Source organism: Thermopirellula anaerolimosa, assembly GCF_054657335.1.
The window spans coordinates 519,045-576,715 of the sequence record NZ_BAAHYX010000006.1; the positions used below are offsets into that span (position 1 = coordinate 519,045).

Consider the following 57,671-nt stretch of genomic DNA (forward strand, 5'->3'; position numbering starts at 1 on the left):
TCCGTCGGAGATGGGCATTGATGCTGCCAGGGGAGATTTCCCGTCCCCTCGATGGGCGATTTCCGGGACTTGAAACAACTCGTTGCATTCGCGGCAGCGGGCCCAACCGGTCGAAAGGTCTACATCTTCGACGGGCACTTCCGTCTCACAATTGGGGCACGTGATTTTCATGACTGTTTCTCTGTCGGTAAGAAGACGCCGCCCACACTTGGAGCATTATCGCCTGGCGCTGGGAAAACGTCAAAATCCGCCGAGGCCAAATGCGTTTTTTCGCGAGACGGAGGAAGAATTGAATGTTGGCAGGTGAGCGTGACACCCCGTCATGGCGGCGCAACGGTAAACGAAGATGACTCACCCCACGTATTCTTCGAAAGAAAGAACGGATGCTTGCCCCCTCCAATGGAGGTACATTCCGGTCTTTGCCGGAATCGTAGGTTCTGCTATCATGCCGGTCGGTAGGCTGCGGTCCGATAGCGATGCGCCCATTTAGCGCCGACTCTTTGTCATTTCGTCAAGGAGGACGAACATGGAGACGGTCAAAACCATAGCCGTTCTCGCCGTCCTGCTCGTGGTGGGCTATCTCGGTTATCAGGCGGTGACTAAGCCGCCCAAGGCCCCGGAACCCGCGGAAGAGTCCTCGGATTGGTCGAAGGGCGGTAATTTGGATATCGCCGTTCCTCAGGTGCCGATGGAGCTTGCGGGCCAAGGTTATCGGAATATGGGCGACTCGTCGGCATCCGAGCCGGCGGTTCCTCCCGCCGCCATAGCCGGGTCCCCGGGGATGTCCGGGCGAGCGGAAAGCGCGGGAAGTGGCTCCGATTTTGTCGCCGCTCAACCCCGGGATCAAGTGGGACGTTTCGCGCCCATGGATTCGGCATCCGTCGCGGCTCAAGGGCTATCGCAGGGTAATGCGTCGGGCGAACCGATGCCGCAGCAAGCGGGCACTTTACCTTTCCGCTCATCGAACTCTTCCGCTTTCCCGGAACCCACCGCGGGACCGCAAAATGCCCAAGCGCCGACTTCCGACGGCGAAGTGAGAAAAGAGTTCGCGGAATTCTTGGAAACGGCACGGCAAAAGCTCGACCAGGGGGAATTTGCCACGGTGCATGAGGTGCTTTCGGTTTGGTTTGCGGACGGGCGGCTCACGCGCGAGGAAGACGCACAATTGACGGACCTGCTGGACCAGGTGGCCGGCACCGTCGTGTATTCCCCGCAATCCATCTTGGATCCGCCGCATATCGTTGCGTCGGGTGAAACTTTGGGACAAATCGCGGAGCGGTACGCGGTACCGTGGCGGCTTTTGGCGAAAATCAACGGTATTTCGCAACCGGAGCAGCTTGTTCCCGGGCAATCGCTGAAGGTGATTCGCGGTCCTTTCCAGGCGAGGCTCTATCTATCTCGCGGCGAACTGGTGCTTTTTGTGCAAAACCGCTACGCCGGTCGGTTTCCCGTGACCTTGGGCGCGGACGCTACGGCGACCCCCGGCGTCTACCGCGTCTGCGAAAAGATCGAGGATCCTAGCTACTACACGCCCACCGGGGTTGCGTCGCCCGGTTATGCCGCCAATCCGCTGGGCCACTTGTGGATTGGATTGGGGGGGCGTCTCGGCATCCACGGTCCCGGTCGCGCCGACCTGTCGCAACAATCGAAACCGCCGGGGGCCTTTATCCTCTCCGAAAAGGACATCCGGGACGTTTACGATATTCTCTCGATCGGCTCCGAGGTCGCGATTATTCCATAACTCCCCGACCGCCGAACCAAACGACTTGTTGCGCGGCAGAGTGATGTTGGGCTCCCGGTGGGATCGCTTTTGCTTTGGGGCCGTTTGCGACACAATGAATCTTTTACCGCCGGCGCTTTGCCGGTCATCCCCGTGTTCTTGGCCTCTTGGTGATTTCTTTGTTGGATCGTTTTCAAAGGTGCGTGCCTGTGTACGACCGCGACGCCTTGAGACAGTTGATTCTTCAGCGTGCATTGCGTTTCGGCCAATTCACCTTGGCATCGGGCAAAATCTCCACGTACTATCTCGACGGCAAACAGGTCACCTTGGACGCCGAAGGCGCGCGTCTGATCGGCGAGGGATTGCTAGACCTCTTCGGCGAAACCGAGATGCCGGACGCCGTGGGAGGGATGTCCGTCGGCGCAGACCCCATTACCTCCGCGGTCATTACGATGTCCGCCGTCCGTGGAACGCCGATTCGGGGTTTCTTGGTTCGTAAGCAACCGAAGGGACACGGTACCAATAAGTACATCGAAGGCCCGGTTCAGCCGGGCGAAAAAGTCGTCATCGTCGAGGACGTAGTGACCACCGGCGGTTCTTCGCTGGAAGCCATCAGCCGGGTGGAAGCATTTGGGTTGAAAGTCATCCGCGTGGCCGCCGTCGTCGATCGAATGGAGGGGGGCGCCGAGGCATTCGCGAAGCTTGGAATTCCCTTTTCCAGTCTCTTTTCGATTCGCGATTTCGGAATCGATCCTCCCAAATGAGTATTCGCGGCGGGGGGGCTTGAGCGTGGCGGTATCGTGATCGCCGTTGGATCGGTTTCCCGGGCCTCGATCCCATCACGAAAAGCGATGAGGCGGGCGAGCGAATTCGAGATTAGAACATCTGAGGCGGTAGAGGCGGCATCAAAGTAACACGGGAATCATGGAATTTTCCCTCCATCGCCAGTTGAAGGAACTCTACGCCGGGCCAAAAGCTCGCTTCGAAGATCGCGTCGAGCACTATCGCATCGACGTCGTTTTGCCCAACCGGTTGGTGGAGATTCAACTCGGCCCGTTGGCGCTGTTACGGCCGAAAGTCTCGCACCTGTTGCAGGCTCACGACGTTCTCATCGTGAAGCCCATCGTCGTCGCGAAACAAATCGTCCGTCTTCGGAAGCCCTCGGGCGCCGTCTTGTCGCGACGGCGCAGTCCCAAACGCGGTCAAGGATGGGAGTTCTTTCAAGACCTTATTCACTTTTGTCGTGTGTTTCCTCATCCCCGTTTGCGGATTCACGTCGCCTTGGTCGAAATCGAAGAGATGCGACATCCGGGCCCCCATCATCGCTGGGGACGACGCGGGTATCGCGTAACGGACCAGCGTCTTGTTGCCCTCCGCGAATGCATCGAGCTTCAACGAGGTCGCGATCTGCTGCGGTTGCTCCCCCACCGGCCGGAAGCCCCGTTCTTATCCCGCGACCTGGCAGATGTCTTGGGTGTCCCGCATTGGATCGCCCAGCGGATCGCGTACTGTCTGCATCAATGCGGAGTCGTTCGCCGGATGGGCAAGACGCGGGCCGGGTACGTATACGACTGGACCGACCATGACATCGCGAAACGGGCGGCTTGATTGGCGGCGTACCGGTCGCCATGATGCCCCACGTTACGGTTTCCGGAATTCGGAGCGATAGACGATTCCGCCTTGCAAACGGACGCGCCTTTCAAAGTGCGTGCGAAAGTCCATGTCGTTCTCCGCCGGTTTCTCCGGAACCGGCAGTGGGCCCTCCAAGCACACACAGTCCGCGATGATGGCAAGCGATTCGTAAAAATACTCCGCAACGTCCGTCCAAAAATGCAAACGACCGTCGCGAACGAGCACGCGAAAGATATCCCGGACCAGACTTTGCCGCATCACACGCCGCTTACGGTGTCGCTTCTTCCACCACGGGTCGGGAAAGTAGACGTGAACCGCATGCACGGATTGGTCGGGCAACCATTCCGCGAAGAACCTCAGGGCATCGCCGTGGATCACGGCGGCATTGGTCAGGCCCGCTTTGGCCAATCCGGCCGCAGCGTATTTCGCGTATTTTAGGGCGATTTCGGTGCCCAGGAAATCGACGTGGGGCGTCCCGGCGGCGGCCTTGCGTAGAAACATGCCTTTGCCGCTGCCCACCTCTACTTCGAGCGGGGCCGTTCGCCCGAAAAGCGTTTCGGGCTTCCACGGTCGCGGCAGGGAATCCAGTGCGTGGAAAGCGCGACTTAGATCCAGGGACGGATCGATTTTTCTCAAGATGGGACGACCCATGTCGTTTCCGCGACCTGGCTTGTGCTGAAAGCAGACGAGTCCGAATGTTGTTTGCGACCGACGGCACTCATCGAGGGGCAGCCGTGTTTTGTCCGGTCGGGCGTGATATGGCGATCGGCGAGGCGAATCAGAAATCGATTAGGCCGTTAAGAATTCGCGGCCTGACCCTCATCTCCAGCCAGGATTTTTTCCGGCGTCAAGGGAATGCCGAGCATGATGCCTTCGCACACCAGCGACTGCTTAACAAAACACTGGAATTCGCACGTCATCATGGTCGCCCGGGCCCGCAGCAATCGGACCACGATCACGAAACGATCGCCCGGTCGGACGATCCCGCGAAATCGGACGTCTTGAAACCCCCCGAACCCGACCATCGGCGCGTTCATCAAGCGGTGTTTCAGGGTGTAGTAGCTCGCCAATTGGGCGGCGGCCTCGCACATCAAGACCCCCGGCATCAAGGGCATTCCAGGGAAGTGACCGTTCACCCAAAACTCATCCTCGCGGAGGTCCTTAAAACCTACGCAGACCGCCTGCTCCGGGTCCTCGTAGCAGACGGCGGTAAGTTGCTCCATTTCGAACCGTTGCGGATTGTATTGGCGAATCTGGTCGATGTCCGCGACAATCGTTTCGGTGTCGATTCGAGCGGGGTCCAAAATGAACTGCTTCTTCGCCACGTCACAAGACTCCTTGCGAAAACGGATTGCGCATCCGTTCTTCACGTGGTGGGTTCCCTCCCGGTGCGACGATCTCGCCGCGATCGGACGGTGCAAGACCTCAAGGCCGAGTGCGCCGATGCCGCAAGCCCAAACTCAAATGAGGCTCAGGCTCAAGTCTTGACCACCCAACGCTTCTTTCGACGCGCCTTGGCGTTGGCCGGTCGCTTCCCATGATTCGCCTTCTTGATTTGTCGGTGCGGTTTTGTCATTGTCTCTCACCCGATCAGTTGCCCTATTGGTTACTCTAAACCCGAAACGCCACGCTGCACGCAGTGCCTTAAACGGTTTCCGATTGGAAACCTACAGTGTACCCCATCAGCAAAAAAATCGAAAGGCTTCCCGCGAAACGAACTTAGTCGGTCGCGGCAAAGCCTGGGGCGTTGCCGCGTGATGCCCCCCTCAGGCGACGGCCTATTTGCCCGGCATCGCAGGAATAATTCGGACAAAGGGCGCCTATCGCTGTTTCTTGGCTCACCAAATGTTGCCGGGCTTCAATAGGCTTCACGAGACGGTCATATGTGTACACCAGAATACTAGCCTATCGGCGGGGGTGTCCAGCGAATCCGATGAAAAGTTGCGTCGCCGTGACGGTTGAGGCATAACATATGATTAATTCGAATTTTATGACGAAACGCACCCAGAGTTCGTCGATCGAATGAGGGATTTACAGCTACACTAAATGACTCTTTAGAGGTATATGATACACCCCATAAATGGCTTTTTCTTTAACGGAACTTTAACAATTCTTTAACGAAATCCTAACAAACGTCTCCTAAAATAGGCGGTAGTTTAGGGGGGCTCGGACAGGTCGCCCAGGCTCGCGGTTTTAGGCCGCGTGTCGAGTTGCCGGTGGTTCTTTCAGAGGAGACGTCGAGAGATGAGCAGTCGATGTGGTGGAATCTTGAGGCCGATTTTGGCGTCGCTGATGCTGACGTTCGTCTCGGCCGGGTTGGGCTTGGGCCAGGTCTCGGTCGATCCCGCGCTTCCTGATTACAAGCCGCGGCAGGGCGTGTCGGGCAACATCAAAAGCGTCGGTTCCGACACGATGAATAACCTGATGACGCTCTGGGCGGAGGGCTTCCGGAAATTCTATCCGAACGTCCAGATCGAGATCGAGGGCAAGGGCTCCTCGACCGCGCCGCCAGCCCTGATTGCCGGAACTTCCCAGTTTGGTCCGATGAGCCGGGCCATGAAGTCGGCCGAAATTGACCAATTTGAGGCGAAGTTCGGTTACAAACCCACGGCTTTGCCCACCTCTTTGGATATGCTGGCGGTCTATGTTCACAAAGATAACCCGATTCGAGGCCTGACCCTGCCTCAGGTGGACGCGATCTTCTCCAAGACTCGCAAAGGTGGTTTCCCCACGGACATTCGTACCTGGGGGCAGGTGGGGCTGACCGGCGTCTGGGCGTCGCGGCCGATAAGTCTCTACGGGCGTAATTCGGCCTCCGGCACTTACGGTTACTTCAAAGAACACGCCTTGTTTAACGGCGATTTCAAGGATGAGGTCAAGGAGCAACCGGGCAGTTCTTCGGTCGTACAGGGGGTAGCTAGCGACCGTTACGCCATCGGCTATAGCGGAATCGGCTACAAGACCGCCGACGTCCGGGCCATCGATTTGGCGTTGGACGCCAATTCTCCTATGGTGCCGGCGGACCCCTCGCATGCCTATACGGGCGACTACCCCTTGTCCAGGTTCCTGTACCTGTACGTCAACTACAAACCGGGGACGCAACTCGATCCCTTGCGTGCCGAATTCATCCGGTTCGTCTTCAGCAAGCAAGGACAAGCCGAGGTCGTGAAGGACGGCTATTTCCCGGTTACCGCAGCGATTGCGAAGAAGGCCCTGGAATCGGCGGGGCTTTCCGCGGAGTGACCGCAATGAATCGCTGAATCGTGTGCCGACGTATGGTTGGAAGGGAAAATAAGGACGGGCCGCTAGCTTCCCTTCTCAACGCAAATCGAAGCTCCCGATGCCCTGCCGCCTTCGAGGTCATGCCCGTCCTCTCGTTGGCGGCAGGTGCTTTGTTGAGAAACGATTCATGGGTTCCCAAGAGAACGAGGTCCCGCCCCCAACGCGAGACGGCGATGCGCTAGCCTCTGTTCCTGATTCGACGACCGGTCGCCGTAGGTCACGGCTTCGCGTATTTCGCAACCGTTTGTGGGTTCGCTTCGTCGACGGCGTTGCCCGGTCGTTGATTACTGTCGGGGGAATCGGCACGATTATCGCCGTGTCCGGGGTGTTCCTGTTTCTTCTGTGGACGGTGATACCGCTGTTTCGGCCCGGTCGTCTGGAGCCGGTGAGTGCGGCGTCCACGGCAGCGGACCCACAGAGCGCAATAGCCGAGGGAAGCGGAACGCATTCATCGCCCGGCGAAGTGGAGTTGCCTCTTGCCACCGCGCAAACGGCGGCTCCGTCAGGAGTGGGGCAAGATCGCTTGTTGTCGACCGGCGCGTCCGGTCGCCCGGGCGGTTCCGCCGAAGTGTTGTCACCCTCTTTGAACGGCATGCCGTGCCTTCTCATTGGGGCCAGTGAATATGGCACGTGCATTTGGGCGTTGGGCGAGGACGGCGTGGTTCGACTCTACGCCGCATCTAGCGGGGGCGATGCAATAGTCGTGCAGTCGATTCCACTGTGGGCTGAGGATCAGTCGCCGTGTTGGGCCTATGATCAAAGAGCGGGGCGCGGAATTCTCGGCGACCACGATGGAAGCGTGCGACTGTTCTCCTTGAGCGTGACGGCGTCCCTGATCGACCAGGCCGAGGTTCCCCAAGACTTGGTCACCGCCGCTCCCGGGACGGTAAAGCCGTTTCGGGAAGGGGTCATTCAAAAAATCGGAGAGGGCCAATTCCGGTGGGAACGTTTGACGTGTGAAGTCTCACCTCCCACCAAGGTGAGCGAGTCGCCGATCGTCGCAATCGACCTGACGCTTCGCGGCGATGACCCGACCTTTGCCGCCCTTGCCGCCGACGGGACGCTGTTCGTTGAGTCGGTCCGAAAACAACTCAACCTTCTGACGGGCGAGGAAAGCGTTCGATTGACCGGAGGTTCGATCGGCCTCGGCGAAGACGGTAAGGATATTGGCGTGAGCAAGCCCGGCGTCTTCCTGACCGGAGCCATGGACAATGTCCTGATCTTGTGGCGAGACGGACGCGTGTTGCGATTCGATGTCCGCGATTTGACCGCCCCGCGGCTCACGGAAAGAATCAACCTCTTCCCCGACGAACCTGCTACCGTCACGGTCGCTCGATTCCTGATCGGGAAGACCACGCTTCTGGTTGGCGATAGCCTCGGTCGTGTTCACGGTTGGTTTACGGTCAATCTTTCCGACGGCGAGCGGGAGGGAGAAAATAGCGAGGGCGGCGTGCGCCTTGTACGCGCTCACACATATCCCGTCGGACCGTCTCCCGTCGCGGACATCTCCGTATCGCAACGTTCCCGATTATTTGCAGTTTCATATGCCGATGGAACCGTTCAGCTCTTGCACGGCACGGCGGAACAGTTGGTTGCCACCGCGAAACTGCGCATGGAATCGCCTTCCATCATCCGCCTCACGCCCAAGGAGGACCTGCTGGTCGCCGTGCAAGCAGAGGCGGTCAGCCTTTGGAATGTCGATGCGCCTCACGCCGGGATCACGCTGCAAACCATCTTCGGTCGCGTTTGGTACGAAGGCATGCCTCGGCCCGAGTACATCTGGCAGTCCTCCAGCGGTACGGACGAGTTCGAACCCAAGTACAGCTTGATTCCGTTGATTTTCGGAACGTTGAAGGCGACGCTGTTCGCTATGTTGTTTGCCGTGCCCTTGGCCTTGCCGGCGGCGGTGTACTCCAGCGAATTCGTGCACCCCGTGTGGCGATCGCGAGTCAAGTCCACCATTGAATTGATGGCCGGTCTGCCCAGTGTTGTGCTCGGCTTTGTCGCCGCATTGGTTTTGGCGCCGTGGATCGAGACGCGATTGGGTTTTGTGCTGGCGACGCTCTTTTGCGTACCTTTTACGTTGCTTTTGGGGGGGCACGTTTGGCTCTTCCTGAGTCCGCGCTGGTCGACTCGGTTGGAGCGCTTTCGGGTTGGCTTCGCGGCCCTCTTCGCGGTGCTGGGCGTTGGGCTTGCCTATCGTGTCGGCCCCGCCGCCGAGACTCTGTTTTTCCAAGGCAATTTTCGGCATTGGCTGGACGGCGGATCCGGCAGCGGCGCCGCTGGTTGGATGATCATCCTGCTGCCGGCGGGAGCCTGCGTCGTCGCATGGCTGTTGTCGCGACATGTGCTGCCGCGACTCCGAACGACATGGAGTGAGCGCTCGGCGACGTTTTGGGCTGCCTCGCAACTCGTCTTTTTCCTCATCGGAAGCGTGGCGACGCTTGCCTTGGCTTGGGCGGCGGGTTGGCTGATCACCAATGTCCTGGGTTGGGACCCACGGGGATCCCTGATGGGCACCTACATTCAAAGGAACGCCTTTGTCGTGGGCCTGGTGATGGGCTTCGCCATTATTCCGATCATTTTCACCATTGCCGAGGATGCCCTTTCCGCCGTGCCGGGGCATTTGCGGGCCGCGTCGCTTGGCTGCGGAGCCACGCCTTGGCAAACCGCGATGCGAGTCGTGATACCGGCGGCCACCAGCGGCTTCTTTTCGGCGATCATGGTCGGACTCGGCCGCGCCGCAGGCGAAACCATGATCGTGTTGATGGCGGCGGGGAATACCCCCATCCTGGAATGGAACATCTTCAACGGCTTTCGCACTCTCTCGGCCAATATCGCCGTCGAATTGCCGGAGGCCGTGCAGAACAGCACCCACTACCGAATGCTGTTTTTGGCGGCGTTATGCCTCTTCGTGCTCACTTTCGTCGTGAATACCGCCGCGGAAACGGTTCGGCTGCGTTTCCGCAAACGCGCTTCCCAACTGTAACGAACAAACCGGACGGATTGTTTTGTCATGAGCATGGTTACCGTGGAGCGGGAATTGCCGGCGGTGCAAACGTCGCAAACGCGACGGCGCTCGTCTCGGCCCGCCAATTTGATTGCCGCCCGAGGCGAACCGCTGGTTTGGCTCAGCGGGGGAGGTCTGGTGGTATCCTTGGTTATGATCGGCGGTTTGCTGGTGCTGATCGCCTATCATGCCATCCTCACGTTTTGGCCGACCGCCGTGATCCGAGTGGAACTCCGCGACGGAAGCGTGGCCATGGGAGAGGTCACGCGGCGAGAGCGATTCAAGCCGGAGGAGACCACGCTGAACGACCTGCCCGAGGAAGTACGCGATGCGTACCGGGACGCCATGCGGTCGGGCGAGGGATGGGTCCCACGGCGCTTGGTGCGGACAGGAAACTTCGAGTTGACCAATGAGCATTTTCGCTGGGTCGCTTCTCCTGAGATCGTACCGGGTTCGGAAACACGCCCCGAGTGGGCCTTGGTTCTGGAGCGTCTCGCCTGGGGGCGATTCTACGGTTTTCCTGAGGCTCTGCTCATCGGCGACCAAACGGTTGCCGACACGCCCGAGGCGGTTTGGACGGAGTTCCAACACAATTTCCCGCAGGTCGTTCGGCAAAGGAATGAACTGAAACAACTGGAAAAGGGCAGGCTGGGCGATATCAATCACGATATCGAAGAGGCGCGCCTGGAACTTCGCGGCGTGGAATTGAAATTCGGCAAGAAATCCGCCCAATATCAAGAGGCGGAAAAGCGATTCCAGGAAACGGAGGCGCGATTGACGCAGGAATACGACGACGTGAGTCGGCGGATCGCGGAACTGCGGGACGACATGGCTCGCTATACGCTGAAAATGAAGACTGCCGACGGAACGGAGACGACGCTCGGTTTGGCGGATATCGTGCGAGCTTATCCGGCCAATAGGCTGACGCTGTCAGAAAAATTCCAGATATACTTTCAGCGCATTTGGGAATTCTTGAGCGATGAGCCGCGCGAGGCCAATAGTGAGGGAGGGGTGTTCCCCGCCATCTTTGGCACGGTGATGATGACCCTTTTGATGAGCTTGGCGGTGGTCCCGTTGGGAGTTCTGGCCGCTTTGTACCTCCGGGAATACGCAAAGAGCGGCGTCGTCGTCAGCGCCGTGCGGATTGCAATCAATAATTTGGCCGGCGTTCCCAGCATCGTCTTCGGCGTCTTCGGGTTGGGATTCTTCTGCTACATCGTGGGCGGCGGGATCGATCGTTGGTTCTTCGAGGCCAGGTTGCCGAACCCCACGTTTGGTACGGGAGGCATTCTTTGGGCATCCTTGACCTTGGCCTTATTGACGTTGCCTGTGGTGATCGTTGCCACGGAGGAAGCCTTGGCTTCCGTTCCCAATTCCATGCGCGAAGGCTCTTACGCGTGCGGCGCAGGCAAGTGGCAAACGCTGCGGCGGGTCGTACTGCCGCAGGCGATGCCGGGCATTTTGACCGGAACGATCTTGGCCATGGCGAGAGGCGCCGGGGAGGTGGCCCCGCTCATGTTGGTCGGGGCCGTCAAACTCGCACCCGAGTTGCCTTTCGATCATCGGTTCCCGTTCTTCCACTTGGAACGAAGCTTCATGCACCTGGGATTCCACATCTACGATTTGGGATTCCAGAGTCAAAACAGCGAGGCCGCCAAACCGATCGTCTATGCTACGACGTTGCTCCTGATCCTGGTGATCCTCACTTTGAATTTGAGCGCGGTCTACTTGCGGAATCGCTTACGAAAACGCTTTGTCGTGGGACACTTTTGATCGTTCGCCGACAATTTGGTGATTTGAATGAAACGATTGTCGCGTCCCTGCGAGTTATCTGGGCCGAGATGCGGAAGCGGCACGGCCTGTCCCGCGAGGGACGCGAGATTGCGGTAACGGGAGATCAATGATGCGAGACTCGGTATTGCCCGCGTCGAATCGAAACGCTTCGTCTCAGGTGGAAACCGGAACCCCCGATGACCGACCGGAGTCGTTCGCACGCCGCCCCGACGTTTTGAAAAACCTGGAAGTCGGCGCGTCGCGACTGGAAGCGGTGGCTCGGGGCGAGAGTATTCCGAGCGAAATCCACGAGGAGATGCTGCGACTCGATAGCATCATGCAGATCGACCGGTTCTCGTTTTGGTACGGGCGAAAGCAGGCCCTGTTCGATATCAGCATGGGCATTCCCCGCGGAAAAGTGACCGCTTTGATCGGCCCCAGCGGTTGCGGCAAGTCCACATTGTTGCGATGCATGAATCGCATGAACGACCTGATCGACGGCATTCACGTTTCCGGCGAGATCCGATTGAACGGAGAGTCGATCGTCGGACCGTCCGTGGACGTCATCGAATTACGCAAGCGGACGGGAATGGTCTTTCAAAAGCCGAACCCGTTCCCCATGAGTATCTTCGAAAATGTCGTCTATCCCCTGCGGATTGACGGCGTGTCGAACCGGGCCGTTTTGCAGGAGATATGCGAAAGAAGCCTACGGTCGGCGGCCTTGTGGGACGAGGTCAAAGACCGACTTCACGAAAATGCCTTGCGGCTATCCGGTGGGCAGCAGCAGCGCCTTTGCATCGCCCGAGCGGTCGCCGGATCTCCCGAGATATTGCTTCTCGACGAACCTTGCTCCGCCTTGGACCCCATTGCGACCAACAAGATCGAAGAATTGATTCACTCGCTGCGGGGCGAGTTTACCGTCGTCATCGTAACTCACAATATGCAACAGGCGGCGCGTGTCAGCGACTATACGGCCCTGTTCTATCTGGGGCGTCTGATCGAGTACGGTCCTACCACCGCGATCTTTAGCAATCCTCACCTGGCCGAGACCGAGTCGTACATTACGGGGCGTTTTGGATGACATCTCGGCTCACTTGCCGATACAAAAGCGAGAGAACACGCGGTCCAAGATATCCTCCGTATAGACCGCGCCGACGATTTCTCCCAGGGCGTCGAGCGCAGCGCGAATCGAAGCCGCAACATATTCGTCGGCCAACGAATCGCCGAGACGGTCTCTTGCTTCATCCAAGGCGGATATCGCCGCGAGCAAGCATCGCTGCGTGCTCGCTCCGATCGCCGCAAAATCGGTTCGGGAATTTCCGATTTCCGTCAATCGGGCTACGATCAATTCCCGCAATCGGCCGATGCCCTCGCCCGTGGAAGAGCTGGTTCTGATATCAGCCTGGAAAAGCTCGGGGGATTCTTCCTTGGCCGGGCTTAAATCGCATTTGGTTGCCGCTATAACACAGCGATCACGGACCGCGCTGAGAAAACGTTGTTCTAACTCCGTGATTTCCCATCGGCAATCCGCACAAAACACGATCAAGTCGGCGGCGCTGACGGATTCCCGCGCAGAATAAGCCGCCGCCGTACTCAAGGCATCGGCCTTGGGTTCCGTCGCGATGTCGGCGATTGAAGCGTGCTGCGGCAGAGTTCCCATCGCTGTAACGGAAGAAGCCGGAGTGATAAGATTTTCTTCGCCGGCAGTGTCGATCAGGGTGATCGGGATGTTTTCCAGTTCCGCTTCCACCGCCAAATAGTCGCGGGTCGTTCCCGGCAAATCCGACACGATGGCCCGTTCGCCCTCAAGGATTGCGTTGAAGAGGCTGCTTTTCCCCGCATTGGGACGACCGCACAAAACGACTCGATAGCTCTGCCGCGCGTCCTCCCGGGAACGCAGTCGGGCAAGAATACGGCGAAGTTCGTCGGCGGCCTGATCCAGTCGCCTTTCCGCTTCACCACGAGGCAGGAAAGAGATGTCCTCTTCCACGAAATCGAGACCGGCCTCCAGGTCCACCAGCAAGTCGAGCAAGTCCTCACGCACTTGTTGAAGCGGTCGGCGAATCCCGCCCGCCAACTGCTTCAAGGCCGCGAACAGTTCCTCGTCGCTGCTCGCGGAGATGACGGCGGCGACCGCCTCCGCCTGAACAAGGTCGATCCGCCCTGCCAGAAAGGCACGCAGCGTAAACTCGCCAGGCTTGGCAGGACGAACTTGCAAACCGGCAAGACACGCCTCCAGCAAAACCGCACCGCCCCAAGTATGAACTTCAACGGACATTTGCCCCGTGTAACTTCCGCCTTCGGGCCAAAAAAAGACCGTGGCCGGCCAATTGCGGCGGATGTGAGCAGCGCGAAGCAACACGGGGATGGCAACCGCCTCATCCGGCGGCGGTGTTCCCGCAAGGTCCGGGGAGGCCACGATTCGAACGGTCGCGGCCCAGGCATCCGGGCCGGATATCCGAATGATACCCCTGGCGGAGTACCCGAGTGGTGATGAGACGGCGGCTATCGTATCTTCCCAAGTCGCGCCCATGATCTTGCCGACGTGCCATCGATTAACCGCGGCGACGAGCTTTACCGACCTTGGGTTTTTGCTGCGGCTTTTTTTCTGTGGGTTTCGGGGGCTTGCGTCCGTCTACCGTCTGCCGCAGAGTGCGATCCCATTTTTCGGCCCATTCCTTGACGGCGGCTTTCCAACGCGGTTGGGAAGGCTTTTTTGCGGCGGGCTCGGCGCCGGCAGGTTTCATCTGCAAAAGAACCTGCCGCTCGCCCAATCCCCATAAACTCGAGATGATGAAGTACAAGCATAAACCGCTGGGCACCTTGTAGAATAGAACGCCCATGAAAATCATCATGAACGTCATGACCTTCTGTTGCATGGCCGCCGTCTCATCGGCGGGCGGCGGCATCATCATCTTTTGTTGCCAAAGGAAGAGAACGATCGTCAGGATGGGCAAGAGATTGAAATACGGTCCCAACGCGAACATGCCGTGTCCGCGGTTGAACCAATCGGGCCATAAAAAGCTCCAGTTGAACAGCATGTCGGGTGCGGCCAAGTTGGCGCACCAGCGGACGGCCTCCGAAATCAGAGGCGCCTGTCTCAGCTCGACGTCGATCGCCAATGCCTTGTACAGGCCGATAAAAATGGGCAATTGAATAAAGAGCACCAAGCAGCCTGAAAACGGGTTGTAATTGTGCCGCCGAAATAGCTCTTGAATGCGTTCGTTGCGTTCTTGCAGGTCTTTGTGCTGCTCTTGAATGCGTTTGATTTCCGGTTGTAGCTCTTGCATCTTCTGCGCATTTAAGGTCTGTTTGCGGCTGACCGGAAACATGCATAGTCGTACCATAGCCGTCAACATCAAAATGGCCAGGCCATAGTTGAAGACTACATAATCGTGGAAGAAGTGCAACAAACGAGTCATCGGTTCGGCCACGAACCAAAACCAACCGTATTGAATCAAGCCGCTCAGCCCGTACGCGCTCAGCAGGTCTTGACGCTTGGGGCCTAGAAAGATATTGTACGTGTGACTGAGAGATTCGCCCGGGCGCAACGACACCGGCAAACCTGTGAGTCGGCACGAAACGTTGGTCAAGAACTCGTAATCGCGTTCCGGAGTGCCGATTCGGTAAGGACGAACGTCCTCGAACCAGAGTGAATTGGCGGACTCCTTTTGCGGTATGAGAACGGCCGAGAAATACTGGGCGTCCACGCCTACCGCCGTGACGTTTTCCGATTCGTCTTTCCACGGCACCCCCGCTTTGTCGCGGGCGATGGAATAACACGAAACCAGGCGCAGGCCGCCGCTCCCCAATTTGACGGCAACGTCGCGCAGGCCGACCGCCGACCAACTGTTGCTCATTTTGCGGGCGTACCAGGAACCTTCGGTGGGCAGGCCGTTGGGGCCGTCCAGTTGATAAGCCACCGCGACCTCGCGGTCACCGACGTTGAAACATTCCAGAGTTAAGGTCAGGTGATAGTTGGTCTCGTCCAGGTTGCTCAGTTGTTGGGGGTTTCCCTTGGCGATTCGATAAGTCTTGGTGACAACGAGTTTCTTTTCCGGAAGCCAAACGGCGAAACGAATGGTCTCCCGTGTACCGTTTTCCAAATCGGCGGGAGAGGCTTGCGGCCAATCCTGCGGGCGTCGCGGGTCCGCGTCCTCCGGTAGGACACGCCAAGTACGTCCACGCAAAGAGACGCCGGGCAATTCCAAGTCCAACTCCCGTCGGATCAACTCCTCCCGTTCGATGGGGCTTTCGGTCTTTTGAACTTTCTCTTCAAAAGCAAGACGGCGGTCCAGCAGGCGATCCTTTTCGAATTGGGCCAGCGTCGTCAGAAAGGATGGGGGAGCCGAACCTTCCGGCCGGATAAGCTCCAGCGGTTTTCGGCGCAGTGTGGCGGTAAGCTGCAATTGCTCGTTGTTGCGCAAAACGCCCAGGGTGACTTTTTGTCCGGGGCGTGTGCGAGCGAGAATGGCTTCCAAGGTCCGAACGCCCAGCACTTTTTGACCATCGACGGATTGCAAAAGATCGCCTGGGCGCAGTCCGGCCTCGGCGGCAGGCGTACCGGGACCGACGACCTCCACCGGGCAACCGTCACCGATCAAGCCCGGATCCTCAAAAATGCGGCCCAAGTAGCCTCCCCAATCCTCGGTGTCGCAATATCGGGGATTGTTCAACTCGACGCGGACGACCGCCGCTCCCTGATTCGTCAGCGTCACCAGCATGCGGTAAGGCTGTTTGGAATCCAGGGTTCCCAAAGTGTAGTAGGCCGGAAGCGGATCGGATGGGGCCGCAACCGCGGCTTGTTCCTCCGCTGCTCCTTGGTTCGGAGCGGCGCCATTGGCGTCGGATTCGGCGCTCGCCGACTGATCCGTCGCAACGGGTTTGTCTCCGGATTCCGGAGAATCATCGGCTTCCGATACCGGTTTGGGGGATTGCGGGGCGTCGGGCGCGTCCTTCGCAGATTCGGCGGAGGCTTCTGCCGCATTGGGAGGTTTTTGGGCGAGGTCGCCGCCCTCTTTCTTGGAAAAGCGCGACATGAAATAGAAATTGGCAACGATGATCGCCATCGACAGGGCGAGGAAGAGAAAATACCGCCCAAGCTCCGGCCGGTTGCCTTCGTAAGGCTCTAACATCTACGAAAACTCCATCCGATGGGGGGTGAGCGTAGGCCGGGGCCTAACATTAGGTCTACGGCAAATCGTGACAGTCCGGCCACAGTCCGTTCAGGTTATCGTAAGTTCATGAATCTCTTATTGTCCGGGTAATCCGCCGTTAGTTCAAGCCGCAAAGCTACAAGCCGAGCCCTTTGCGTTGTTCCCATCTCGCGGCATGGATGGGACTTGCGAGGGGCCTGGAAAGGGCCTTCCCCGCAGGATGTGCGGAAAAGAGGCGGTTTTTCCCGCGTTGGAGCGATTTTTCACGATTTTTCGACCAAGCCTGCGAACAAGCGGGGATTTGGTGCGTAGTAAAGGTATGCGTTCACAAGGATCGGCTTGATCCAAAGCCCCTTGGGTGGTGCGGAACAAGAACTTTCCCTGCAAAGCACGCAAAGCGTTGGCTCAATCCCTTGTTCTCCGGCTCAGGAAGACCTCCATGCAAATCCCCAACCTCCGACCTCTCTTCGCCTGGGATACCCTGGAAGATAGTCCCACCATTCGCACCCTGCGGGAATTTCTAACGTCCATTCCCGACGAGGAGTTTCTCACATCTCTGGAGAGAGCCCGGGGCAAGGGGCGGAACGACTATCCGGTCCGTGTGCTCTGGGGGACGTGGCTTTTGACGATCGCCTTGCGGCATCCGACCGTGGAGTCGTGCCTGGCCGAACTGCGGCGGAACGCGGAGCTGCGGAAGCTGATTGGGATCGAATCGGAGGACCGGGTCCCCAACGCCTGGAACATGTCGCGGTTCATCGAGCTGCTGGGCCGGGAACCGTTTCGCAGCCTCCTGCAGGAGATGTTCAACACGATGGTGCGGCGATTAGGCGAGGTGGTGCCGGACTTGGGAGAGAACCTGGCCGGGGACGCCACGGGGCTGAAGGCGCGGCGGAAGGAGGGAGAGGCGGCGGAGGAGGAGAAGGCGGAAGGTCTTCCGCAACCCAAGGGCGGTCGCAAGGAGTACACGGACAAGGACGGGAACGTGACGCGGGTGGTGGAGTGGTTCGGGTTCAAGCTGCACCTGGCGGTGGATGTGAAGCACGAAGTGGTGTTGGGGTACAAGGTCACGGAGAGTACGGCCGGGGATACCGAGACGTTGCCGGCGGTTTTGGAGCAGGTGAAACGGAATCTGCCGCAAGGTCGGATCAAGAGTCTGGCCTATGACAAGGCGGCCGACACGAATCCGGTGCATGAGTTGTTGTCGCGGGAGGGGATCAAGGCGGTGATCGAGAATCGGAGTTTGTGGAAGGAGGAGACGGAGCGGATGTTGCCCGGCCACGATGGGACCTCGAACATCGTCTACGACGAGGCGGGGACGGTGTACTGTTACGATCGGGTGAGCCAACCGATGGTGCGGTATCGGATGGCCTACATCGGGTATGAGCCGTCGCGGGAGACGATCAAGTATCGGTGTCCGGCCAAGCACGAGGGGTGGGAGTGTCTGATGAGCAAGATTTGCAATGCGGGGAAGTCCTACGGGAAGACGGTGCGTGTGCCGCGGGAGATCGACTTGCGGCGGTTTCCGGCGATACCCCGGGCGACGCGGAAGTTTGAGCGGTTGTACCGCGGGCGGACGGCGGTGGAACGGGTGAATGCCCGGCTGAAGGTGTTTTGGGGGGTGGATGACGGGAACATTGTCGGGGCCCGGCGGTTTACGGCGGAGGTGGGGGCGGTGATGGTGGTGCACGCCGCGTTTGCGACGCTGTTGGCGATGGCCCCGCGTCGAGAGGGGACGTTGGGAAAGATGTGGCTCAGTCCGATTTCCAAGGCCTTGCGGGAAAGAGTCTACGGCAAGCCTGCCGCCCCGGGACATCCCGAGTCCGGCTCCGCCGCTGAGCAAGAGCCTTCAGGAAAACCCGCCGTAGCGGTCACCTAGGTTTTTTACCCCAGAGCGGCGGACGAATCGGGAATCTTGTCGGTGCTGAGCTCGTCTCGCAGGATGACGGTCTGCGCGGAGTGCGCGCGGAAGGCCGATCAAAGACCGCTTTGAGGCGTTTTCTTCCCTGGAACGCCGCCTTTTCTTCCTTCGAGTGCCGCCTTCCCGGCTCCAGAGTCCCCTCTTTTCAAGACTCCCCGCCCCACGTATTCACCTGATCCCTCTTCCGCGACTCTTCCCGACCTATCCAGTCTCGCGCTCTTAACTCACTCCCCCGCCAAAAAGTTTACAACGCAAACGGCTCGGTTTGTTCGATGGGTGGAAACCAAGAATGGGAGACGTTTAGCCATTGTCGTATGGAACGGCCCCCCAAAGTCGGTCCACGAATATTATCTTTACGCCCACGAGCTGGCGCACATCGTGGATCGAGACACGTCCGGCGACAGGATCAGCAAATCAGACGAATGGGAGGCGGCATGGGAATCGGAAAAGGAGGAAATCGTTCATTCCGTTTATCAGCCGGAACTGAAAGAGGCCATTCTAAGAAACCGTCAGGAGGCATTTGCCGCGTTGCTGGCCTTGTATTGGATCAGTCCTCGGATTTTTCGCACTCAAAGGCAAACCATACGTCGGTTCTTGGTGGAACGTCGTCTGGTTCATCGGGAGGGGGAGATGTTCCCAGCATAAGGGGAAAGTAGACAGAATCCGGGATTCGATCCTCAAACGGTACGTAGTCTGAATAGTCATGGCCCGGAACCGGAATACAGATTGACTCGATGTCTCCTGTGTCGGGGCAGCACCAGGTGATGACCTTCACCTTTTCCTTGTGCATGTCCCTATCTCGGACCACCACGTACCACCGGCCTTCATAAAACCGCCAGGGGCGGCGCCAGCGCCGCCAGCGATAGTGGGCATAGGCCAGGAAGACACGGTGCGCCAGCCGCTTGAGAGGGTTCAGAAGAGCCGAGAGTTTCACGGCGCCAACCTCCGGAACTTTTGGTGTGCCGGCTAAATCCCGTGGCGGCATTTTGGAAAACCCACCGCTTATATTATCGTCATGACGATCGCGGATGCAAAACCGGAAAACCGATCCACCGATGACCCGTTTCCCCGGGATAAGTTCGTCACCAAGCCGGGGGTGATCGTGTTCGCGGAACACAGCACACGCCTCCGCGACGGCACGCCCGTCACCTACGACCGGGACGCCTTGGAACGCATCGCCCGCAACTGCAATCGGCGCATCGAGGAGACCGGCAATTACGCGGCCGTGTGTATCGGCCACACGAACCACGTCGCCCCCTCCGCCCGGAATTTCCCGGGGGCTGTACCTATATCTGGGTGGATTCGCTGTTGGCGGAATCGTATCCCGGCCGGCCCCTTGGCTGGAATCTTCTCGATCCTCAATATCCTTGCGACTCCCCTAGGGGGTATTAGAATACGGTCGGGCGGTGTTTAACCGCTCGGCCGATTTTTTGGTTGTCACGTTTCTACTCTTGCAACTCATTGCTCCTTCGGGGTCGGGGCCGCGACGGTTGTGCCGCGACTTTGTCGCTCTTCACTTCGGCCCCAGGGCGATTTACAGGGCGCCGCGATTCTCGGGGTTCCGGCGACGTTGGGGGAATTCCTTTTGCCGGCATGCGCCGACTCCCCTGCCCTCTCTATCCGCCAGGCGACGCAAATCGGCGCCACACTCTTCCAAATTCGCACGAACCGTAGCGTGGCATAGGCGACCGCAGGCACGTATCATGGGGTCCGGCGGCGTCGTTCCCTTTGCGCTGGGCGTCCCGGCCTGAATGCTCCACATTGGGAACAAGATCGTACGCCAACGACTGAATCATGTAGTCCTGTCTCGTGACGTTTCGCGTTACCCAAGGTCGATTACAGGCAGTCTCAAAGAGTGCGACCGCGACGAAAGGATCTGCGAATGAGGATCAAACCGCATTTCATTACCGTAACGGCGGCCCTTTTGGGCGCGATCGTCGGAATGCTTGGATGCGTGGACGGGGCCACCAAGGTGCTCGCCGCATCGGAATCGCTCAAGTTGTGGTACGAGCGACCGGCCGACAAGTGGACTGAGGCGCTGCCGATCGGCAATGGCCGACTCGGCGCCATGGTCTTCGGCAACACCGCTCGCGAACGGATTCAGGTAAACGAAGACACGGTCTGGGTCGGCTCTCCGCACGACTACTCGCATCCCGGTGCCGTGAGATACCTCCCCGAGATTCGTCGCTTGCTGTTCGAGGGCAAGCAAGAGGAGGCCACCGCCTTGGCCGCCGAGCACTTCATGAGCATTCCCCTCCGCCAAATGGCCTATCAGCCATGTTGCGACCTTGAACTGGATTTTGGCGACGGCGGTCAAGTCGCCGCGTACCGCCGAGAGTTGGACCTCTCCGCCGCGCTGGCGGTGACCGCGTATCGAAAAGAGGACGTTTTCTTCACGCAGACCGTTTTTGCAAGCTACCCCGACCAAGTGATCGTTGTCCGCCTCACCGGCGACAAGCCCGGTTCGATCGCATTCACCGCTTCGTTGACAACGCCTCATCAAGAACACGAGGTTCAGGCGGCAAACGACCGGATCGTTTTGAGGGGTAAAGTGGCGGATTACTTCAACAAGGGCACGGACGAACGCCTCCCAAGCGCAATCCGGTTCGAGGTTCAGGCCGCAGTGTTGCCGGAAGGCGGCTCCGTCACCTCCGAAAATGGCATGGTCCGAGTGATCGGGGCCGACACGGTGACGATTCTATTGACGGCGGCGACCAACTACCTGGCCTTCGACGACGTGAGCGGCAACCCCGCGGAGCGTTGCCTAGAAATCGTGGAGAAGGCCGCCGCGCAGTCGTACGATCAACTCCTTGCCCGACACTTGGACGACTACCGCGGTCTGTTCGATCGCGTGCGATTCGAGTTGCCGCGAACCGATGCCGCCGAGCAGCCCACCGACCAACGCATCCGCGATTTCGGCAGACAAGACGATCCGCAATTGGCCGCTCTGTATTTTCAATTCGGACGATATCTTCTGATCTCGTCCAGTCGTCCGGGCAGTCAACCGGCGAATCTTCAAGGAATCTGGAACGAAAGCCTCAGGCCGCCCTGGGACTCGAAGTATACGACCAACATCAACGTGGAGATGAACTACTGGCCCGCCGAGGTTTGCAATCTGTCGGAGTGCGTCGAACCGCTCTTCGCCGCGCTCGAAGAATTGGCCGTGACCGGAGCTAAGACCGCCCAGGTCCACTACGGGGCTCCCGGTTGGGTTCTCCATCACAACTTCGATCTCTGGCGGGGGACCGCCCCCATCAACGCCGCGAATCACGGCATCTGGCCGACCGGCGGAGCGTGGTTGTGCCAGCACCTTTGGTGGCACTATGAGTTCACCCAAGATCGCGAGTTTCTGGCTCGACGCGCCTATCCCTTGATGAAGAAAGCCTGCGAGTTCTTTCTGCACTATTTGATCGAGGATCCCCGGTCGCCCGAGCATTGGCTGATCTCAGGACCATCCAATTCACCCGAGCAAGGCGGCCTGGTCATGGGACCGACCATGGACCACCAGATCCTTCGTTACTTATTCGCCTCCACCGCAAAGGCCGCCGAAATCCTCGACGTCGATCCCGAGTTCCGGCAACAGCTTTTGGAAACCCGTGCCCGCATCGCGCCGAATCGGATCGGCAAGCACGGGCAACTTCAAGAGTGGCTCGATGATAAGGACGACCCCAACAACAAACATCGGCACGTTTCTCACCTTTGGGGCGTTTTTCCGGGAGAGGAAATTACGCTGCGAGGCACCCCCGAGTTGTGTCGCGCGGCGCGTCAATCGCTCGAATTCCGCGGCGACGGCGGAACAGGTTGGAGCAAGGCCTGGAAGATCAGCTTGTGGGCACGATTGGCGGATGGAAACCGCGCTCATAGACTCTTCGCTGAGCTGATCACGCAAAGCACGCTGCCGAATATGTTCGACAGTTGCCCACCCTTTCAGATCGACGGAAATTTCGGCGGCACGATGGGCATCGTCCAAATGCTTCTGCAATCCCATAGCGGAGAAATCTCGCTCTTGCCCGCCTTGCCGGACGCTTGGCGATCGGGCAGCGTGGAGGGCCTGCGTGCACGCGGCAACGTACTCGTGTCGATCCGATGGGACGAAAGATCGATGGAGGCGAAGTTGATTCCCCAAACGACTCAACCCATTCGCCTGCGAATTCCCGAGAAGTTCTCCAAGCTGAAGATCGTCGATATCCAGGGTACTCCCGTCCCGACCACGCTTACCGAAGACGGTCTCCGGATATTCTCGGCTCAGCCCCAGGTTTACGTTGTTCGGGCCGCAGTGGACTAGCTTTTCTCGTCGTCCCTGTGAGGGGGACCGACTCGCGAAAATCCATTGACTGCCCCCGGGACTCCGGGAGACAATAATACATAGCAATAGGTGACGCTCGGTCGTCAGGCCTTTGCCCTTTTCCGGAACAGATGGGGGATGCCATGTCGCCCGCCGCCGAAAGTGTGGTCCGCAGGTTGGACTCCCTGCGACAACAGTGGTGGATTTTCACCCTCCTCAGCAGCCTGGCTACCGCGGCCTCGCTATCGCTGGGGCTATTCCTCGTATTCATGCTGGCGGATGCCGTCTTCCGCTTTCCTCAGTCGGTGTTGCTGGGGGCCTTTCTCTGTTGGGTCGCCGTGAGCCTCGGGGCGTTGGTGTGGGCGGTCCGGCGCGCCTCGCGAGGTCATCGCACCCTGGAGGCGACCGCCCGCCGGGTGGAACTGGAATTTCCGGAACTGGAAAGCAGTCTCATCAACATCCTGCAACTTGCGAGCGACACGCGGCAGGACAACCCGGCCTTTTGCCTGGCCGCAGTTCACCAAGCAGTTTCGCGGGCCAACAGCGTCCGGTTGGAAGAGACTCCCTTTCGCCGTACGCGGTGGGAACGTTTTCGCTACTGCATGCAAACCTCCCGCGACTTCTTGGAATGGAGCGGAGTCCTTGTCACGCTAATCTTGATCAGCATCGTCATGGGATTGCTCTTGCCGAACTGGAGTTCGGCCGCAAGCCGCTTGCTTCAGCCCTGGCAATTCGTGCCGTCGGTGGGACGCGTACGGATACTGTCGGTGGAACCCGGCAATTGCGAGGTCTTTGCCGGTTCGACCGTCAGAGTGGCGGCCAAAATTTCGATGCCCGGCCAAGGACCGTATCCGGGATTCCTCTTCGTAGCGCCGGAAGGAGAGCCCGAGCAAAAGATTCCCATGGCCGCCGAAAAGGAAGGCAACGCGTATGTTTGCACGATTCCCGCCGTGCTCAAACCGTTGCAATACCGCTTAGAAATCGGCGACACGCAATCTTCCGTGTACCGCGTCGGGATCACCGAGGTCCCCGCGCCGCAAGAGGTCGAGGTCACTTACAACTACCCGGCCTACATGGGACGCCCCTCCGACACGTATCGGCAGCGTACGCTCGACCTGCGGGCGCCGCAGTATAGCGAGGCCGTCTTGAGAGTGATGCCGAGCGCCGCGGTGTCCGGCGGGCGAGTGACGGTGGACGGTCAGGTCTTGGTGGGCAGCGTCGAGGACGGCGGGCGGGCGTTCGTCGTCAAAATTCCCATGCTCAAGGACGGCAACTTCACCGTGGCCTTGCAAAACGCCGCCGGGCTTACCGACCCCAATCCGCGGACCAACCGCGTCAGCGTGGTTCCCGATCGTCCTCCCGCCGTGGAGATCCTCAAACCGGTCCGGCAGACTTCGGCTTCGCCGGGTGAGACGATCGCCGTCAAGGTCCGCGCCGCGGACGACTACGCGGTCGGTGAGATTCGATTGGAAATGAAGGTCCAAGAGCAGTCCGGCGACGGGCCCTCTGCCACGGACGGCGGGGAGAATTCGACGGACGCTCAGGCATCCACGGACGACAAGGATGTGGTCCGCCTGCACTCATGGACGACGTTCGAGGGCACTACAACGGTCTTGATGGAGCATTCTTTCGCCTTGGAGCCTGAGAAGTTCCGCGCCGGGCAGACCGTGTTGATTCGCGCCGTGGCGGCGGACAAACGCAACTTGGCCAAGTGGGGATTGGACCTTCGCCCGCAAGTGACGGTCGGACCTTGGCACGCCGTGAAGATAGTCGCGGGCGAGGAAAAAACCGCCGCCGCACTGAAAGATCTGGAAAGCCTTCGTTCGGCCGTATTTCGCATTTTGGAGACGCAGATTCGCGCCCGGGCGACCATGGCGGCGCTGCAAGATGCCGCCGCACCGGACTTGCAAGCCGCACAGGCCGCCCTCAAGGATGTCCGCGCGAAACAGATCGCCGTCCAGTCGGGCACGCAGGAAATCGCCGCGACCATCAAGGACACCGACTCAGCCGAGCGACTCGCCTTCAAGCGTGTGCTCAACAACTTGGCCGTCAACGAAATGTTGGCGGCGGTCCAAACGAGCGACGCCTTGCTTCGGGCAACGTCCGCCGGGGAATCCAAGCCCTACGGAGAATTGACCTCGCTGCAAGATCGCATCATCGAGACGCTGCGAAAGTTGCTCGATCTGGCCCGACAGGCGCAAACAGAATTGCTGGCTGAAGCCCAGAAGCGTCCCGGCGGGGATCTTCCCAACGACGTACAGAAGAAACTCGAAGAGATCCAAAGCAAGCTACAAGAATTCCTGGAACAACAGAGGAAGGTGATCGAAGCCTCGGAGGAATTGGCGAAAAAGCCGGTCGAAGACTTTACGGAAGAGGACGAGCAAAAGCTCAAGGAATTGGCGGAGGTTCAGGACGACTGGTCTCGCTTCATGGCCGAGGCGCACAGCGATCTGAGCAAGTTGCCGGAACAGGATTTCTCTTCGGCCAGCATGTGCCAAGAGTTGGTGGAGATTCAAACCGAACTGAAAATGGCCGAGGACGCCCTGCTCAAAAAGTCCGCCGACATCGCCGTACCGCTCGAACAATTGGGCTACGAAATGGCGGAGGAGATCACGAGCAATTTGGAGAAATGGTTGCCCGACACCCCCGATCGCGAGCGGTGGAGTCAGGAAGAATCTCTCACCGACGCCGACAAGGAAGCCCCCATGGCCGAATTGCCGGGCCAATTGGAGGACCTTATCGGTGAACTCATGGAAGAAGAGGAAGACCTTTTCGATGAGATGGAGGACGTTTCCTCCAGCGCGGCCGACTCCCTGGATAAAGGAGCAGGTTGGGACGCGGCGGATGGTCCGATTTCGAACATGAGCGCGAAAGGCGTCACCGGGAATCGCCTCCCCAACACGAGCGAGATCGGAGGGCGTTCCGGAGAAGGACGTAGCGGCAAATCCAGCGGCGAATTCGTGAGTGATGAAGCGGTCGGTAAAGGCGGACGCAAGACGCCCAGTCGTCTCACCGCCGACCCGTACATGCAGGGGCAGATCAAGGATCACAGCAAGGACCCAACCGGCGGCGCCACCGGGGGAGGCAAGGAAAGCGGACAAGGCGGGCAAGGGTTGGAGGGTCCCACGCCTCCGGGCCACGGTCCCCGAGAATTGCAGCGTTTGGCTGGCAAACAGGCCGAGTTGCGTAACAAGGCCGAAGCGATCGATGCCCAAATGCAGGTGATGAACTATCACCGCACCGACATGCAGAGACTGATCGATCTGATGGCCGAGGTCGAGCGCGATCTCTTGGCCGGACGATACCAAAACGCATTGCGGAAACGCGAGGTTGTCCTGGAATCGCTTGCCTCGCAGAAGCAATATGTGGGCGGCGAATTCGAGGTAAGACAGGACGCCAGCGCCAACCTCCCCACCGATGTCCAAAAGGAAATCCTCGGTAGCGCCCAAGACCCAACTCCGCCGGGTTGGGAAGATTTGGTGCGAGGTTACTATCGCCGCCTGATGAACGGAGAAAGCGTCGCAGCGACTCCGGAATCCGCCGCTCCCTGATGGATCGACGCGGCGGTGATCCGCATTGCCGAGCGAGGCGAGGACGACGCTCGCGAAGTTTGCCCTTCGCCGGTCGCTCCGTCGCGTCCCATGATGCCCTTGACTCTCACTGCCAATGAGGATGCCATGTTCCGTAGCGCAACGCAGACGATCCTTTTCATGGGTATCGCGATCTGGGGCATGTCCTCCGTCGCTTCCGCCCAAAAAGTCGTGATTCCGTTCGACTTCGAATCTCAATTCGATCGCGGACGCTACGGCCAAATCGTGGGGGACATGCTGTGGCAGAAACTGAAGAAGGAAGGCGGGTTCATCATCCCCGGTGCCATGGCCGACGTGCGTGACTATTGCGAGATGAATGGGCTGCGGATTTCAGCAGATACCCCGTTGGAACGCATGGCAAAAATCGTCCGCGAGGACTTTCAAGCCGACATTGCCATTTGGGGTTCGGTGGAACGGGCTCCCGGCGCCTCCGGAGAAATCTACGATTTGGTCATCAAGTGCGTGGACTTTTCCGATGCCCAAAACCCCCGGGTCATCTACGAAAAGTCGGCCCGAACCAATTCCGTCTCGGAAATCCCCCATCTGTACGTCCAGGAGATGCTCAACGCCCTGTACGAGCGTCCCGCTTCAGGACCGCGACCGGCCGACCCCATCGCTGAGGAAAATTGGGAAAAAAATCCGAACCTGATTCTGGGCGGCGACTTTGAACGAGCGGTCCGCGGCGTCCCCGTCGGTTGGGAATCAACGGGCGGGCAAGACCGGCAGCCCTTGGGAAGACTGGTCGCCTGGGTGCCGGATTCGACCGACCCCAAGAACCATGTCATTCGATTTACCTTCGGCGCGGATGTGGGCGACACGACGGGGGTAATGTATTACAGCCTGCCGTTTCAGGTCCAAGAGGGGGCCACGTATCGCTTTCAATGTCGCTGGCGAACTACCGGTCCCAGCCCCAAAGTATTTATCAAGTGCTATGACGAGATGCCGAGCGAGTACGCCCGAGCGGGAGGGACACCTGCTTCGCCCGGCGAACGCCGCAACCCTGCTACGCCCCCAACCCGCGGCGCGCCCGCAAGAAATCCGTCGCAAGCGGCTACTCGGTCCGGTTCGGCCTCCGCGGTCAATTGGGATCAGATGCGTGAGTGCTACCGCAGCCAGCAGAATCTGAAAGGCCCAACAAATACATGGAACGTGCACACCGAGGATTTTACCCCGCGGCACACGCAATACACACCGCGATGGGGACGCGTGATGCTCTACGCCTACCTGGGTGCCGGAACCGTGGAATTCGACGACGTGATCATCAAGCAGATCATTCCACCCTCCCCGGGGGAAGGTAAAAAGGATCCGCGGCGATCCCTGGAAAGCAACGTCACGATTCGCGAAATGGAAGAGGCCGAACGCGGAAGCCGCGAGGACTCAAACGACTCTTCGCCGAAATGAAGCCGCAATCGGGGCCTGCGGACCCGCGTGGTTGATGAAACGTGATCTTCGGTCCGTCGAGCCTTTGACGAACATCCCGGGCGATTTGCAACGACCTCAATCGCGAATCGTCACCCCGAAACTGACGCCGGGCGGCGGCGGTCGGTGGTAGTGATATCGGCGATAGACGGGCGGTCCCCACCAATAGTCGTGGTATTCGTGGACGACGACCGGCGGAGCCGGTTCTCGTATTACCACGGTGGAGGGCGTTGAACTCGCGGGTCGCCGCGGAGGTTCCTGCATGGCCTTGATGACGGCCGTGCTGACGCCTTCCTGCTGCAATCGAATGATCTCATCGACCCCCGGCGGATAGACCATGCCGTTGTTGCGAATGTGGGTCAGGATCAGCTCCTCGGCGACCCCGGCCTTGGTCATCGCAATGACGTCGTCGTAGGTCACCCTGCCGGGCTGGAGTTCTCGCCCCAGTTGCTGGGCAATGGCCGCACGGTTTTGGGCCTCGATTTCGTCCAAGCTGTCGCCGATGGCGGCCCCGGCGATCGCCCCCACACCGGCCCCCAAGGCCGCGCCCGCCGCCGTGCTCCCGACGGCGTTGCCCACTACCGCGCCGGTTCCCGCTCCCAAAAGCCCCCCCAGCAGTGCTCCGCGGTCGGCGTGCGTGGACGTACACCCGGAAGTAAGAAGCAGACAGGTCAGCACCCACCAAGCGGTATGCCGCCCGGATTCGACCTTCTTCGTTGGCATGGCATTCCCTTACCCGTGGGAGTTGCTCGGTTCCATGAGCAAACGGCGATCTTTTGATGGAGAGAGCGCGGACGATCGCGCCTATTTCATGTATCGGCCAGGGCACCGAATAAGCTTATCGATCCGCGGACCTTACAAGCCCTTCGGAAAGCGGATATGGCTCAGGTCGCCCGATTCCGGATCCTACTGTGAACCGGTTGATCGTACGCATTTTGCCCGGCGACGTCAATGCGAATTTGGAGCATCTGCGAACCCTATGTAATTTGCGCCACACAGGACCCCAAGAATGCACACGCACGGCACGCAGCAGAAGTTGAGAATTAAGTGCGGCGGGTGTCGCGCATTACCGTGGATGAACATCCGATCATAAAACGTTATGATTTGGGCCTACGGACGCTCCGGCGACCCACGTGTCCTCGTCGCATTCCTTAACCGCAACCGTACTCTCGCCGCGAAGCGAAGCAGGGAGCGCCGGCCAACGGCGCCATTCCGTGCGGCCTTCCAAAAACATGACTTAACGCCCTTTCGACTCGACCGCAACGAGGCCGAACCGCCGGAGTGGGAAGTCGCCGCGTCCCCTTGGGGCACGGAGTCTTTTCGCCCGGCGAGGCAGAACATGGCGTCGAAGTCGTAGGTTAGGAAAAAGTTCGGAATCGTCGCAGTGAACTGTTGCGAGGGGAGGGCGCGCGTACCATAATGTATTTGGCTCCCAGGCCGCCCTGCCGGCGAATCGAACAACCCATGATACGATTGCCTTCCCCGTCACCTGCCTAACAACTTGGTCGTCGATCCCATGACGACAACCCGACATGTCCGTCCCTCGCACCGCCCCGCCAAAGCGGCACCGCTAGCCAAGCGGAGCGCCGAAGGCCTTTTTCATTCGTTCACGGAGCAACCGGTAATTGCGCCCGTCTTGAATTTCCTGATCGCAGCACCGCCGGCGGCAAACTCGTTTCGCAGCCCTGAGAGGTGATTCACGATGAACCGCAGAACCATCTTGTCCGTCGCGGCAATTTCGGCAATGACGTGCTTAATAGCAAGTTCATGTCTAATCGGCAGAACCGCGGCGGAGGAGGCCGCCGCGACTCCCGCAGATGAAGTCGCCCAGGCCAAGGCGGCTTACGAAGCGGCCGTACAAGCGGCGCGTGAAGCGGAGGCGGCTTTGGTACCCCTGCGCGAGGCGATGCAGAAGGCCGATGCCGCATTCGCTGCGGCAAGTCGGACCGCCAACGAGAAGCGACGAAGAGCCACGGAGGCCAAGGACCTGTCCGGTGAGCCGGGCGTGCAGGAACTAAAACGCGCGGAGGAGAATCTGGCTGCCGCCGAGAAGGAACTGGCCGAAGCCTCGGAGGCCAAACCGCCGCTGGACCAAGCCCTCGCCGAGGCACGAGCCGTCGCTCAGCCTTTGCAAGACGCTTACAATGCGGCGGAGAAAGCGGCCAAGGAGGCCGAGGCTGCGGCCAAGCAGGCTGCGGAAGCCGCCGACAAACATGAAATCGAGGCCAAAAAGGCTGCCGACCGTGCGAACGCTCTCCGCCGGGCGGCCGACTCGGCCAAGATGGCGCTGGCCCGCTTGCAACAGCTTCAACAGAGCTTCCAAAAGCAGTTGGACGCGGCAGCGGCCAAGATAGCCGAACTGGAGGCCGAGAAAAAGCCGCTGGAAGAAGCGTTGGCAGCCGCCACGAACCGTGTCGCCGCCGCCAAGGAGGCCGCGGCCCAGGCGGAGAAAGCGGCGCAGGAAGCCGAGCAAATCGCTAAGCAAGCGGTCGAGGACGCCGCGAAATCGGACGAGGAGAAAAAGAACGTCGCAGCCGAGGCCCAGGCCAAGCGCACGGCGGCCGAGCAAGCCAAATCTGCATTGAGCGAAGCGGAAGCGGCGCAGCGCGAGGCTCAACAGCGGGTGGAAGCCTTGACTCAAAAACTGGCCCGTCCCACCCAACAAAAGGCCATGGCCGAATCCACGTTGGCCAACCTGGCGAAACAACTGGAGGCCGCATCCGCGGCGGTTCAGACGGCCGAAGCCGCAGCGCAGGAAGCGGCAAAGACGGCGGAGGAGAAGAGGAAACTCGCGGACGCCATTCTTGCCGCCGCAAAGGCGGAACCGCCCGCCGATGCCAATGTGCCGCAGGAGATCCGTGACGCGGCCCAAGAATGGATCCGGCTACAGGCGGTCGCCAAGCAAACCGCGGAAGACGCCGCGGCGAAGCGCAAGGCCGCCAACGAGGCCAAGGCCGCGCTGGACCCGGCCGCCAAGAACCTTGCAGCCGCCGCTACGAAGGCTTCCGCCGCCGCTCAACGATTGTCGCAGGCCGAAACGCGAAAAAAGACCGCCGAAGATGAATTGGAAAACCTCAAAAAGCGCATCGCCGAGGCCAAGCAGACCTTCGAGGCGGATGAAAAGGCCGCCCAAGAGGCCGAGGCATTGGTTCCGCCCCTGAAAGAGGAGGCCGACAAGCGCCGCGCGGAATACGTTGCCGCGAAGCAAGCGTCCGATCAGAAGGCCGCCTTGGTCGATCAGGCCCGAATCCATCTGTATCGCCTGTCCGCGTCTCGGCGAATCGCGGCTTTGATGGAAAGCTCGGAACCGCCCACGCCGACCAACCGCATCGACGAAATCGTTTTCGCCAAACTCCAATCCCTGGGCATCCAACCGGTCTTGTGCTCCGACGCCGTCTTCGTACGTCGGGCCTACCTGGATATCATCGGCGAACTGCCCACGGCGGAGGAAGCCAAGGCCTTCATCGAAAGCACGGACAAGAACAAGCGTGCGGCCCTGGTCGAGCGATTGCTCGGCGACACGCGTCACGCCGATTACTGGGCCATGCGATGGAGCGACATCTTTCGAGTGAAGGCCGAGTTCCCCGTAAAACTTTGGCCCAACGCCGCGCAGGCCTATTACCGCTGGATCTGGGAGTCGTTGGCACAGAACAAGCCCTATGACCGCTTCGCGAGGGAACTGTTGACCTCGAGCGGAAGCAATTTTCGTGTCGGCCCCGTCAACTTCTATCGAGCCATTTCGGAGCGAACGCCGGAAGGTATCGCCTCCGCCGTAGCTTTGGCCTTCATGGGCACTCGCATCGACTTTTGGCCGGAGGAGCGCCGCGCCAATATGGCCGTGTTCTTTTCCCAGGTGGGATTCAAGCCGACCAGCGAATGGAAGGAAGAGATCGTCTTCTGGGATCCCCTGAAAACGACGGCGATTTCGGGCAGCACGGCGGCGGGTTTAGACTCGGTCGCCGCCGCGGTGACGGCCACCAACACCGTCCCGAAAGCCCTGCCGGAACCGCTCGCGGAAAACGGCCCGCAAGAGGCCGTCTTTCCCGACGGCACCAAGACCACGCTAGCGCCGGACCGCGACCCGCGCGAGGTGTTTGCCGATTGGCTCATTCGGCCGGAGAACCCGTGGTTCGCCAAGACGATTGCCAATCGCACCTGGGCTTGGGCCATGGGGCGGGGCATCATCCATGAACCGGACGACATCCGCGACGACAACCCGCCCGCCAATCCCGAACTCTTGGCCTATCTCGAACAGGAACTGACCTCCAGCGGCTTCGACCTGAAGCACCTCAAACGCCTCATCTTCTCCTCCACCACTTACCAACTCTCGCCGATCCCGCATTATCAGGGGACGGAAGGCATGGCAAATTTCGCATCGTACATCATGCGCCGCGTGGAAGCCGAGGTGCTGGCCGACACCTTGGACCAAATCACGGGCGGATCGGACCTTTACACGAGTGCCGTGCCGGAACCGTTCACTTACATTCCCAAAGATATGAGAGCGGTTACCATCGCCGACGGCAGCATCTCCAGTTCTTTCCTCACCTTGTTCGGTCGCTCGGCGCGCGCCACCGGCATGGAGAACGAGCGGGTCAACGAATTGGCGTCGCCGCAGTGGCTGTACATGCTCAATTCCGGCGCCATCCAGAACAAGCTCCAAAACGGCCCGAAATTGGCGGCATTGATCGCGGCGGGCGGCGGCACCAAGGAAATCACGGAGCGGCTTTACTTGACCATCCTCTCGCGGTTTCCGACCGACGATGAGGTTCAAGCCATGGATGAGTATATCAAGCTCGGGGTCGCCAAAGGCCGCGATGCTTGGATCGATTTGGCGTGGGCGCTGATCAACAGCCCCGAGTTCCTTTTGAAGCATTGAAGGATTCCACGTTCCGACTCGTTAACGGCACGGTGCCGTTTTTCCGTTCGCCAAGGCGTTTTGGGGAGGACCCAACTCATGGCTCAGCGTCACGAACCGAACAATCGCTCGCGGATTTCACGACGACGGGTGTTGCAGCGCGGTGCGTGGGGAGCGGCGGGGGTTTTCGCGGCGGCCCAATTCCGGGAGTTGAACCGCCTAGCGTTCGCCGTCGAGGCACAACCCAGTCCTGAGCAGAAAGCCGCCGATGAAAAGACGGCCCACGATAACGCAGCGAAGGAAAAGGCCAAGACCAAGAAGGGTATCAAGTCGGTTATCCAAATCTTTCTCTGGGGAGGAATGTCGCACAACGACACCTGGGACCCCAAACCCGGCACCGGTTACGACTATTTGGGCCAATTCGACAAGGTGATCCCCACGAATGTCGAGGGAATTCAACTCGGTTCCCTGTTTCCGTACCTCGCCAAGCAGGCCGACAAGTTCTCCCTGATCCGGAGCATGACCCACGGCAACAACGGACACGAGACGGCGGCCTATTTGATGCAAACCGGTCACAAGCCGGGCGATCGTTTGGCCTATCCGAGCGTGGGCGCGGTATTCGCCTACTTCAAACGCGAGGAATACAAGGGGCTTCTTCCGCCGTATATCGTCATGCTGCAAGCGGCGGGCAGGTTTTCCGAAGAGGGCTTTCTCGGCCCGGCGTACAAGCCTTTCGCCACGGGCGGCGACCCCAACGCCGATCGTTTTGAAGTCCAGGGTATCGTCAATCGAGGCGTCACCGATCAGCGGCAAAAGGCACGTCGAGAACTCCTGGATAAAGTCAATTTGCTGGGACATGGTCTAGCCGACGCCGCCGACATCGCCGAGGCCGAGGCCGCGAGGGAAAAGGCCTACGGTTTGATTCTGGGGTCCGGCCGAGATGTTTTCGACCTGAGCAACGAACCGGCCGAGTTGAGGGACCGTTACGGACGGAACACATTCGGGCAGGAATGCTTGGCCGCGCGGCGGATGGTCCAAGCTGGGGTACCCTACGTGACCATCAGCTTTCCCGGCGGATGGGACACGCACTCCAATCACTTTACCACCATGCGGCGCCAATGCCCGCAACTCGACCAAGGCTTGGCGACCCTTCTCCAAGACCTTCACGACCGCGGTCTGCTGGAAACCACGCTCGTATGGTGCACGGGGGAATTCGGACGCACGCCGAAGGTATCTTGGGAACCGCCGTGGAACGGAGGCCGACATCATTTCGGAAACGTCTTCACCGTCCTTGTGGCGGGAGGCGGTTTCGCGGGCGGTCGAGTCCTTGGCAAATCGGACGAGAAAGGCGAGAACGTCGCTGAGCGGCCCGTCTATCCGGCGGACCTACTGGGTACTTTCTACCTCCTGGCCGGCATCGATGCCGGAGCGATCCTTCCTCACCCGATGGGTTTCGAAGCCCGCGTTTTGGATGCCGAAAAGGAGGGGATGAAATCGGCCGGTCTGCTGGATGAATTGCTGTGACGGAGGATTGATCCCTTCCTGCAATTGCGGCTTTAGCCGAGCCTTTTGCGATCGATCCGGCGGATGGCAACCGCCGGACGATCGCTCGTATCGATGATTCGCCATGGGGAGAGATTCCATGAAGGCTTTCCACCGATTTGCGGCGGGATTGCTCGCGCTGCTCGCGTCGTTCGTGTCTTTCGCTTCTTCGACCCTCGCGCAGAATCAATACATCGGTTATGTCTATCCCGCCGGGGGACAGCAAGGAACGACTTTTTCCGTGAGGTTGGGAGGCCAAGCCCTGCTCTATCCGACCGGCGTCGTGATTAGCGGCGAGGGCATTTCCGCCCGATTGGTGGACTACTATCCCGTCTACGACAATCAGGAGATGGCCTTGCTCCGTCAGCAGTTGGCGGAACTGAAAAAGAAGGAAACCACGGTCGACGACGGCATGGTCGCCAAAATGACCTGGTACGAATTCCCGGCCCCCATCGGCCCGACGACCCTGCCGCAATTGGTGAACGCCGGCGCGAACGGCGGCGAAACACTCTCCGAAAAAGAGGCGGCAAAGCAGAAGTTGATCGAGAGAATCGAGAGGATTTTCGCGGAAGACGAGCGATTCCCCGCCGTGCAGGCCCACACGGAACTGGTATTTGTCGAGGTCACGATCGATCCCGACGCTAAGCCGGGTCGCCGCGAAATCCGAGTCGTGACCAAACGCGGCGTTTCCAACCCCCTTCCGTTCTTCGTGGATCAGGTCCCTGAAGTCGCCCGCAAGCCCATGAAGACGTCCCAAAAGCAGGTGCTTGGCAAGGAATGGCAGGCTCAGCGGAAGCGCCCGCCCGAGGAGGAGGAATTGCAAATCACGTTGCCTTGCACGATGAACGGCCAGGTCGCCGCCGGCGAAGTCAACCGCTACCGCTTCCTGGCTGCTAAAGGCCAGCGATTGGTGATCTCCGTGAAGGCGAGGGACCTGATTCCGTACGTGGCCGACGCCGTGCCCGGTTGGTTTCAGCCGATCCTTCGGTTGTGCGATGCCAACGGTCGAGAGATGGCCTTCGCCGACGATTTCCGCTTTCATCCCGACCCGGTGATCTACTTCGAGGTGCCCGAGGACGGCGAATACGTCTTGAGCATCACCGATGCCCTTTTCCGCGGGCGAGAGAGCTTCGTTTACCGCGTCACCATCGGTGAACTGCCGTACCTCACCGACGTTTTTCCGCTGGGAGGTCGGCTGGGCGAGCCCGTCCAACTCGAAATGAGCGGTTGGAATCTGGAGGACGCCGCGATCTCTCCGCCGCCCCAGGATGCCGCTCCCGGAATTCATTTCCTCACGGCGACTAAAGGGACCTATGTCTCGAATCCCGTGCCTTTCGCTCTGGATACCTTGCCGGAATGCCTCGATCAAGAAGGCAACGACGGCGTGGCCGACGCTCAAAAAGTGACGCTGCCGATCATCGTCAACGGACGCATGGACAAACCCGGCGACTGGGACGTGTTCGAGGTGGAAGGCCGTGCCGGTGAAACCGTCGTCGCGGAGGTGTTAGCGCGACGCCTGGGGTCTCCGCTGGACTCCTTCCTCAAGGTTACCACCGCCGACGGCAAGGTGTTGGGCGTCAATGACGATCACTTCGATGCGGCGTCCGGCCTGAAAACCGACCACGCCGACTCGTACCTCATGGTGCAACTCCCCGCCGACGGCAAATACTACGTTCACTTGGGCGATACCCGGCGTCAATCCGGCAAGGAGTTCGCCTATCGACTGCGAATCAGCCCGCCGCGTCCCGATTTCGAACTTCGAGTCGTCCCGTCGCGTGTCATCCTCCGCAGCAAAGCGTCCGTTGCCGCGACGGTCTACGCCCTGCGCAAAGACGGGTTCGACGGCCCGATCGCCCTAAGCTTCAAGGATATTCCCCCAGGTCTGGAATCTCCCGGCGCGACCATACCCGCCGGGAAAGAGGTCGTTTCCTTAGGCATAAAGACTTCGCTCGATGAAATGGAAGCGCCGGTGAACGTCACGGTCGTCGGCAAAGCGAAAGTGGGCGAGCAGGAAATCAGCCGCGAGGCGGTTCCCTGCGAGGACCGGATGCAGGCCTTCCTGTGGCGTCACCTCTTACCCGCCGACACGCTTCCGCTGCTGGTTTACAATCCCAACTATCAACCGCCCGCCGAACGCATTCGTCCTCCTATTCCCGACGAGATGCGTCCCAAGGACGTGAAGCCGACCTTGCAGAAGTCGCAGGTCGATACCTACCTGCGGCAGATCGAGCGATTGTACCAAGAGTGGTTTCTCACCGACGAGTTCGCCAATCGCGAAATCGCCAAGGTCGAGGCGCAATTGATCCAGTGACCGCGGCCTGACGGCAAACGGAGGTGCCGTCGCGCACCGGACCGCGCCGCTTTGCCGCTATCTATCGGGTAATCTCGTCGGCGACATCTCGTTGAGGGAATGATGGCTCGGTCCCGGTGAGGCCGCGGCCTGCGTGGAAGGAACGGATTTTCGCCCGGCCGGCGTCTAGAACGATCGTCACCGCCCCATCCCGCCGCGTTTCGTAAATTACGGAGCCTGCCGCGCGATAGCTTGCCGCCACGGTACGCGCCGGCGGTCGGGCGTTGCTCATCACCACGACTCGCGGGCGCAAGCGCTCCGCCAACGCCGGCGGGTTCCCATGACTGCTGCCGTGATGCGGCGCAACCAGCACCGAGCAAACCGCCTCGGAATGTTCAAGAATGCGATCGACCCCTCGACCGTCCAGATCGCCGGTCAGTAGCAGAACTTCGCCACCGCATTGCAATCGCAAAACCAAACTGCGCGCATTGTCCTCCCTTTCAGGCCAACCCTCGGGCGGATGCAGCACTGAGATACGGACGCCCTCCGTAGATCGAGCCTGCCACCCCTCCGCCAATGTTTTCAGCGGAATGCCTTTGCGACGGACCGCTGCGATCAATTCTCGCACGTACGGTTCCCTCGATTCGGTCATGTGGGGTTCAACATAGACGGTTCCGATCGAGAAGTACTCCATCAGCTTGGGTACGGCGTTGTAATGGTCCAGATCGGCGTGCGAAAGGACGACGGCGTCGATGTGGGTGACTCGTCGGTACCACAAGTAATTCGCGACGGTCTTCGCCGCCGCTCGATCTCCCAATAGTCTCCCAGCGTCGTACAGCAGCGTCCTGCCGTCTGGCAGATGAATCGGGATCGCCGCCCCATGCCCCACCGATAACACCGTGCATTCCAACACTCCGCGAGATTTCCGCAAGACGGCGAATTCGTAGGAGAAGAGCAGCAACGTCCACGAAACCAGAACTGCTGAGAGAACTCCCTTGCCGAAGCGCGGGTGCATCACGAACAATCCCGCGCCGCAAACGGCATACAAACCGATCAGCCACCAATCGGGAGGTCCGGGAAGCCACAGCGATCCGTACGGAACCGCATCACCGAACCCAACCACCAGGCGAATTGCGTCCAGCATCGCGTTGCACGCCGCCCCGAAAATCCACCCCAACGGTTGGCACCACGGACCGAGCAGCATCAACAGAAATCCGGCGACCAGGGTGACCGAAAGGGGCGGCAGCACCAGCGGCGTGAGAATCATCCCCATCGGCGCAACGATGTGAAAGCGCGCCATGACCAGCGGGGCGGTCACCGTACACAAGACGGCGCTGATGACGAAGGATTGCCCCGCAACTCTCCCAAGTCCCAACAAGAAACGCTGCCATCGCGGACGGGACTCGAAGATCAGCCTTTCCAGCGGATCCGCGGATTCGCTGACAATGATTCTCGGTCCCAAAGCAATCAGCACCGCCGCGCTGAGAAAAGACAATTGCGGGCCGATTCGAAAAAGGTCGGCGGGATTGCAGGCCAACACCACGATCCCGGCGAAGGCCAGAGAATTCCACCCGGAAGACCGCCGCAAAATCGCTTTGCCGAAAAAATAGGTGGCCAAGATGACCGCTGCCCTGACGGTGGGAGGGCGTCCGCCGCTCACGGCAAGGTAGGCCGCCACGGCGGCTATTGCGGCCAGGTATCGCGCACGCGGCCGAACTTGCAACCGGCGAAGCGCGAAGACCACCACACCGGCGAAAATGCCCACATGCAACCCCGAAATGGCGAGCAAATGGAGCGTCCCCGTCCTCAGCAATTGTTCCCGGAACTCATCATCTACCTCCCGACTCATTCCGAGTAACAAAGCCTTGGCCAATGCCGCATTCCGCGGCGAGACGTGCCGATCAATAGCATCGGCGGCGGCGACGCGAACGACCGCCAAGCACCGTCGCGGATCCCAGAGGGTTCCTCGCCGAACCGTATGGACGCCCTCCGCGAAAGTGCCATATACCTCCGCGAGGACTCGATCCGCTCGGCGATGGCTTCGCAGATCGAATTCCCCCGGATTGGCCGACTCTTTGGGTTGCACGATTCGCCCTGTAAGACGAACTCGATCTCCCGGCAAGAGCCTCGGCGTCACTCCCGTGACATAAATGTAACTTTTGCCGGATGCCGACCGCCAAATCGTACCGTCCCGTACGGCGGACACGTTGCATCGCAAAATCGTCGTCGGGTATTCCTCCCATCGAATCGGGAAAGGATATCCGCTTGGCTGGACGGGGGAAATGACTTCCGGAATCGCCGTAAGCACCGCCTCCATGCAAGTCGCGGCAGCGACGGGGTCTTCGATTCGGTCTGCCTCATACCCGGAAGAAACGTCGGCTAATCCCGCTTCCATGTCCGCCCCCGACTTGGTTTCGGGAAGGGCATACCGGCCGATCTCATCCGGAAGGAAAACGTTAGCGTAAAGATCATAGAGGGCGGCCCCCAAGAGAACCATCGAGAGCCAAAGCGAAAAACCGGCCGTGGCAAGCCGTTGTGCCCGCAGGAAAACACCCCACAATAGAAGAAGCAGACACCCCAACAATGTGTATACAGCAAGCCACTGCCCCGCTTGGTATACCGGCAAACGGAACGGGATGCGGCGAACGACTGCCGCGTCGAGGATAATACCCAGTACCAACGCGGAAAAGACGGGAACCAGCGGCTTATTCCACGGCGACTGCGGAATGGGCGGCGATTCCGGTCGTCCTGAAGGCCTTCGGCCGACGACCGTTTCATTCTTTCCCGACGGATTGCCCTGGGTTGCCCGAACGCTCACGCCTCGCCCCGCCCCACTTGTGTCGTAGGGCATTGTTCTCTAAATTGGTATTTTCGAATCAAATCCGGGAAGGTACGCCTTCAACCGGAGTGGGTGGAAATTGCGTTTGTGTGAATCACAAGTTTACCGTTTTCCCCCTCCTTGGCAATCCGTTTGCCCGAGTGTCGAGCTATTACAATGAAAAAGAAACCGGCCCTCATCAAGACCTACTTGGCCAAGCCGGCCACCGTGCGGCCGAAATGGTTCGTGGTTGACGCCGAGGGAAAAGTGGTCGGACGCTTGGCTTCCGATATTGCCATGATCCTAATGGGCAAGCATCGGCCGACCTATACCCCCCATGTGGACACCGGCGATTTCGTCGTCGTCACCAACGTGGAAAAGGTCGTTTTCACGGGCAAGAAGTGGCAGCAGAAACGGTATACATGGTACACGGGCTACCCGGGTTTGCGTTCCGAAACCGCGGAAGAGCGACTTGAGAAGAACCCGGCGGCGATCCTGACGGAAGCCGTTCGGCGTATGCTGCCGAAGAATCGGCTTGCCCGCAAGATGCTCAATAAGCTCAAGGTGTACGTCGGTCCGGAGCACCCGCATCAGGCGCAGCAGCCTGAGCCTTTGGAATTGGGCCGCAAAGGTACCGGCGGATCGGGTCGTCCGCTGATTGGGCGAAACTCCTAGAAATCGTGAAGTAACCGCTGAAGCGTGGTGTCGCCTCTACGTGCAGGACATGACAACGGTCGCTTATTCCGGCGAGATCGGCAAGACTGAGGTTGCGACGATTCAAGGTTTGCGAAGTTTTTAGACCGCGGCAAGGCTTTTTGGGGATAACCGGCGGACTATGGCATCGAAATTGATTCCAGGCAGTGGCGCAAACGACTTCGTGGGAACCGGTCGCCGCAAGGCCACCGCGGTGGCGAGAGTTCGCATCCGCCCGGGCGAGGGCCGGATCGTGGTCAACGATCGCCCCTTCGAAGAATACTTCCCCGTGGAATTGTGTCAACGGGCGGTCATTCGCCCCCTGGATGTTGTGGGACGACGCGAACAATACGATGTCATCATTCGCGTTCGCGGCGGTGGAGTTTCCGGTCAAGCAGACGCCGCCGGGTTGGGAATCGCTCGCGCACTGGCCAAACTGGATCCCGAAGTGGTAAAACCGCTTCGGGACGCCGGGCTTCTGACCTTTGACGCGCGAAAGAAGGAACGCAAGAAATACGGCCTGCGCGGAGCGCGGCGTGGCACGCAGTTCTCCAAGCGTTGAAGATTTTCTGCGAACGCCGGACCGGCAAACCGGAATTCCGTCGGCGGCGAATCGCCGGAACGAACTTTCAAGCTCCCACCTCCTTCACGAAACGGTCGCGAGTCCCCGTTGGACTTGCGGCCGTCTCGTTTTTCTGACGACCATCTTCTGCGGATTCTCCGGAAAAACTTTGGCACCGCCGCGAGTCCACATGCGTGCGGCCCAACCGAGTCCCCTCTATCGCTTCGACAGGAACCGCGTCGGCTTGACCGGCAATTGCGACGCTCATTGGTGCCGGATCCGCAATTCGGCCTCGGGCATCCCGGTCGGCATTTGCCGAAAGCACGGATCACAGCAGTCCTCGAAGGATTTTCGGCGGTTCCCATTGTGACAACGCGCGACGGAATCTTCGCCTCCGCAGGCTCCCCGGTCGAAGAATAGATGAAGAGGCACCGTGTGCCTCTCCCACCACGAAAGGAATCTCTTATCCTCCGCTCACGGTCGTGGAGGAGCATGGATGCCGCAAGGATTGCACCCGTTGGCGTATCGTTAGTCGGCGGCATCAGGCTCGGTTGACACGTGAATGGCGACGCACCCGCGCCGGCAATCCAACGGTTTCCGTCAACCCTCGGCAGCCGTGACTGTCGCCCGGCGGCGATTTTTCTCGGATCAAGCCTTACGTCGCATTCGTCAGCGATACCGGCGTCACACCGGGACCGGCAAGGCGGTCCCGAGTCCGACAGCATCGTTTCGAAAGCATTTCGACGCAGCATGATCGGGATGTCCACCCTGTGCGTCTTCGGCAGCGCGGAACACGACTGATCCCAAGGGTAATGGCGCCCCTGGCGTGGACGGCGAGTCTATTCGGCATCGCCGCCGCTTGGCCTTGGAGTGTCTCCGCGCCCCCCGAACCGCCTCATCCCGCGGTCGCCCGAATCATCGCCCTCGATCTGAAAGGTGCCTCATTAGGGACTGGTACGTTGGTCGCGGTGAGCGACGCGCACGGGCTGGTTGTGACGAATTGGCATGTGGTGCGAGACGCCCGGGGCGGTTCCATCCTGGTCTTATTCCCCGACGGCTTCGCGTCGCCCGCCACCGTACTGAAAACGGACCGCGATTGGGACCTGGCGGCGCTGGCCATTTGGCGACCGCGTGCCACGCCCGTAGCCATCGCCCGCGAAGCTCCCCGGCCCGGTGAGTGGTTGGCCATCGCTGGATACGGACAAGGGGCATACCGAACCGTCAAAGGGATCTGTACACAGTACCTGTCTCCCACGCTCAACCTTCCCAAAGAGCTCGTGGAATTGCGTGCGAGCGCCCGGCAAGGAGATTCGGGCGGCCCCATCTTCAATTCTCGCGGCGAGTTGGCGGGCGTACTTTTCGGGTCGGGAGGATCCGAGACTATGGGGGCCTATTGCGGCAGGGTCCGCGAGTTTCTTGCTCCCTTGAAGGAGACATTCTACCAGTTACCGATCCCGCAAGGCGTGTCCCCGCAACTGCTCGCCGCCGGACCGCCGACGCTGAATCCGGGCGAAACATCCGCTCTAACCACTGCTGCACCGAATTCCCCGATCGGCGGGACTCCACCGCTCGAAAACATTAGCGTGAACTCCGGACGAGCCAAAGGTGCGGCAACTTCCCCCGTTTCCGAATCGATTCCGCTGACTGCGGTTGCCGCATCCACCCTGCCGGGCGGTACGACAGGCTCGAGCTACGGGACGTACGGTTCCTACGGGATCGCCGGCCAATCGGCAGCTAACGGTGCCACCTCCTCGACGTATGCGGGCACTTTAGGGGCATCAGGCTCGAACGGCGCCGGAGCTTGGGGGAATAACCCCGCGAAAACAGGCTCGGGAAGCACTTCCGCCGCAACCTCCCTTGCCCAGTCTTCCGCCGGAAAGGGCGATATCCAGTGGCGACCGGGTTCAGCCGGAGGCTATTCCGGCACCAACGCCAATGCCAATGGAAATACCAATGGAAACGGTATCGCCGGCTACGGGTACGGGACATCCACGGCGTCGACGATTCCCGGCACGAAGACCTATCAAGCAAACGAAGGCTTGGCCGGCAATTCGAGCGGTCCTACCTCATACACTCCCTCGCAATCATCCGGTAGCAGCTATTCCTATCTCGATGGCACCGACTACAGGGGCAAGACGGCTTACGGCGACTCGTCGAGAGGCAACGACAGATCTACCGGCAACCTCGCATCTTCCGGGGGGGCGCCCTACGGGGCCGGCAATGTCTCCGGTTCGTCTAGTCCCGGCGACACCCAACGAGACTCGTCCTCGTCGCGGTACGGTTACCAGAGCTATGCACCGGGAGGAGCGTCCGGTTCTTCTCAATACGGCAGGAGTTCCTCGGAAGGCGATATCGCTCAGAGCGGTTCGCAAGCGGATCGTTACCTTCCCACCAACGAATCCCGTGAACCACCATATTCTCGGGGATACCAAGACCAACGCGACTTCACCGACCATCGCTCCGGCGGCGGCTTAGCAAGCGGTAGCGCCAATGGAAGTAACGGTGATTCCGGACGGTACTCGACTCCGTACGGTTCCTCCTCTTATGCCGATTCCGGTGGAAGATATGCGGAACGAAGCTCAACCGCGGAAAGCCGAGCAGGCGGGAAACCTTATACTAGTGATCTCGCGGATCGTACTTGGGATTATGACAGGGAAAGCAGTTCGGAATCTCAACGCAACCCTTCTTCCAGCGGAATAACGGCCAGCATCGGCGGAAGCGGATCGCGCAGCGGGTCTACGGAGCGTACGTCGGAGAGCTTTTCGACGCGCATTCCCGATTCCGGATCCCGAGGCACTTCCGACGCTCGCCCCATTCCCAGCGAAGACACAAACCGCTATTCCGGCGGATCGTCCGTCACACCAAACAGCCGCTCTGGTTACGATTCCTCGGATTACCGAGATTCGAAGTACGGCTATGGCGGCGACGCCGAAGATTATGACGACGGCACCGAGTACGATTACGGCAACGCCTCCGGCTACGCTTCGCAAACCGCCCGCTCTGCTTCCGACGGCTCTAGCAACTCGCAAGGCCCGCAGTCCTCCCAGGAGCGACACGGAATGAGGGGGTACGGATATGACGACACCAGAGATAAGTCTTCAGGCACGGCGTACACCTCGGGCGGTAGGAGCGACGAGTCAAGTTCCTACGGCTACTCCAACGAAAGAAGTTCCTACACAGGGCGGGCCGAATCTGAGCGAACCAGCACCGACTACGGCGGCATGAAGAACGGCGACGGCGCTCGTGCTTACGGCTATGGCACGACTGGCGAATCTTACGAAGGACGCGAGGGCGAGCGGACAAAGCCGGCCTACGGCACACCGTCCTCCGCATACGATCTCGACTCCGGCGCCACGCGCGAACGCGATAAGCGGGGCGATCGCAATTCAACAACGAGTAGCGCCGCTTCGCGAGACTCGAACTCGGGCTACGCATCGCCGCGTCCGTCAACCGACGACTACTCGTCGTCCACTTCAGGAGGCAAGGCGAGTTCCGGAGCGACAAGTTCAGCTCGATACGGCGGGCAAGATGATCGTTCCGACTACACCGGTTACACCTCGCGGCAAGAGAATGCTCCGGTAACGTCCGAATCCAGGACCGCGGCCATTCCGACGACAGTCACTTCGGAGTCCGACACCCCGTCTCAGACGTCGCACCCAAGCGGTGCCGCGACCGGGAACTCATCATCCGGCACAAACCCCACCGCCTCCTCTTCGCCGCCCGGCGATTCATCGGGCATCGGCATAGAAACCCTCTTGGGGTTGGTTGGATTGCTCATCCTCTTCGTGCAAAGCATGAGGTGGTTGAGCGGATTCTACGATCGGGCCTATCGACGCCGCCGTAGTTGGCGGACCAGCCGCCGGCGTCCTTACTATGAACGAGACGTCCGCCCAGTCTATCGCTCTTACTGGTAGGCGCACGCTACTTCGCCCACAGACCTAAAGACCGCGGCGGTTCGCGAGCCTGAAATCCCGCCCCGGCGTGCGGTGTCGCCCTACTCGTCCTCCTCGAAGAAAAGAAGTCGGCCGCAGGAACGACACCAGACCTGCTCCCCCAATTTCAACTGACTTCGCATATTGAGCGGCACGTGCTGATTGCAGCCCCCGCAAAACTCGCCCCGAACGGGGGCCAGGGCACTACTGCCTTTTGTGCGGACGGCCCGTTGGTACATTTCGCGAATGTCGCCGGAAAGCTGAGATTCCACATGTCGCAACTCCGCCTCGACCCGCTCGATTTCGGCACGAATCGTCGGCTCCTGTCGCGCGAATTCCTCGGTCCACTGGTCGGCCTGCCGCTTGGCCGCGGCCACCTTCTCTTCGCATTCGGCCACGTTTCGAGCAGCGGCCTCGGCCCGGTCCATGAGTTCCAGGACCTCGTCGGCCAACACGGACGAGGCCATTTCGTCCGCCGCAATCTGATCCTTGAGGACTTGGTATTCGCGGTTATCCTTCGCCTGCAACAATTGCGACTTCCTCCGCTGAATGTCGGCCAACTTCTGATCGTAATCCATTTGCTTACGATGGCCCGCCATCTTGAGGTCCTGATGCACCTTGCGAGCGTCTTCGAGGGCCTGCGCGGCCTCCTGCACTTGCCGAGCATAGGCCTGCGCCAAGCGCGGTCCCTTCATCATCCTTCCGCGCAGTTCCTCCAAAAGCTGATGCAACCCATGCAGTCGTCGAAACGTATCCGGATGCTTTTCGGTTTGGGAAGACATGATCGTGACAACCTCCTCGACCTGTTCAAGAATAAAAAAGGGCCGCCTCATGAGGCAGCCCGGGTCTCGGCCGCGTATCATTCGCCGCCGGAGAGGGATTAACCGGCGGCACCGTCGACGAAGGCGGACAGGTGTCGCGTCCGCACCGGATGCTGCAACTTCTGCATCGCCTTGGCTTCGATTTGGCGGACGCGTTCGCGCGTAACCTTGAAGATTCGGCCCACCTCCTCGAGGGTGTAGCTGTAACCGTCCCCCAAGCCGTAGCGGAGACGGATAATCTCACGCTCACGGTAGGTGAGCGTCTTGAGCAAAGTTTCGATGCGTTGACGCAACAATTCACGATGTGCCGCATGCTCCGGCTTGTCGGGATTGCGATCGGCAACCAAGTCGCAGAGCGTGCCGTCTTCGTCCTCGCCGATGGGACGATCCAGGCTGCTGGGCTGCCGAACTAACTCCAGGATACGCTCCGTCTCCTCGGGCGGCAACTGGACCGCCCCGGCCAACTCCTCGACGGTCGGATCACGCCCCAGTTCGTAGGCCATGCGCCGCGAGACGTTCTTCAGCGTGCCGATCAAGTCGAGGATGTGCGTGGGGATGCGAATGGTCCGAGCCTGGTCGGCGATCGCCCGCGTAATGGCCTGGCGAATCCACCAGGTGGCATAGGTCGAGAATTTAAAGCCCCGTCGGTACTCGAACTTGTCCACCGCACGCATCAATCCGGTGTTGCCCTCTTGAATGAGGTCGAGGAAGCTCAAACCGCGGTTGCGATACTTCTTGGCCACGGAAACCACCAAGCGGAGATTCCCCGCCGCCAATTCGCGTTTAGCCTCTTCGTAGTCTCGAAATTGAGTCTCCATTTTGCGGCAACGCATTCCCAGGCTGCGCGGACTTTCCTGCGTGCTCACCATCAAATCGCGAAGTTCCCGCCGCAATCGTTCCCGTTCGCCCACGCCGCCGGGAACGGTCTTCAATTCGTGGAGCCTGGCGCGAATCTCTTGCATACGGTTATGGATGTCCCGCATCTGCTTCATCATCGACCGGACGCGTTTGGTGCGGAGGCCCAACTCTTCCACGAGCACCAACATCTTGGCGCGGCGAGCCAGAAAACGCTTGCGGATGCGAGCCTTCAGCGAAATCGGAGTGCGTCGATTGATGAGGCGGTTGAAGTCGCGCTCATTCGCCGCCATCAACGCCCGCAAGGTGGGAAGATTGTGCGGCATCCGTGCAAGGATTTGCTCCTTGGTGAGTTGATCGGTCAACGAGACCTTCAGCGTGCGGTCGAAGGAGAGATGCCCCTGTTGCACCTGCTCCAAGATCTGCACGGCGTTTTTCATCACCAAATAGCAACCGATGACGGAGCGTCGGAATCTCTTCCTTGCCACCTCGATCCGTTTCGCCAAGGCCACTTCCTCGTCGCGGGTGAGCAAGGGCACCTGGGACATCTGGCTCAGGTACAGACGGATCGGGTCACTGCTCCAGCGCGACTTTTCGCCGGGCAGCAAATCTCGCAGCATGGGATCCTTGAGCAGGGCATCCTCGGGCCCCGCATCGGACCGGGCCGAAGCCGAGGCATTCGAGACGGGCGGCCTTCCGCGCACCAACTCGATGCCGGCCTCTTCCAAAGCGGTGACCAGGCGATCCAACCGATCGGCGTTGTTTTCCTGGTCCGGGAGATAAGCGATGACTTGATCGTAGGTGAGGTAACCTTGAGCCCTTCCTTGGGCAATCAGAGCGCACAATTCCTTGTCGCCGTGCTTCACGGGTCGTCTCCTTTCGCGCATCCTGCGCGTCGAGAGCCAAACGAATCGGGAATCGAGGGAAAGTTGCGGGAAAACTAAGCTGCGGGAACCCTCTTTCCCGACGCCAAAATCCTCACCCTTCCGTGGGCTCGGTAAACTTTTGGCGATTTCGTTCTTGTTCCACTATCCGCATCAGCAATTCGAGTTCTTTGTCGGGCTGCAAACCTCCTTGGCGTAGAACGCCCTGCAAATCTCCGCGGCGGCGAAAGGCCTCCCGTTCGTGAAACGATTTCAACAGATCGCGAATCAGGTCTTCGACGTTTTGCCCGGCGATCAGCTTTCGCCTGGCCCCCTCATCCAACTCGATAATAAGATTTTTGCGCTCTGGGTCGTCGATTGCCAAGAGCAATTTATCCCAGGAAGGCGGAATTCCGGAAAATTGCATCTCTCGGGCGGTCTCGAATACCGACCGTGCCGCCTCGGAACGAAAATCCGATGCCGTGAACGTCTCAAATACTCGTTGCGCTGCTTGCGGTGATGATACCATCACCTCCAAGCAGGTCCGCTCCCAAGCGTCGAGTGTGCCCTCCTTTTCCGCCGCCACGGCGGTGGGACTGCGTGCCGCTCGGCGATCCTTGGCCGTGCGCATTTCCTCCAACCGCCGTCGCAGCAGGTCTTCATGGATTCGCGTCATGGCGGCCAACCGCGCGACGATTTTCCATTCCCGGGCTTGTTGTTGCGCATTGGTCTCTCCGGCCAGCAGCGGCGCCTTGGCGATGACCGCCAACACGTTTTCCGCCGCCCGCGTCGCCCCGGCGACGTCACGTTCCAAGTCCACGCCTCGGGTCGCTTCGGCCACGGCGTGCTCCAACGCGTCCGTCGCCCGATGTTCCAATGCATGGGCAAAGGCATCAGGCCCTCGCTCGTGGAGAAAATCGCACGGATCCAGGTTGTCCGGCAGGGTCAACACGCGCATGTCGATTTGCCGGGCGACAAAAAGCTCGAGCACTTGCGCGGCACGCCGTCGTCCCGCCGCGTCGCCGTCCAGAACGAGCACGACGCGATCCGCGTATCGCTGCAACAACCGCAAATGCGAATCCCCCAAGGCCGTGCCCAGTACGGCCACCGCGTTGGCGAAGCCGAACTGGTGCGCCGCGATCACGTCGGTGTAGCCCTCCATGATCAGCACGGTACCGGTTTTGCGAATCGCTTCGCGAGCCAAATCCAAGCCGTACAGGAGTCGGCTCTTGTTGAACAGCGGCGTATCCGGCGAGTTGATGTATTTTGCCGGCGAGGTCGTCGCCCCGTCGGGCAAGACTCTTCCGCCCAGACCGACGCTCCGCCCCTGCGGGTCGTGTATGGCGAACAACACCCGACCCCGGAATCGGTCGAACCACTCCCGACCGGTGCTTTGCAGCAAGATGCCGACCTTCGCCAAAACGGACGGGTCGATCCCATCGCGACGTGCGAGGCGGAGAAGCCAATCCGGGCGCGGCGGCGAATAACCGAGCCGAAATCGCAGGACGCTGTCGCGAGATATCCGCCTTTCCTGGAAGTACTTGCGTGCAGTTTCGGCCTCGGGCGCGTCGAGCAAGCAGCGATGATACTGTTCCTCGGCCCAAGCCATTACGCGAAACAAATCCGTTTTCTGCTCGCCCGACGAACCTTGCGCATCGCGATCCGCCCGCGGCAAGGAGATGCCGGCCATTTCCGCCAGCATCTCGAGCGCTTCCGGAAACTCCACGCCCTCCATCTTCATGACGAAACTGAAAACGTCGCCGCCGATATTGCACACGAAACAGCGGAAAACCTGCCGTTCCGGGTTGACTTGAAGACTGGGGCGATGATCGTCGTGCCACGGGCAGAGGGCCGCGAATCCCCGGCCTTGCCGTCGCAACGGAAGATAACGTTCCACCAAGTCGACGATATCGACGGCTTGGCGGACACGCTCCTTGATCTCCGCGGAGTACATCCCAGGCATGGCTACGGTCGGCAAGAGAGACGGACACGACCTCGAGATTCCAATCAGTATACCGTCTCAGTATAGCGACTCACCCTCTGAAGCCATGCCCTCCTTCCGACTCGCCCCGGCAAAACCGGAATCCGCCCCGATCGCGTCAACGTTCGACAGTACTCCGTGACGACTCTGCCCTTCAAAGCACCTCACCCCACGCACACACCCTGTTCATCCCACACTACGCACAACACCCAAATTGCTAACTCTGCGGTGCAGGGTTGCCCGAAATGACGTGGGCAGTGCGTCCCAAAAACGCATGAGGGCGGCTCACGGAATCGCGATCCACCACAACAGGGCGTTCGATTACCCCAAGATTGGCAGCGGCTCGAACGATGTCCCTAGCACATCCTGCGAGGGGATGCCGAGTTTCCGCTCCAGAATGGTGGCGTACACCTGCCGGAAATCGACGGAATGCTTAACGCCGCCGTTTTCCATCTCTGCGAGATCGGGCTGCTCCCCCAGTACGGTTTGCCGCAGTCCTCCGCCGACCAGGAACATGGGGGCCGCTGCGCCATGGTCGGTGCCGCGTCGCCCGTTTTCACGGATCGTTCGGCCGAATTCGGAGTAGGTATAGATGATTACTCGATCGAGGAGGCGATCGCGGGCCAAATCTTCGACGAAGGTCGCAAGGCCTGCCGAAAGTTCACCCAGCAGTTCGCTGTGATTATTGGCCTGAAGAGAGTGCGTGTCGAAACTGCCCGGGCCGCTTCCGCCCATTTCCGTACAAAAGATGCGAGTACCCAGGTCGGCCCGAATGAGCCGGGCTATGAAATCGAGTCGTCGCGCGAATAACGTATCGGGATACGACGTGTTTCCCGACCTTGCCTCGCGCAAAGCGTCGGCAATGCGTTCGGCCGCTCGATAGGACGCGGCAATCCCCGCGTTGACGACGGAATCCGGCGTCTCCGGGGCCTTTCCTTGCGAGTGCTCGTCCGCCGCCGGTGAGCCGAATGTCGAGTCGAGCGTCAGGCTTGTCGGGTCGGCGGCCTTCACGCAGACGGAGGCCCGCCCAATCACCGTCAACGGCGTCGCGATTTCGCTAATGAAGACGCTTGGAGCGGTCGCTGGAATGGGAGACGTACCGGATACCTGCGATTGCACAAGATGATCCGCGGCACGCCCCAACCATCCCGTCTCGGGATCCGGGTTGTCCGGATCGGCGGTTTGCCAAATCTCCATGGCCCGATTGTGGTCGCCGTTGGGATGCGGATAGCCCACGGCGTGAATCACGGCCAATTTACCTTGTTCCATCAACTGGAAGACACCCTTCATATGGGCGTTGATACCGATCCCGTCTTGAAAGGGAATCACATCCTTTTTCTTCAAAGACAGGGTGGGACGATTCCGCAGGTAGATGTCATTCTCGTAAGGGACAATCGTGTTCAACCCGTCGTTTCCCCCGGCCAACTGCACGGCCACGACGAGGGTATCGTCGCTGGAAGGCGACAGCCTCTCTTGGGCAATGGCCCGCCGGAGAAAACCAGGCATGTCGCCGCCGAGCACCACGGCGCTGGCCAGTCCGCTTTGCAGAAGAGTTCGACGCGACAATGAAGCCATCTTGCACTCCTTCCACGGTCGCCGCGCGGCGTCGCCGACGGATCGACACGCGTTGTTCAAGCCGTTTGAAACGCCGGAGAGACGGCCAACAGATAGATCATGGATGCGGCGATGCGCTCTCGCTCGCCGGAAGATGCAGCGTAGCGCCTACGCAGATCATCCCATCGGGGACCGATTTCCGCGGGCACTTCCCCATCAGCCATCAGGTCCGTCACGATGCTCGGCAATTCGCCGCTCCAAGCCTCGATCACGTTTTGCGCCAATCCCCCGCCGAAGTTCTCGTCCGCCTTCAGCAACTTAGCGGCCAGGTTCATTCTTTGAATCAAGGCAAGCGGGGAGAAATAGTTGCCTGCCTCGGGCCAACCGTCCAGCGTCGTGGGTTGAAGGATGTCCTGCCCCATCGTCGTCAACTCGGTCACCACGCGAAGCGTGCCCGTACCCTGAAAGGCCCGCAATAACCCCGCCGCAAAATCCAAGGGGCGTCTTATTTTTTTGCGGCGAATATCGGCGGAGAAGAACCACTGCGAGGTCAGGATCAATCGCACCGTTTCGCCGACGGAACCGGTCCGCCGCAGGTGCTCGGCCACCGGCACCAGGAACTCATCGCTGGAAATTGGCAATTCGCAACAGAACCAGCGGTATAGCCGTCGCGCCGTCCAAGTCGCTGATCGAGCATCTTCGCCGATCAGTGAAGGGATCTCTTCGGCATCATACGCCTTCCTCTGCCCGAGTATCGTCTTCTCCCCTTTGTCGCGCTCATATTCGGAGATTCGCAGGCGTCCACGATTGATGAATCGACCGGAAAAGGCCCTTGCCAATTCCCCGGCCTGCGCCGAAAAATCTGTCTCGCGATACCCCAGACATGTCCGCAGGATCGCTGCGCCCACCCGATCGTTTGGAGCCGAACGATAATTGGCGGGCGCCCGGACATTCAACAAAAACGCCGGGTGAAGCAAGACCGCGGCGAGTAATTCGTGATAATCCTTCAGCGCCAAGCGCCGAATGGATCGCACGACATCGTCGAATAGGGCAAGCTCGCCGACCCTTCCAATGCCGAGGCCGAAGTGCTCCAACCAGAAAACGGTCATCCACTCCCCCAACGGAAAGGGCGAACGGACCAGCCGCCGAAGAAACCAAGTGCGATAGGCGTCGGCCGCGTTGGACCGTACCGCAGCATCTTCCAATGGGCGCATTTCCGCTTCAAACTCGTCGTACCGCGGAGGCACCGCCGCCAGTTCGCGAAACGCATCATCCGGCGTCCGACCGGCCATCGAGCCGAGTTCTTCCCAGGTGGCATTCGCGGCGACGCGACGAAGGAGGTGCGCGACATCGGCCCGGGTCATCGGGCCCGCACATGTGTGCCAAGCGTCCCGCGACGGAACGGCGTCCTCGGCAGAAGTTTCCGGGGCGGTCATTTCCCAAAGACGCGAGGTCATGGTGCAACCTCCGCAACTGCGTTCCGCTGAAAAGGGTTGATTCGCGCGGTTCACCGTTCCCGGGCTACTTAATCGGCAAGAACCGTTCCAGCGTCGACAGTCGGACGCCCACCTCGGCGTCAACCGCAGGCCGACCGTCTTCGACGGTTACCTTTAAGACCGACTTGCCGAAAAGCTCGAGCGCTCGTTTCAAGCTCTCCCATTCCTTTACCGCTTCGTTCCGTTCCCGACCCTTTTCGATCATGTTCTGCCGGATGATCGCCTCGCGATTGGCGTCGATCACTTGGGAAACGGCTTCCAAGTCGGCCTCGACCAAAGCACTCACTCCCGGCATCGCCCGATCCGAATCCGCGGAGGCTCGCAATGCGTCGATGATCGATTTCCCTAGGTCTTCGGCCGACGCCAGAATCAAGTTCTCGCCCTGCGTGATGATCACGGGCCGAAAGTTGAATCGCATCGGCAGAGGCTGCGAAAGATCTTCGTCCACCTTGGCGAAATAGGAGACCGTATACTTGACGCCCTGGTATTCCACCCGATCGAGAATCAGCCCCGGTTGCGCGTCCTGACCGCGAACGAAATTGATCAGCCCCAAGGCCTTCTGCCATCCTTCCTCGACGATCGGTCCGAATCGCTCGGGGTTTTTCATCCGAAAGACGACCGCAAAGGCCGGGATCTGGACCTCCGGCACGCCGGTTTCCGGCGTAAATTGTTGGTGAGCAACGACGACGCGCACCTGCGGTCCCAGTTCGGTCAAGACTTCATCCGTGAAGTTACGCCCCGTGAAGAAAATGCCCATCATGTTTTCGAAGAAGATCAAACCCGAGGTTCTCTCGGGGAATAGCTCGTTCTTTCGTGCATAGAATTCGTGCAGATCGCGATACATGGTCACCGCCATGATTCGACCGGGAACGTCAATGTTCGGCAAAACGCCTTCGCCCGCCGCGCTCGGCATAGCGAAAGCGAAGTCGCCCGACATCGCCGTGTCACCTCCGGAACGAAGAGCGAACTTCAAGCTTTCGCCCTCGTAGTCCAAACCCAAGGCCAGCCAATCGGCGCCGCTGAGCGTTTCCGTCAACCCGGCAAGCAGCAGCACGGGCAGCGGCGATCGCGCTTGCCGCAAACCCTCCTGCACCTGCGGCAATCCGCGAAAGACCTCAAAATCGACAAACAAGCCGACGTCAACTGCGGGCAAGGATGCAGCCGCCGCCTTGAATCGAGGACGATCCGCAAGACTTTCGCCGCCGTCTTTCGCTTGATCGATGATTCGCCGCAGCAGGTCGGCGCTGCTGCAAATCACCAATCGACCGTCGATGAGGGCGTGCGATTCCTGCGGTGAAAGGGCCCACGCTCGGACGCCGCGATACTCCGCCTCGCGAATGACATCTTGCTTGCCGCCGTTGCGAGGATCCAATCGCGCCAGATTCAATACGAAATCATTGACCTTGCTCAGGACTTGGGCGTCCCGCGATTCGAGAATGACGATGACTCGATTGTCGGGCAGCACGGCCAGCACGGCGCCGCCGCCTGCAACATCCTGAAGGATCGTCTTCCAATCGGATTGGAGTTGGCCCTCCAGCAGGGAAACTACCGCCCGCGATTGCCGCAACTGCTGATTCCGATCCAGGAGTTCCGCGAGACGCGTGCTACGCTGGAGCTCTTGAATCGCGGGCGTTTCATCCAGCTTTTTCAACAGATCGGCAGGGCGATGAACCATGACCGCCGCTACCGCCTCCGACGGTATCCATTTGCAAAGTTCGGCAGCCGATTCCGCCGCCGATAACCGTCCATTCGCGGCGACCATACCGCCGACAGCGACCGCAGTGACGCAGATCAGGACTCGACACAGACTCTTAACCGCGGGCTGAACCAACATCTTTAGTCTCCCAACACGGGCCTGGAAGAGTTCGGCAAATCGGCGGAACGGGGGGAGAACCCAATCACTGCAAGTCCCTCTCTCGCCGATGCGCTTTCGATGGTAATTACACCCGAGCGTACCGTCGGGTTTCAGGCAAAACGCCGTCCGCTCGAACTTTTTGCGATCACAAGTCTCGGAAATAGAAGATGAGCATTGTTAGACCCCACAGCAGGATTGTGAATCCGCCGTAGCTGAGGATCACTTTGGCCAAGGAAAGATCCTCGTACTTGTGAGCGTCACGGTAGAACCCAGGCTCCCGGTTCCGCGGTTCCGGACGGGCAGTGCCGGTCAGGCTGCGAATGAACTCCTCGGCTTGGCGTTGCATCTCCGCCTGAAGCGGGCCGGTCGCTTGGACTTCGGAATCTTCGGGTGGGGACCAATCCTTTCGCAAAATGCTCGGCATGGCCTGGTCGAGGCTAATCGGCGAGAACTCGGCCAGGCGAAACGTCATGAGAATCGCGTTGATCGGGTACCACACGAACAGGAGCACGACCATCGCCAACCAAGCATTCTTGAACAGCGTCCCCAGCAGAACGCCCACGGTGACAAGGAACGCCAGCACGACGAGAACAACGGCGAGCGCCGCCGCGAGACCGAACGCAGTGATCGGCTGCGTTTCCACGACCTGCGGTCGATCTCCCGCCACCACCGCGATGACCGCCGGCACAAGGACGGCAAGAGAAACCGCCCAAACCATCAACAATCGGGCGGCCCAGATTCCCGTCAGAAATTCCCAACGCTTGATTGGACGACTGAGAATCCCGTCCGCCGCCGCGTCCAATCGCCCCGCGGTTGAGGCATTCACTCCCAGTACGATGATGACCAGAAACCAGGGGAAGACCAGGAATGCCGCCAGCAAAACCGAAATTAGGATGGCGTCCGGGAGGACGGCCCACCCAACCATGACGGTCAGCAAGGCCAACAGAGCCGCGGCGACGAGCCAAAGCCGGACCAGCCAACTCTTCAGCAACGTTTGCAATTCAAACTGGAGCACCGCTCCGATCGGCATGAGTCGGGCGGGGAGAATCTTGAAATCGGGCAAAGCCATGCGACAAATCCTCTTGCAGTAGGTCCAGGTAGGCACTCTCGGTGTCGCCGTGACCCGATTGGATCGATTGCAAATCGACTCCGACTTCATTCAGCATGTGTAAGACCTCGGCCAAAACGGCCGCGCGCCGGTGCCCCTCCTCCACCGTCAGGCTCACGACGTTTTCGCCCAGCCAGCGATGCTCGGCGCGGCATCGCTCCGAGAGGGTCTCCGCAGCCTTGCGCAAGGCCTCATTGGAACCCGCCAGTTCCAGCGTGATGCCGTCGTGGCGCAGGCGACGTTTCATCTCCTGCATGGTGCCGCAGAATATCATCCGGCCTTCGTGCATCACTCCAACGTGATCGCAAACTCGGTCGATATCCGCCAGGATATGCGTCGCCACGACGACCGTCCGGTCCTGCCGAAGTTCCTGAATCAGATCGAGTGCAAAGCGTCGCGCCGCGGGATCCAATCCGGCGGTCGGTTCATCCCACAGCAGAAGCGGCGGGTCGGCCAATAACGAGGCCGCGATCCCCAGCCGCGTGGTCTCTCCCGTCGACAGCGTTCCGATCCGCTGATCCGTCACGGACAACAGCCCCACGGCGCGAATCAGCGCGGAAATGCGAGGCATGCGGACCCCGGCGGGAATGCGATGCAGCTTGCCCACCAGGTTCAAGTATTCAAAGGGTTTGAGGTGCGGCGGAAACTTGGGGTTGGTGGGCAGAAAACCGATCATTGCTCGAACGTCGGCGGCGTCGATACCGCAGGGACGCTCGAACACGTACGCTCGACCGGCGGAAGGACGGTGCAGGCCCAACAGCAATCGCAGCGTGGTCGTCTTGCCCGCCCCGTTGGGTCCCAGAAAACCGAAGACCGCGCCCTTGGGAACGGTCAGGCACAGATCGTTGACCGCGATCACCACTCCGCCGAAAACCTTGGTCAAGTGTTCCGTGTGAATCGCTGCATCCACGATCGTCGCCTCCGAATTCCGCACTACGAAGAAGGCCGCGGGGCCGACCGCAACCCGCGTTCCCGCGAATGCCTGGGGAAGCGATCGACCGCCTACATCGCCGTTCGAAACCAGTTTATCGCCTAAGAGCTTACACCGAGCAAACTACCGAGGTTTCAAAAAGTTTCGCCGGGAGTAGAAAATCGTGGAAATTTGGGCAGAGCCACAGACCCCGCAACCCATCCGACACCCATCACCCGGGAGTAAGCGAGGCGTCAACACCGAGGTCACGGAAAAGGTATTCGTCCCGGCGTGGCTAATCTTGAGGTTTGCCATCATAGAGGTAAGAGAATGCGGACGGAGGGACTTGAACCCTCACCCCTTGCGGGACAAGATCCTAAGTCTTGCGTGTCTGCCTATTCCACCACGTCCGCGCATTGGGTTCGCGCTCGGTCGCGAAGTACCGCCCGTTTACCCGAGCGCCCAAATATCGACACCCAATCCAATGCCGTTGATAGCCGCTCCTTTATCATGCGCTCGGCGGCTTTGCGGGGCAAGACGGTCCGTGAGCCTTATTCCTGAGGGATGGATCGCAGGACGTCGGTGGGGGCAAAATCGTCCGTCAGAATCGGCCCGGCCTGATCATAGTCAAGTTCGCTCTGCAATCGCTCAATGACGCCGGGCAAAAAGACGTTGAACTGCCGTTCCGCCTGCAACTTCTCCGCGCGTCGCAATAGTTCCTCGCGACTCGGCGGGGACGCCTCCATGCTGTTCACCACGATCACGTTGCCAAACGAGCCGTAGGCCCATTGATTGGCGAACACGCTCGCCATCGTCCGCCGCTGGTAATGGTAGGAAACGAATCCCGGTTGAAGATTGCTCACCACCACGCCGTTCGGTTCCAGCAAGCTTCGCACTAGCTCCAAAAACTCCTTGGTGGTCAGGTGGTAGGGGATATATCCGCCGCGAAAGGCGTCGAGAAAAATCAAGTCGTACTTGCTGCCGTCACGGGCCAACCGGCGGATTTGCACCCGGGCATCGCGGACGTAAACTCGGGTTCTTTCGTCCTCGACAAAGCCAAAAAACTTCTTTGCGGCATCGACCACCACCGGGTCCAGTTCGATGACGTCGATCTGCGTCGTCGGATAGTAATGGCGAATCGCCCGCGGAAGCGTACCTCCCCCCAATCCGACGAACAGAATTCGCCGTGGATTGGGCTGATGGGCAAAACCGGCCATCATCAACTCATAATAGTGCAAGGGAAAGTCGAGTGGATTCCGCAGATTGATGGCGGATTCCTCGAAATCCCGACCAGAACGCCGAAACTGCAACCGGCGAATCCCCCCCGACTCCACCACCCTTACGTAGTGATAGGGGGATTCCGTTTCAAGCAGGATTCGTTCCTTAGGCTGACTTCCTATTAGGGTCTTGGACGCCGGGAAACCGATCGCCCATATCCCGATCGCGATCGAGATGCCCCAAGCCAAGCCGATCCGGCCTGCCCGGTGCCCGCCGCAGCGCGCCTTATGCGGCGATGCCCCCAGCCTCGAATTCATAACTCGATGCAACATGGGAAGGCCTCGCACACCCCTCCGGCATTTAGGTTCCTCGAAGTCGGCCTAGCGATCGGGGCGTTCCTTCAGCTTGTTTACCGGTATCGCCGCAGCGGACGCCCCTGCGGCAAGTATATTCCACCCCACCGCAAGGATTATCGCCACCGCGACCAAGACGCCGCAAGCCATCCACAGGATGGCGTGGATGCCAAGCCAAGT

36 protein-coding genes and 1 tRNA gene (2 of these 37 cut by a window edge) are annotated in these 57,671 nt (G+C 59.9%); 17 read left to right on the forward strand and 20 right to left on the reverse strand.

The features are described from left to right. A protein-coding gene (locus tag ACYQ6J_RS08105; RefSeq protein ID WP_460183679.1) for a zinc ribbon domain-containing protein crosses the window boundary here: on the reverse strand, window positions 1-171 show its start. Its footprint begins 669 nt before the window's first position; only the first 171 of its 840 coding nucleotides appear in the window; it begins with the start codon at window positions 169-171; its stop codon lies off the left edge, out of view. A gap of 355 nt (window positions 172-526) precedes the next feature. Here ACYQ6J_RS08105 and ACYQ6J_RS08110 point away from each other — a divergent pair, with 355 nt between their 5' ends. The 3 genes from ACYQ6J_RS08110 (at window position 527) to ACYQ6J_RS08120 (ending at window position 3,328) form a co-directional block, all read left to right on the forward strand. Next, window positions 527-1,741 carry a LysM peptidoglycan-binding domain-containing protein gene (locus ACYQ6J_RS08110; RefSeq protein WP_460183680.1) on the forward strand — a complete coding sequence of 405 codons (1,215 nt, stop codon included), beginning with the start codon at window positions 527-529 and terminating at the stop codon, window positions 1,739-1,741. Between the two features lie 182 nt (window positions 1,742-1,923). Further along, on the forward strand, window positions 1,924-2,484 hold the full coding sequence (gene pyrE, locus ACYQ6J_RS08115) for an orotate phosphoribosyltransferase (protein WP_460183681.1): 561 nt from the start codon (window positions 1,924-1,926) through the stop codon (window positions 2,482-2,484). A gap of 160 nt (window positions 2,485-2,644) precedes the next feature. Continuing rightward, window positions 2,645-3,328, forward strand: a complete 684-nt coding sequence (locus tag ACYQ6J_RS08120; protein WP_460183682.1) for a DUF8091 domain-containing protein — start codon at window positions 2,645-2,647, stop codon at window positions 3,326-3,328. 33 nt (window positions 3,329-3,361) lie between these two features. On the opposite strand, the gene trmB is transcribed toward ACYQ6J_RS08120, so the two are convergent. The 3 genes from trmB to ACYQ6J_RS08135 form a co-directional block, all read right to left on the reverse strand. Then, the gene (gene trmB / locus ACYQ6J_RS08125) at window positions 3,362-4,003 is read right to left on the reverse strand and encodes a tRNA (guanosine(46)-N7)-methyltransferase TrmB (RefSeq protein WP_460183683.1); all 642 of its coding nucleotides are present in this window, start codon (window positions 4,001-4,003) and stop codon (window positions 3,362-3,364) included. A gap of 146 nt (window positions 4,004-4,149) precedes the next feature. Then, window positions 4,150-4,677 carry a 3-hydroxyacyl-ACP dehydratase FabZ family protein gene (locus tag ACYQ6J_RS08130; RefSeq protein WP_460183684.1) on the reverse strand — a complete coding sequence of 176 codons (528 nt, stop codon included), beginning with the start codon at window positions 4,675-4,677 and terminating at the stop codon, window positions 4,150-4,152. Between the two features lie 152 nt (window positions 4,678-4,829). Next, on the reverse strand, window positions 4,830-4,928 hold the full coding sequence (locus ACYQ6J_RS08135) for a 50S ribosomal protein bL37 (protein ID WP_460183685.1): 99 nt from the start codon (window positions 4,926-4,928) through the stop codon (window positions 4,830-4,832). A 668-nt stretch (window positions 4,929-5,596) separates the two neighbouring features. Between ACYQ6J_RS08135 and ACYQ6J_RS08140 the strand changes: the two genes are divergently transcribed. From ACYQ6J_RS08140 to pstB, 4 genes are all read left to right on the forward strand, one after another. Further along, window positions 5,597-6,595 carry a PstS family phosphate ABC transporter substrate-binding protein gene (locus ACYQ6J_RS08140; RefSeq protein WP_460183686.1) on the forward strand — a complete coding sequence of 333 codons (999 nt, stop codon included), beginning with the start codon at window positions 5,597-5,599 and terminating at the stop codon, window positions 6,593-6,595. Between the two features lie 355 nt (window positions 6,596-6,950). Continuing rightward, window positions 6,951-9,623, forward strand: coding sequence for a hypothetical protein (locus ACYQ6J_RS08145; RefSeq protein WP_460183687.1), 2,673 nt, complete (start codon window positions 6,951-6,953; stop codon window positions 9,621-9,623). Between the two features lie 27 nt (window positions 9,624-9,650). After that, window positions 9,651-11,417, forward strand: coding sequence for a phosphate ABC transporter permease PstA (gene pstA / locus ACYQ6J_RS08150; RefSeq protein ID WP_460183688.1), 1,767 nt, complete (start codon window positions 9,651-9,653; stop codon window positions 11,415-11,417). A gap of 130 nt (window positions 11,418-11,547) precedes the next feature. Continuing rightward, window positions 11,548-12,498 carry a phosphate ABC transporter ATP-binding protein PstB gene (gene pstB / locus ACYQ6J_RS08155; protein ID WP_460183689.1) on the forward strand — a complete coding sequence of 317 codons (951 nt, stop codon included), beginning with the start codon at window positions 11,548-11,550 and terminating at the stop codon, window positions 12,496-12,498. 9 nt (window positions 12,499-12,507) lie between these two features. Here pstB and ACYQ6J_RS08160 read toward each other — a convergent pair whose 3' ends face one another. Beyond that, a complete protein-coding gene (locus ACYQ6J_RS08160) occupies window positions 12,508-13,950 on the reverse strand; it encodes a tRNA modification GTPase (RefSeq protein ID WP_460183690.1) in 1,443 nt (480 codons plus the stop codon). A gap of 22 nt (window positions 13,951-13,972) precedes the next feature. After that, on the reverse strand, window positions 13,973-16,552 hold the full coding sequence (yidC, locus tag ACYQ6J_RS08165) for a membrane protein insertase YidC (RefSeq protein WP_460183691.1): 2,580 nt from the start codon (window positions 16,550-16,552) through the stop codon (window positions 13,973-13,975). A gap of 460 nt (window positions 16,553-17,012) precedes the next feature. On the opposite strand from yidC, the gene ACYQ6J_RS08170 reads away from it, so the two are divergent. Then, on the forward strand, window positions 17,013-18,449 hold the full coding sequence (locus ACYQ6J_RS08170; RefSeq protein WP_460183692.1) for a transposase: 1,437 nt from the start codon (window positions 17,013-17,015) through the stop codon (window positions 18,447-18,449). A 589-nt stretch (window positions 18,450-19,038) separates the two neighbouring features. Here the strand turns inward: ACYQ6J_RS08170 and ACYQ6J_RS08175 are convergent. Next, window positions 19,039-19,740 (reverse strand): hypothetical protein, encoded by a 702-nt coding sequence (locus ACYQ6J_RS08175; RefSeq protein WP_460183693.1) that lies wholly within the window; start codon window positions 19,738-19,740, stop codon window positions 19,039-19,041. Window positions 19,741-20,373: 633 nt separating this feature from the next. Here ACYQ6J_RS08175 and ACYQ6J_RS08180 point away from each other — a divergent pair. From ACYQ6J_RS08180 to ACYQ6J_RS08190, 3 genes are all read left to right on the forward strand, one after another. Then, window positions 20,374-22,776 carry a glycoside hydrolase family 95 protein gene (locus tag ACYQ6J_RS08180; RefSeq protein ID WP_460183694.1) on the forward strand — a complete coding sequence of 801 codons (2,403 nt, stop codon included), beginning with the start codon at window positions 20,374-20,376 and terminating at the stop codon, window positions 22,774-22,776. 131 nt (window positions 22,777-22,907) lie between these two features. Continuing rightward, window positions 22,908-26,327, forward strand: coding sequence for a coiled-coil domain-containing protein (locus ACYQ6J_RS08185; RefSeq protein ID WP_460183695.1), 3,420 nt, complete (start codon window positions 22,908-22,910; stop codon window positions 26,325-26,327). 126 nt (window positions 26,328-26,453) lie between these two features. Beyond that, window positions 26,454-27,767 (forward strand): hypothetical protein, encoded by a 1,314-nt coding sequence (locus ACYQ6J_RS08190; RefSeq protein WP_460183696.1) that lies wholly within the window; start codon window positions 26,454-26,456, stop codon window positions 27,765-27,767. 96 nt (window positions 27,768-27,863) lie between these two features. Here the strand turns inward: ACYQ6J_RS08190 and ACYQ6J_RS08195 are convergent, their stop codons facing one another. Continuing rightward, entirely contained in the window at window positions 27,864-28,508 is a 645-nt protein-coding gene (locus tag ACYQ6J_RS08195; protein WP_460183697.1) for a YMGG-like glycine zipper-containing protein, read from the reverse strand. A 979-nt stretch (window positions 28,509-29,487) separates the two neighbouring features. Here ACYQ6J_RS08195 and ACYQ6J_RS08200 point away from each other — a divergent pair. The 3 genes from ACYQ6J_RS08200 to ACYQ6J_RS08210 all read left to right on the forward strand — a co-directional run bounded on the left by ACYQ6J_RS08200 (window position 29,488) and on the right by ACYQ6J_RS08210 (window position 36,493). Beyond that, window positions 29,488-32,661 (forward strand): DUF1553 domain-containing protein, encoded by a 3,174-nt coding sequence (locus ACYQ6J_RS08200; protein WP_460183698.1) that lies wholly within the window; start codon window positions 29,488-29,490, stop codon window positions 32,659-32,661. Between the two features lie 78 nt (window positions 32,662-32,739). Then, window positions 32,740-34,164 (forward strand): DUF1501 domain-containing protein, encoded by a 1,425-nt coding sequence (locus tag ACYQ6J_RS08205; RefSeq protein ID WP_460183699.1) that lies wholly within the window; start codon window positions 32,740-32,742, stop codon window positions 34,162-34,164. A 118-nt stretch (window positions 34,165-34,282) separates the two neighbouring features. Then, window positions 34,283-36,493, forward strand: a complete 2,211-nt coding sequence (locus tag ACYQ6J_RS08210) for a hypothetical protein (RefSeq protein ID WP_460183700.1) — start codon at window positions 34,283-34,285, stop codon at window positions 36,491-36,493. A gap of 61 nt (window positions 36,494-36,554) precedes the next feature. On the opposite strand, the gene ACYQ6J_RS08215 is transcribed toward ACYQ6J_RS08210, so the two are convergent. After that, a complete protein-coding gene (locus tag ACYQ6J_RS08215) occupies window positions 36,555-39,290 on the reverse strand; it encodes a ComEC/Rec2 family competence protein (RefSeq protein WP_460183701.1) in 2,736 nt (911 codons plus the stop codon). A gap of 177 nt (window positions 39,291-39,467) precedes the next feature. On the opposite strand from ACYQ6J_RS08215, the gene rplM reads away from it, so the two are divergent. From rplM to ACYQ6J_RS08230, 3 genes are all read left to right on the forward strand, one after another. Beyond that, window positions 39,468-39,965 (forward strand): 50S ribosomal protein L13, encoded by a 498-nt coding sequence (gene rplM, locus ACYQ6J_RS08220; RefSeq protein WP_460183702.1) that lies wholly within the window; start codon window positions 39,468-39,470, stop codon window positions 39,963-39,965. A 160-nt stretch (window positions 39,966-40,125) separates the two neighbouring features. Next, window positions 40,126-40,545, forward strand: coding sequence for a 30S ribosomal protein S9 (gene rpsI / locus ACYQ6J_RS08225; RefSeq protein ID WP_460183703.1), 420 nt, complete (start codon window positions 40,126-40,128; stop codon window positions 40,543-40,545). An 812-nt stretch (window positions 40,546-41,357) separates the two neighbouring features. After that, complete coding sequence (locus ACYQ6J_RS08230) at window positions 41,358-44,459, forward strand: trypsin-like peptidase domain-containing protein (protein ID WP_460183704.1); 3,102 nt, start codon at window positions 41,358-41,360, stop codon at window positions 44,457-44,459. Between the two features lie 80 nt (window positions 44,460-44,539). Here ACYQ6J_RS08230 and ACYQ6J_RS08235 read toward each other — a convergent pair whose 3' ends face one another. From ACYQ6J_RS08235 to ACYQ6J_RS08285, 11 genes are all read right to left on the reverse strand, one after another. After that, complete coding sequence (locus ACYQ6J_RS08235) at window positions 44,540-45,259, reverse strand: zinc ribbon domain-containing protein (protein ID WP_460183705.1); 720 nt, start codon at window positions 45,257-45,259, stop codon at window positions 44,540-44,542. A gap of 98 nt (window positions 45,260-45,357) precedes the next feature. Beyond that, a complete protein-coding gene (locus ACYQ6J_RS08240; protein WP_460183706.1) occupies window positions 45,358-47,019 on the reverse strand; it encodes a sigma-70 family RNA polymerase sigma factor in 1,662 nt (553 codons plus the stop codon). Between the two features lie 112 nt (window positions 47,020-47,131). Beyond that, window positions 47,132-48,979, reverse strand: a complete 1,848-nt coding sequence (dnaG, locus tag ACYQ6J_RS08245) for a DNA primase (protein WP_460183707.1) — start codon at window positions 48,977-48,979, stop codon at window positions 47,132-47,134. 339 nt (window positions 48,980-49,318) lie between these two features. After that, on the reverse strand, window positions 49,319-50,572 hold the full coding sequence (locus ACYQ6J_RS08250; protein WP_460183708.1) for a DUF1501 domain-containing protein: 1,254 nt from the start codon (window positions 50,570-50,572) through the stop codon (window positions 49,319-49,321). A gap of 56 nt (window positions 50,573-50,628) precedes the next feature. Then, entirely contained in the window at window positions 50,629-52,008 is a 1,380-nt protein-coding gene (locus tag ACYQ6J_RS08255) for a DUF1800 family protein (RefSeq protein WP_460183709.1), read from the reverse strand. A gap of 64 nt (window positions 52,009-52,072) precedes the next feature. Further along, a complete protein-coding gene (locus tag ACYQ6J_RS08260; protein WP_460183710.1) occupies window positions 52,073-53,881 on the reverse strand; it encodes a DUF3352 domain-containing protein in 1,809 nt (602 codons plus the stop codon). Between the two features lie 166 nt (window positions 53,882-54,047). Continuing rightward, on the reverse strand, window positions 54,048-54,971 hold the full coding sequence (locus tag ACYQ6J_RS08265; RefSeq protein ID WP_460183711.1) for an ABC transporter permease subunit: 924 nt from the start codon (window positions 54,969-54,971) through the stop codon (window positions 54,048-54,050). After that, a complete protein-coding gene (locus tag ACYQ6J_RS08270; protein ID WP_460183712.1) occupies window positions 54,904-55,920 on the reverse strand; it encodes an ABC transporter ATP-binding protein in 1,017 nt (338 codons plus the stop codon). Before ACYQ6J_RS08270 ends, ACYQ6J_RS08265 begins: the two co-directional genes overlap by 68 nt. A 331-nt stretch (window positions 55,921-56,251) precedes the next feature. Further along, window positions 56,252-56,333 (reverse strand) — tRNA-Leu (locus tag ACYQ6J_RS08275). Window positions 56,334-56,471: 138 nt separating this feature from the next. Continuing rightward, on the reverse strand, window positions 56,472-57,470 hold the full coding sequence (locus ACYQ6J_RS08280; protein ID WP_460183713.1) for a spermidine synthase: 999 nt from the start codon (window positions 57,468-57,470) through the stop codon (window positions 56,472-56,474). A 48-nt stretch (window positions 57,471-57,518) separates the two neighbouring features. Further along, window positions 57,519-57,671, reverse strand: partial view of a fused MFS/spermidine synthase gene (locus ACYQ6J_RS08285; protein ID WP_460183714.1) — the 3' end only. 507 nt of this gene lie beyond the right edge of the window; the window shows 153 of its 660 coding nt (coding positions 508-660); its start codon lies beyond the right edge, outside the window; its stop codon occupies window positions 57,519-57,521.

What these genes read in the sequence shown, in the direction of transcription:
- ACYQ6J_RS08110 (WP_460183680.1), top strand. Translation starts at nt 527, where the DNA reads ATGGAGACGGTCAAAACCATAGCCGTTCTCGCCGTCCTGCTCGTGGTG.
- ACYQ6J_RS08120 (WP_460183682.1), top strand. Translation starts at nt 2,645, where the DNA reads ATGGAATTTTCCCTCCATCGCCAGTTGAAGGAACTCTACGCCGGGCCA.
- trmB (WP_460183683.1), bottom strand. Translation starts at nt 4,003, where the DNA reads ATGGGTCGTCCCATCTTGAGAAAAATCGATCCGTCCCTGGATCTAAGT.
- ACYQ6J_RS08135 (WP_460183685.1), bottom strand. Translation starts at nt 4,928, where the DNA reads ATGACAAAACCGCACCGACAAATCAAGAAGGCGAATCATGGGAAGCGA.
- ACYQ6J_RS08140 (WP_460183686.1), top strand. Translation starts at nt 5,597, where the DNA reads ATGAGCAGTCGATGTGGTGGAATCTTGAGGCCGATTTTGGCGTCGCTG.
- pstA (WP_460183688.1), top strand. Translation starts at nt 9,651, where the DNA reads ATGAGCATGGTTACCGTGGAGCGGGAATTGCCGGCGGTGCAAACGTCG.
- pstB (WP_460183689.1), top strand. Translation starts at nt 11,548, where the DNA reads ATGCGAGACTCGGTATTGCCCGCGTCGAATCGAAACGCTTCGTCTCAG.
- ACYQ6J_RS08160 (WP_460183690.1), bottom strand. Translation starts at nt 13,950, where the DNA reads ATGGGCGCGACTTGGGAAGATACGATAGCCGCCGTCTCATCACCACTC.
- yidC (WP_460183691.1), bottom strand. Translation starts at nt 16,552, where the DNA reads ATGTTAGAGCCTTACGAAGGCAACCGGCCGGAGCTTGGGCGGTATTTT.
- ACYQ6J_RS08170 (WP_460183692.1), top strand. Translation starts at nt 17,013, where the DNA reads ATGCAAATCCCCAACCTCCGACCTCTCTTCGCCTGGGATACCCTGGAA.
- ACYQ6J_RS08180 (WP_460183694.1), top strand. Translation starts at nt 20,374, where the DNA reads ATGAGGATCAAACCGCATTTCATTACCGTAACGGCGGCCCTTTTGGGC.
- ACYQ6J_RS08185 (WP_460183695.1), top strand. Translation starts at nt 22,908, where the DNA reads ATGGGGGATGCCATGTCGCCCGCCGCCGAAAGTGTGGTCCGCAGGTTG.
- ACYQ6J_RS08190 (WP_460183696.1), top strand. Translation starts at nt 26,454, where the DNA reads ATGTTCCGTAGCGCAACGCAGACGATCCTTTTCATGGGTATCGCGATC.
- ACYQ6J_RS08195 (WP_460183697.1), bottom strand. Translation starts at nt 28,508, where the DNA reads ATGCCAACGAAGAAGGTCGAATCCGGGCGGCATACCGCTTGGTGGGTG.
- ACYQ6J_RS08200 (WP_460183698.1), top strand. Translation starts at nt 29,488, where the DNA reads ATGAACCGCAGAACCATCTTGTCCGTCGCGGCAATTTCGGCAATGACG.
- ACYQ6J_RS08205 (WP_460183699.1), top strand. Translation starts at nt 32,740, where the DNA reads ATGGCTCAGCGTCACGAACCGAACAATCGCTCGCGGATTTCACGACGA.
- ACYQ6J_RS08210 (WP_460183700.1), top strand. Translation starts at nt 34,283, where the DNA reads ATGAAGGCTTTCCACCGATTTGCGGCGGGATTGCTCGCGCTGCTCGCG.
- rplM (WP_460183702.1), top strand. Translation starts at nt 39,468, where the DNA reads ATGAAAAAGAAACCGGCCCTCATCAAGACCTACTTGGCCAAGCCGGCC.
- rpsI (WP_460183703.1), top strand. Translation starts at nt 40,126, where the DNA reads ATGGCATCGAAATTGATTCCAGGCAGTGGCGCAAACGACTTCGTGGGA.
- ACYQ6J_RS08230 (WP_460183704.1), top strand. Translation starts at nt 41,358, where the DNA reads ATGGCGCCCCTGGCGTGGACGGCGAGTCTATTCGGCATCGCCGCCGCT.
- ACYQ6J_RS08235 (WP_460183705.1), bottom strand. Translation starts at nt 45,259, where the DNA reads ATGTCTTCCCAAACCGAAAAGCATCCGGATACGTTTCGACGACTGCAT.
- dnaG (WP_460183707.1), bottom strand. Translation starts at nt 48,979, where the DNA reads ATGCCTGGGATGTACTCCGCGGAGATCAAGGAGCGTGTCCGCCAAGCC.
- ACYQ6J_RS08250 (WP_460183708.1), bottom strand. Translation starts at nt 50,572, where the DNA reads ATGGCTTCATTGTCGCGTCGAACTCTTCTGCAAAGCGGACTGGCCAGC.
- ACYQ6J_RS08255 (WP_460183709.1), bottom strand. Translation starts at nt 52,008, where the DNA reads ATGACCTCGCGTCTTTGGGAAATGACCGCCCCGGAAACTTCTGCCGAG.
- ACYQ6J_RS08260 (WP_460183710.1), bottom strand. Translation starts at nt 53,881, where the DNA reads ATGTTGGTTCAGCCCGCGGTTAAGAGTCTGTGTCGAGTCCTGATCTGC.
- ACYQ6J_RS08265 (WP_460183711.1), bottom strand. Translation starts at nt 54,971, where the DNA reads ATGGCTTTGCCCGATTTCAAGATTCTCCCCGCCCGACTCATGCCGATC.
- ACYQ6J_RS08280 (WP_460183713.1), bottom strand. Translation starts at nt 57,470, where the DNA reads ATGTTGCATCGAGTTATGAATTCGAGGCTGGGGGCATCGCCGCATAAG.